The following is a 42,133-nucleotide window of genomic DNA, read 5'->3' on the forward strand; positions in this document are numbered from 1 at the left end:
AGGCTGCGCTGGCGGATTGGATGTGGGGTCGCCAGTCAGTGGATGTGCTGGCCGCAACTCCGATTCGGGCCGCCGTCGACGACTGGCTCGGCGTCCTCAAACCGCTGACACCGCGGATGTACTCGATTTCGTCGGCATGTGTCGACAACCCCGGCGAGGTGCACGTGACGGTAGGCGCGGTGCGCTATGAGTGCCGGGGCGTGCCGCGCGGCGGCGTGTGCTCCACATATCTGGCGGACCGAAGCGACGATGCCGAGATCGGCATATTCGTACAGCCCGCCAACCATTTCCGGCCGCCGGCGGACCCCGACGCCCCGATGATCATGATCGGGCCGGGCACCGGCGTCGCACCGTTCCGCGGCTTCCTGCAGCAGCGCCGCGCGCTCGGGCATCGCGGCCGGAACTGGTTGTTCTTCGGCGAACGCAATGCCGCCACCGATTTCTACTATCGCGATGAGCTCAGGGACATGCACGCCAGCGGTTTTCTCACCGAACTCGATCTGGCTTTCTCCCGCGATCAGCCCGAGAAGGTCTACGTACAAGACTTGCTCCGCGCTCGCGGCGCCGAAGTGTGGGAGTGGTTGCAGGACGGCGCACACCTCTACGTGTGTGGCGATGCCAGCCAGATGGCCAAGGAGGTCGACCGCGCGATCTGCGATATCGCCGCGCGACATGGGTTGCTCGCACGAGACGCCGCGAAAGCCCATGTGCGGGCGCTGTCATCCGCCGGTCGCTACCAGCGCGACGTGTACTGAGTGCCTGGGGGTCAGAACACGGTCTGGGCGCAGGTGGACGGCGTGGTCAGGTTCACTCCGGCGTAGACCACCTGCACGTGAGTGCAGACGATCACGTTGGCGTCGGTCTTGGGGCGCCCGGTGGAGTATTCCAGGACGTCGATGCTGCCGTTGGTCTGGTATTTCTCCGGCGGGCCCTCGCCGTAGTACATCGACTGGATCACCGCGCCGGTGCCGTCCTTGAACACCTTGGTGCCCGGGCCGCCACGGTCTTTGAACCAGCCCTCACCGCCGTCGGTGTGTACATCCAGATAGGCGGTGCGCTTCGACGAGCGGATCTCGGTGCTCTGGCGGGCCCACAGATCCGGCGGGAACCCGGTCATGCCCTCGGGCGTCTGCAGCTGCACCCCGACGGTGAACCGGCACAGCGGGGGAGCGCTGCAGTCGACCCAGCTGTGAGTCTGCAGTTGATCGGCGTCATTGACCGGGAACAACGTGGTCTTGGTGTCACTGGCCGCCGACGCAGTCGCGGCCGGGATCAGCGCCGCCAGCAACGTCAACGCGGCCGGGATCATCAGCAACCGCTTCATGTCGCACCAACCTAGACCGGACATCACTCGTCGTAGGTCACTTCCACCGAATCGGTCTCCGGGTGGGCTTGGCAGGCCAGGATCAGCCCTTCGGCGAGGTCCTGGGGTTCCAGTACGTCGTTGATCTCCATGGTGACCTTGCCCTTTTTGAGCTCGCAGGCGCAGGCCCCGCAGTGACCCTCCCGGCAGGAGAATGGGGCATCGAGTCCCTTGTCGAGCAGCAGGTCGAGCAGCTTGACGTGCCGCGGCCATTCCAGCTCGTGCTTCTCGCCGTCCAGCTCGACGACGACGCTGGCCGGCGCGGCAGCCTGCTCGCCTTCCGGGGCGTCGGCGATCTTGACCGCGGCGAAGGGGTCGCTGTCCAGCGACTTGAACACCTCGAGGTGGACCTGCTCGGCCGGCACCTTGCAGGCATCCAGGGCTTCGCGGGCGGCCTGCATGAACGGGCCGGGGCCGCAGATGAAGACCTGGCGGTCGGTGTAGGGGGCGGCCAGCTGCGCCAACGCGGCGCGGCTCGGCAGGCCCTGGACCGACTCCAGCCAGTGCACGACAGTCAGCCGGTCGGGGTACTTGTCGACCAGCTCGCGCAGTGCGGCGCCGAAGATCACCGAACGCTCATCGCGGTTGGCGTAGACCAGGACCACCTTGCCGCTGCCCTGTGACAGCGCCGACTTGCAGATCGCCATCATCGGGGTGATCCCGCTGCCGGCGGCCAGCAGCAGAAAGTCGCTGTCCAGGGATTTCGGCACGAAGGTGCCCGACGGTGCCAGCACGTGGATGCGCATGCCGGCGTGCGCGTTGTCGCACAGCCAGTTCGACGCGTAGCCGTCGGCGGTCCGCTTGACGGTGACCGCCAGCGAGTCATCGGTGAACGGCGAACTGCACAGCGAGTAGCAGCGGGCCACCGAGCCGGTCTGGTCGCTGGGGATCCGCAGCGTCAGGAACTGGCCCGGCGAGTACTTCAACCGCTGCTCGGGGATCTCCGGGTCGTCCGGCCCGTCGGGCACGCCGAACACCAGCGAGCGTGCGTCGTCGGTCTCGGTGACGACTTCGGTGATCTGCAGTTCCAGGACGTGAGCACCGAGTGGTTCGTCCGGAATGGTCTCCGTCACGGGCCGCCCTTCATCTTCGGTCATAACTAGAACAGGTTACAGAAAAGTGGTCCGGTATTGCTACCAGCTGCAGGAACACCCGCTCGACACAAATCGGAACGTGTTCTAATCTCACTCTAGGCTGGTTGGAAAACGGGCCGGAAGAACCTGTTCACTTCTGGGAGGCAATCTAGTGACGTCCATTCAACAGCGTGACGCGCAGTCGGTGTTGGCCGCCATCGACGACCTTCTGCCGCAGTTGCGTGAGCGTGCCCAGGAGACCGAAGACCTACGCAAGCTGCCCGACGCCAACGTCGCGGCGCTCGAGGACGTCGGTTTCTTCCGGCTGCTGCAGCCCGAGCAGTGGGGCGGCCTGCAGTGCGACCCGACCCTCTTCTACGAGGCGGTGCGCCGGCTGGCCAGTGCGTGCGGCTCCACCGGCTGGGTCGCCGGAATCATCGGCGTGCACAACTGGCACCTGGCGCTGTTCGACCAGCAGGCCCAGGAAGACGTCTGGGGTGAGGACACAAACGTCCGGATCTCCTCGTCCTACGCCCCGATGGGCGCCGGGGTCGTCACCGAGACCGCCGACGGCTACATCGTCAACGGTTCGTGGAACTGGTCGTCGGGCTGCGACCATGCCACCTGGGCGTTCCTGGGCGGTCCGGTGATCAAGGACGGCAAGCCGGTCGACTTCGGCAGCTTCCTGATCCCGATCTCCGACTACCGCATCGACGACGTCTGGCACGTGGTGGGCCTGCGCGGCACCGGCAGCAACACCGTCGTGGTCAAGGACGCCTTCGTGCCGCGGCACCGTTTCTTGTCCTACCGGGCGATGAACGACGGCACCGCCGGCGGCTACCAGACCAACACCGCGCCGGTCTACAAGATGCCGTGGGGGACCATTCACCCGACCACCATCTCGACGCCGATCATGGGCATGGCCTACGGCGCCTACGAGGCGCACGTCGAGCACCAGGGCAAGCGGGTGCGCGCGGCGTTCGCCGGTGAGAAGGCCAAGGACGACCCGTTCGCCAAGGTCCGGATCGCCGAGGCCGCCAGTGACATCGACGCCGGCTGGCGTCAGCTGATCGGCAACGTCGGCGACGAGTACGCGCTGCTGGCCGCCGGTCAGGAGATCCCGTTCGAGCTGCGGGCCCGGGCGCGACGTGACCAGGTCCGGGCCACCGGCCGGGCCATCGCCTCCATCGACCGGCTCTTCGAGGCGGCCGGTGCCACCGCGCTGTCCAACGACGCACCGGTGCAGCGGTTCTGGCGCGACGCGCATGCAGGTCGGGTGCACGCCGCCAACGACCCGGAGCGCGCGTACATGATCTTCGGCAACCACGAGTTCGGGTTGCCGCCCGGCGACACCATGGTCTGATCGAACTGGACCTGGCTGGGACATAGACGAGCTTGCTGGAGGTATCACCGATGACTATCCGTTCGCTGGGCTACCTGCGAATCCAGGCCACCGACATGGCGGCCTGGCGGGACTTCGGCCTGAAAGTCCTCGGCATGGTCGAGGGATCCGGTGCCACCGAGGGTGCGCTGTACCTGCGGATGGACGAGTTCCCCGCCCGGCTGGTGGTCGTGCCCGGGGACTCCGACCGGTTGCTGGTATCCGGTTGGGAATGCGCCAACGCCGCAGGGCTGCAGGAGATTCGGCAGCGCCTGGACGCCGAGGGCACGCCCTACAAGGAAGCCACTTCCGCTGAGTTGGCCGAGCGCAGCGTCCAGGAGATGATCGCGTTCGACGACCCGTCGGGCAATAACCTGGAGGTCTTCCACGGGGTGGCGCTGCAGCACCGCCGCGTGGTCAGCCCCTACGGCCACCGGTTCGTCACCGAGGAGCAGGGCCTGGGCCACGTGGTGCTGTCGACCAAGGACGACGCCGAGGCGCTGCACTTCTACCGCGATGTGCTCGGCTTCCGGCTGCGGGACTCGATGCGGCTGCCGCCGCAGATGGTCGGCCGCCCCGCTGACGGCGACCCGGCCTGGCTGCGATTCTTCGGCTGCAACCCGCGCCACCACAGCCTGGCCTTCCTGCCCATGCCGACTCCGACCGGAATCGTGCACCTGATGGTCGAAGTGGAGAGCGCCGACGATGTCGGGCTCGCACTGGACCGCGCCTACCGTCGCAAGGTGCCGATGGCCGCCACCCTGGGACGGCACGTCAACGACAAGATGCTGTCGTTCTATATGAAGGCGCCCAGCGGTTTTCAGATCGAGTTCGGCTGCGAGGGCCTGGAGGTCGACGACGACGACTGGGTGGCCCGGGAGAGCACCGCGGTCAGCCTGTGGGGACACGACTTCACTGTGGGTATGCAGTAGCAGTGACTGACGACCTCGCGATCGACCCGCGTGCGTTCCGCAACGTACTCGGCCAGTTCTGCACCGGCATCACGATCATCACCACCGTGGATGGCGACGCGCCGGTCGGCTTCGCCTGCCAGTCGTTCGCCGCGCTGTCGCTGGACCCGCCGCTGGTGCTGTTCTGCCCCACCAAGCAGTCGCGGTCCTGGCAGGCCATCGAATCCAGCGGAAAGTTCTGCGTCAACATTCTGGCCGAGGAGCAGAAGGACGTCTGCGCCCGCTTCGGCTCCCGTGAACCGGACAAGTTCGCCGGCGTGGACTGGAAGCCGTCCCCACTGGGGTCGCCGATCCTGGGCGGATCGCTGGCCCACATCGACTGCACGGTGGCCTCAGTGCACGACGGCGGCGACCACTTCGTGGTGTTCGGCGCGGTGCAGTCGCTGTCAGATGTCCCGGAGGTGAAGCCGCGGCCGCTGCTGTTCTATCGCGGCGACTACACCGGCATCGAGCCGGACAAGACCACTCCGGCGCACTGGCGCGACGACCTGGAGGCGTTCCTCACCGCCACCACCGACGACACCTGGCTGTAATTTCCGTCCTCGAGTGTGAATCCCGCGACGCCGACGCGGCGTGTCGCGCCCTGAGATTCGCCCGCGCGGGGCGGGCCGTTGCCTACCATGCACCGGGTGAAGCGACTTGGCTGGTCGGCGGTGGCGACTCTCGCCTATGCCGCGGTGATGTTGGTGCTGGAGCGCGGGATGCGAAAGACGGGCGGCCCCGGCATCATCGGCTTTGAGCTGGCCGGCAATGCCGAACGAGTCCAGGAGATCTTGGCCGTCTGGGGAGACGAGGGCGGTCGGTGGGCGCGCTGGTCTCTGTGGCTCGACTTCGGTTACATGCTGACCTACGGAACCTTGGGGCTGTTGCTCATCGAGCGTGCCCGAAGTCGCCACGGGCATCCGATCATGTTGCGGCTGTTGCCGATCGGTGCGGTGGCCGGCGACGCGATCGAGGGCGTGGCGCTGCTCAAGGTGCTCGACGGCGCCGACATCGACGTGAACGCCCGGCGTGCGCGTGGCGCGGCGCTTGCCAAGTTCGCCCTGTTAGCGGTGGGGCTGGTCTACACCGTCATCGGGGGAGTTCGCCGGCGGTCATAAGCCGTGCCAGCATCGCTGATGTTCGGCGTGGGTGCGTAGATACGCCCCGGGTGAGTACATCTCGTCGTAGAAATCGGTGTCCAGATGCTGGGCCTGCAGATACATCAGCACATGCACCGTCGGGACGGTGCCCGGCAGTTTCCCGAACGTGTCGTAGATGTAGGACGCCTCGCAGGTGACCAGTTCGGCGATGCGGTCCGGTGCCAGTGCCGATCCGCGCACGGCCCGGCTGTCTGACCACGGACCCGGGGTGTCGGGGTGCGACGGACCGCCGGGCCCGAATTTGCGGGCCACCAGCTTTTGCACACCCTGCGCGACCGAGGCGACATGCGGCGGGCTCAGCGTCTCGAAGTGACCGGGTAACCCGGTGACATTCGGGAACGGCCAGCGCGGATCGGTGTCGGCGACAAAACCCAGTCCGGGGGCACGCGGGTCACCGGAGCCGCCCAGCACCGACAACCGGTCCAGACCGTCGAAGATCCAGCCGCCCAAGCCCATTGCCTGCAAGCCCAGCGCTCCGTTATGGGCCGCGATGGACAACTCCGCACTGGCCTCGGTCAGGGTGTACTGCTCCACGAACGACAGCGGTATCGGGTCGTCGGCATGCGCCAAACCGGAAAACGACTGTATGCCGGGTATTTCGCGACCATGGACGTCGTCGCGGATCGGATAGCCGTTGGCCGCGAAGAACCACAGGTTCTCCAGCAGATGTTCGGCCAGGTCAGCCACATTGAAGGCCAACAGACTGCCCGGGTGGTTGCCGATCCAGGTGTTGTGGCCCTCCATGTAGGGCTCTTCACGGGGTAGTTCCAGCCGGGACTCCGAAATCCGGACATAGGAATCGGCGGTATGGCCGATCCACTCTTCGATGCTGTCGAACTCGCGTGGTTCTTGATCGCGGGTGGGCAGCAGATAGCAGCCGGTGTCGTCGGTGAAGAACAGCTGGCTGGTGTGAAAGCCGGCCGCCGACGGCAGGGCGCGCCCGGTGGCGCTGCCGGGATAGTTCGGCAGCGCCGGGGCGTACCCGGGATGGTGCGCGATCCCGTCATGCCAGCCGGTGGTGCCGGCCATCAGCGACAACAGCAGGGCTCGCTCGACCTCGGACAGCGGCTGCACCGGACGGCGGCTGGTGTAGGCCAGCGCACCGGCTGGAATGGCGCCGCCCACGGGGAACCGTCGCGACCGGCGTCCGGTGATGGCGGCGAACAGCCCGAAACCGGCCGCCTGCGCCAGCGCGGCCCGTTCCTGTTCAGTGATCGCCAGGGCCATTGCCCAGGCCTACTTGCTGACGGTCTCCAGCAGCATGGCCAGCTGGGTCGGCGAGACCGCGATCCCGCACTGGTTCTTCAGGTCGGTGAGCGGCTGGGCGATGCCCTGCAGGGTCGACAGCTGGTCGAGGTGGCCGATGAAGTAGCCCTGAACCGAGGACTTGGCCTGGTCCGCGGGCATGGTGGCCGCGTTGGTCAGCACGTCATTGGCCTCCGGGTGGTCGTGGAGGAACACACCCGCCTGGCCCAGCACGCCGCTGGCGGTACTGGACAGCCCGGCCGCGGTGCAGGAGGCGGGCGCGGCGTCGGCGGCGGGCGTGCTGGTGGTCAGTGCCGATGCGGCCACCGCACCGAGGATGCCGGCGGCTGCGGCGCCGAGCGCCAGGCCAGAAGTCGTGGAGATGCGCATAGCAGTGGTCCCTTCGATCAGGTATTTCCAGCTTGGAAGGTAAACCTACCGGAGCGGCAGCCACCCGCGGAGTCGGCGCAGGGCTTCGTCGATGTCGGCGGTCGGGCCGGCGAACGACAGCCGGACGAAGGTGTTGCCGCGTTCGGTGTCGAAGTCGACGCCCGGCGTCAGCGCGAGACCGGTGTCGGCCAGCAGGCGCGCGCAGAACGCCAGTGAGTCGTCGGTGTGCTCTGCGAGGTCCGCATAGACGTAGAACGCGCCGTCGGTGGGGGCCAACCGGTCGATGCCCATGCTCCGCAGTCCGCCGAGCAGCAGTTCCCGGTTGGCGGCGTAGTGCCGCAGGTGGCCGTTGGATTCTGCGATCGCCTCCGGCGTGAACGCCGCGACCGCCGCGTACTGGGCCAGCACCGGCGGGCAGATGGTGAAGTTGCCGGTCAGGCAGTCCACCGCACGGCGCAGTGCCGGCGGCACCAGCAGCCAGCCCAGCCGCCAGCCGGTCATCGCAAAGTACTTCGAGAAGCTGTTGGCCACCACCGCGTTCCGCGAAGTCTCCCAAGCACAGCTGGTCTGCGGTGCACCCTGGTAGACCAGGCCGTGGTAGACCTCGTCGCTGATCAGTCGCACACCGGCGGTGTCGCACCAGGCGGCGATCGCGGCCAGCTCCGCCGGTTCCAGCACAGTCCCGGTCGGGTTGGCGGGGCTGGCCACGATGACCCCTGCCAACGGTCCGGGAATCTCGGCGAGCATGGCGGCGGTGGGCTGGAAGCGGGTCTCGGGCCCGCACGGGATCTCGACCACCTCACAGCCCAGCGCGGTCAGGATGTTGCGATAGCAGGGATAGCCCGGGCTGGCGATCGCCACCCGATCGCCGGCGTCGAAACAGGCCAGAAATGCGAGCAGGAAGCCCCCGGACGAACCCGTGGTCACGACCACGTCGTCGGGGTCGACGCTCAGCCCGTAGCGGTCGGCATACGAGCCGGCGATGGCCGAGCGCAGCTCCGGGATGCCCAGTGCGACGGTGTAGCCCAGCGCATTGGCGTTCAGCGCCGCGGCGGCGGCGGCGCGCACCGGTTCGGGGGCGCCCACACTGGGCTGGCCGGCCGACAGATTCACCAGATCGCCATGGGTGCGTTGGCGTTCGGCCGCGGCCAGCCACACGTCCATCACATGGAACGGCGGAATGCCCGCGCGCAGCGCAACCCGGTCGGTCATGAGTCATCCTCCGTCATGATGCGGTGCAGGAAGCGGGTGGCGTCGGGCATAGCGGCGAGCACCGTGCCGGAATGGTCCTGGTCGGGGTAGATGTGCAGCTCGACATTCTGGCCGTTGTCGATCAGCTGCTGATACAGCGTTTGACTGGACCGGGGTGGCACGTCGGTGTCGAGCAGGCCGTGCCCCAACAAGATCGGCCGATCGTATCCGCCGGTGGGGGTGCCCATGAAGCCGTCGAGCGCCGCGCCGATCCCGTCCAGCGACGCCACCGGCGCGCTGAACAGCTCATCGATCCGGGTTCCGGCCGCCTGTCGGTCCAGGTCGGTCTTGCAGACGGTTTCGGCCCGATCTGCCAGCTCGCGCCCGCGAGGAGTCAGCACACTGTCGATGGGAATCTCGGGAAGCGCTTCGCGCAGCGCGGCCACGATGTATGAGGCGTAACTGATCGCGGCGGGAGGCACCGACTGCGGCGGCAGATCGGGTCCGGCCTCCATGACCAGCCGTTCGATGTTGGCCGGTGTGCCGGTGGCCACCACGCCTCGATAGTCCAGGCCGCTGCCGGCGGTGAGGCGGGTGGCCCACCACGCGCTGTTGATCGCCGCGCCGCCGCCCTGGGACTGACCCACGATCGCCCACTTGGGCGACAGCGGCAGGTCCATCTGGTGCACGGCTCGCACGGAGTCGATCACCGAGTGCGCTTCGGCGGCGCTGTTGAGATAGCTCATCAGCCCTGGCGTGCCGAGCCCGGCGTAATCGGTGCCGACCACCAGGTAGCCCTCGTCGAGCCAGTGCGACAGGTATTCGTTGTCGCGGGCGCTACGTGGCCGCGCCGACGGCGTGCAGTCGTCGCCGAGCCCGACGGTGCCGTGCGCCCATGCGATTAGCGGCCATCCGCCCGCCGGGGGCGCCCCGTGCGGAACGAAGACCGCCGCCGTGCTCACTGCGGGCCGGTCGTGTTGATCTGTCGTGGCGTACAGGATCCGGAATGCCTTGGCGGCGCCGGTCACCGACAGGGCCGGGTCCAGTGGCACCGTGGTGATCAGACCCCCTTCGGGGGGAATGGGGCCGGCATAGCTGCGCGCGTCAAGGCCCGACCACTGCGGCGCCGGCTCAGCGGCCGCGGGTGCGGCCAACACCAGGGCGGCCAGTCCGGCGGCCAACAGCGCATTGCGGCGCGGCGACCTCACTTGTTCAATCCGAGAAAGGTGAACGCCTCGGCCGCTTCGAAACTCGCCGATGTCTCGCCGGCGAAGACATTGCTGTCGTCGGAGCCGAGGGCGAGCTTGCGTACTGGGGCGCCTTCGTCGAAGTCCAGTTTGTTCAGGTCCACCCAGAACACGTTGGGGGTCAGCGCTGATTCGAAGCAATACAGCTTGCGGGTGTGGTGTGCGACGGTGCGCCACCGGGTGGAGGAGATGTTGGGCTCGTTCGGCGTGGAGATGCCGAACGGCACCGAAACATTGCGCACAACACTGAGTACCGACGCGAGCGCGATCTTGAGGTCCTCGGATTTCGGTATCGCGTTGACGTAGAACGAAGCCCGCGCGAAGCGATCCGCGGCCCGGTTGGTGCCCGGCAACATGACCGTGCCGCCCAGCTGCTCCCAGTAGGAGTTCACCGCAAGTTGTTGTTCGAAGATCGGCGAGTTCGTCATCACCTGATACTGGCGCCCGTGGTGGATGACCTGCTTGCCGTCAACGTATTCCACGATCGCACTGTCGCCTGTCGCGTCGGACAGGGACAGGTGCAGCGTGGCCAGGCGGTCCTCACCGGGCACGCCGTCGGTCACCACCTGGAACGCTTCGGCCTTCAGCGCGGCGACGGCTTCGGCCACGGTGGCGAAGTTGTCCAGGACATACTGGGCCCAGATGGAGATGCACAACCCGGGGCGGCTGCCGTCGTATTGCGGGTACACCGATTCGGCCAGCCAGAGCAGGTTCGCCGACAGACCGGCTTCGTTCAGTCCGTCGGTGGTGCAGATGTTGTAGCCGGTAGCCACCACGCTGCCGTACTTTGCGGTCCATTCGATGGAATTGGCCCCGGCCCGGCCGTCGCGCTTCACACCACGCGGCATCGACCACAGATCGGTCGCCAAATCCAGCTTCCAGTCCATCGATCGACCGGTGATGATGTTGCCGTTCGGGCCGAGGTAAACCAGGCGAGTACACATGCCGCTACCGTACGGGCCTTCAGACCACCTCGGCCTGCAACCGGCGAAGATGGTGTGCCGGCTGGCCAAAGAGTTGCGAACTTCCGTGTGCGCGTTTGAAGTACAGCTGGATGTCGCTTTCCCAGGTGATTGCGATACCGCCGTGCAGCTGCACCGCTTCGCCGGCCACCTTGGTGAATGCCTCGCTGGCGACCACCCGTGCCAGCGCCGCAGAGGTCGCCGACGGCTCGGCGATCGCGTCGTCGACAACGGCGCGCGCGGCCGACACGGCCACGTACAGGTCGGCCATCCGGTGTTTGAGCGCCTGGAAACTGCCGATCGGCCGGCCGAACTGTACCCGGCTCTTGGTGTACTCCACGGTCAGGTCCAGGCAGCGAGCCGCCGCGCCGATCTGCTCGGCCGCCAGCAGGATCGCCGCATAGTCCGCGATGCCGGGGTCCTCCCCGATCGGCGCGGTGGCGGTGGGGACGATGCGGCCAAGACGCCGAGTGGGGTCCATGGTGGCAACCGGCTCGGTGCTGAATTCCGTCCAGCGGGTGAGCTGGCTGCCGTCGGTGCCGACAACGACGTCGGCGATATCACCGTTGGCGGCGTAGCCGTCGCCGAAGACGACCGCTCCGATCGCGCCGCCTGCTGCCAACTGTTCCAACGCCTCGGCGTCGGGCTCGGGCGAGGCCAGCAGCGCCAGCTCGGCCAAGATGGTGCCCAGCAGCGGGGTGGGCACGAGTGCCTTGCCCAGCTCCTCGAGAACCACTGCGGCGTCGCCCAGTTCGCCCCCGGCACCGCCGAGCTCCTCGGGCACCACCAGGGCAGCGGCGCCGACCTGCTCGCACAACAGTTGCCACAGGGTCTGGTCGTAGCCGCGGTCGGATTCCATCGCCACCCGTACTGCTTCTCCGGTGGCGTGCTTGTCGACCAATGCGGCCACGGTCTGGCGCAGCAGGTCGCGTTCGTCGTTACGGGTCACTTAGATCGCCTCCAACACTCGCCGACGGTGGGCGGTCGGGTCACCCCACGCGGGACGCAGCGCCTGCACCCGCAGCAACCACAGTGACAGGTCGCACTCGCTGGTGAAGCCGATCGCGCCGTGGGTCTGCAGCGCCGAATGCGCAGCCAGCAGGGCGGCGTCGGACGCGGCCACCTTCGCGGCGCTGACGTCGCGGGCGGTGTCGGGGGAGTCCTGCGACACCGAGATCGCCGCCCCGTACACCAACGGGCGGGCCAGCTCGAGCGCGATGTGCACGTCGGCCAGCTTGTGCTTGATGGCCTGGTAGCCGCCGATCACCCGCCCGAACTGGGTGCGCTGTTTGGCGTAGTCGACGGCGATGTTCAGCATCGCCTGCCCGGCCCCGACCAGCTGCGCGGCAGTGGCCAGGGCGCCCATCTCGTAGGCGCGGGCGGTGTCGGTGTTCCAGGAGTCGCCGGTCGCGTTCACGTCGAACACGCCGCGGCTGGAGTCCACCGAGGCGTGACGGGTGCCGACCTGTGCGATCGATGCTGTCCCGTTCTGGGCCAGCAGGACCAGATCGGCGCGGTCGGCGTCGACTGCGCGTGGGGTGTGCGGCGGCAGTGCCACGGTGGCGATCAGCTCCCCGGCAGCCAGTCCGGCCAGCTGCGCACCGGCATCGGGTGAACCGGCCAGCAGGATCGGCCCGACCGCAATGGATTCCACCACCGGTCCGGGGACGCACCAGCGGCCCAGCGCCTCGATGGCCAGCACCGTATCGACGGGGTCGGCGCCGATACCGTCGAACTCTTCGGGCACCGCCAGCGCGGTCACGCCGAGCTCGGTCAGTTGGTTCCACACCCGACGGCCGGGCTCGGCCTCACCTTGCGACCAGGCCCGCACCGCACCGGGCACGTCGGCGGCGCCCAGCGCGGCGTCGATGCTGGCCGCGAAGTCGCGCTGATCTTGGTCTAGATCGAATTTCATTTCTTCTCCCGGGGCAGGCCCAGCAGCCGCTCGGCGATGATGTTGCGCTGAATCTCGTTGGTGCCGGCGTAGATCGGTCCGCCGAGCGAGAACAGGTAACCGTGGGTCCAGGCGTCGGCGAGTTCGCCGTCGGCGCCCCGGATGTCCAGGCCGGTCTGGTGCAGGGCAACGTCGAGGTCGGACCAGAACACCTTGGTCACCGAGGACTCCGCGCCCAGCTCACCGCCGGCGGCCAGCCGGGTGACGGTGCCGAACGTCTGTAACCGGTAGGCCTGCGCCTTGATCCAGGCGTCGGCGACGCGGTCGGTGAACACCGGATCGCTGCCGTGCTGGCGCCACATGGCCGCCAACCTCTCGGCGCCCACCACGAACCGGGCCGGGCTGCGCAGGCTCATGCCGCGCTCGTTGCTCGACGTGCTCATCGCGGCCCGCCAGCCTTCGTTCGGCACACCGATGACGTCGTTGTCCGGCACGAAGACGTCGTCGAGAAAGATCTCGCCGAAGCCGGTCTCGCCGCCGAGCTGTTCGATGGCACGAACGGTGATCCCGTCGGCCTTCAGGTCGAACATGAAGTAGGTCAGGCCGTGGTGGCGCTGGGCCTCCGGGTCGGAGCGGAACAGTCCGAAGCCGCGCTCGCCGAACGGGGCCCGCGAGCTCCAGATCTTCTGCCCGTTGAGCTTCCAGCCGCCGTCGACCTTGGTCGCCGTCGAGCGCAACGACGCCAGGTCACTGCCGGACTCCGGCTCCGACCATGCCTGCGCCCAGATCTCTTCGCCGGAGGCCATCTTCGGGAGGACGCGGTCCAGCTGTTCTTGCGTGCCGTGCGCGAACAGCGTCGGCGCCAGCATCGAGGTGCCGTTGGCGCTGGCGCGGCCGGGCGCACCGGCGCGGAAGTACTCCTCTTCGTACACCACCCACTGCAGCATGGTGGCGTCGCGCCCGCCGTACTTCTTCGGCCAGGCGATCACCGACAGGCCGGCGTCGAAAAGCACCTTGTCCCAGCGACGGTGCTGCTCGAAACCCTCGGCGGTGTCGTAGGACAGGCGCGGGAACTTGTCGGTGTTCGCGGCCAGGAAGTCGCGGACCTCGGCGCGGAAGGCCTCGGTCTCGTCATCGAAATTCAGGTCCATCAGGCCCACTCTCTCAATTCATGCTTGACCACCTTGCCGCCGGGATTGCGCGGTAGGGAGTCGGTGAAGGTCACCGATCGCGGTGCCTTGAAATTCGCCAAATGCTCGCGGGCATAAGCGATCACCGCTGCCTCGTCGAGCGTTGATCCGGGCCGGCGCACGACGAAGGCGCGGCCCACTTCGCCCATCCGCTCATCGGGAACACCGATCACCGCCACGTCGGCCACGCCGTCGAGGCGGGCCAGGGCCTGCTCGATCTCGGCCGGATAGACGTTGAAGCCGCCGCAGATGTACATGTCCTTGAGCCGGTCGGTGATCCGCAGGTTCCCGGCGGCGTCCACGGTTCCGATGTCGCCGGTGTGCAGCCAGCCCTCCGCGTCGATCGCTGCGGCGGTGGCCTCCGGGTCATCGAGGTAGCCGAGCATGATGTTGGCGCTGCGCAGGAGCACCTCGCCGGAATCCGAATCTCCGCCAGTGCTTTCCAGTCGCAGCTCGAAATCGCCGATCGGACGCCCGCACGTGGTGGCGACGGTGACGGCGTCGTCATCGGCGCGGCACATGGTGCCGAACCCGCCGGACTCGGTCAGTCCGTAAGCGGTCAGCACGATGTCGATGTCCAGTTCGGTCTGCATCCGTTCGATCAGCACCACCGGGACGGTGGCGGCGCCGGTGACCGCGAACCGCAGCGAGCTCAGGTCGTGTTGGTCACGCTCGGGGTGATCCAGCAGGGTCTGGTAGATGGTGGGCGGCCCGGGCAGCACGGTGATCCGGTGGGATTCGATGGCTCGCAGCGCGCCTGCCGGGTCGAAGGTGAGCTGCGGGATCAGGGTGGCCCCGGTCTGCAGGCAGGCCAGGATGCCGGCCTTGTAGCCGAAGTTGTGAAAGAACGGATTGATGCACAGGTAGCGGTCCTGCGCGGTCATCTGACCGCACTCCGCCCAGGCCGCCGGGCCGGCCAGCGACTGCCGGTGCGCGCAGAGCACGCCCTTGCTGCGGCCGGTGGTCCCGGAGGTGAACAGGATGTCGGACAGATCATCGGGGCCAACGGCGGCGGCGCGCGCATCGACCTCGGCGGCCGGCACCGCGGCGCCGGCGGCGATGAACTCGTCCCAGGTTCCGTCCGTGGCCTCTATCGGCACCCGGACGACATGCTGCAGGTCGGGCAGCTGGTCGCGGTCCAGTTCGGTGAGCCGGTCGGTCTTGAGGAATCGGCCCATGCCCACCAGCACCTTGGCCTTGCTGCGGGCCAGGATGTCGGTGGCCTCCGCGGCGGTGTAGCGCGTGTTCAGCGGCACCAGCACACCGCCGGCGTAGTGGGTTCCCAGGCAGGTGATCACCCAGTGCCAGGTGTTCGGCGACCACAGCGCAACCCGGTCGCCGGGCTGCACGCCGAGGGCGATCAGAGCCGCGGCGGCTCGCCGCACCTCCTCGCGCAGGGTGGCGTAGGTGAAGCACTTGTCCTCGGTGACCAGCGCGTCATGGTCGGGCAGCGTATGCGCGATGTGGTCCAGGGCCGCAGGTGTGGTCTGCGGTTGGCTACTCATAGGCGCTGCTCCTCCCCGTCGCTGAACTCTGCATCGCCGTCAGCGCGGGCTCCCTGGGCTCGACGGCTCGTAGCCGAGCAAGTGCTTGGTAGGTTAGCCTACAAGGGTGCAAGCAGTCGAGGAGTTCCGGGCTGAGGTCCGTGCATGGCTGGCCGACAACCTGGTCGGGGAGTTCGCCGAGCTCAAGGGCCTCGGCGGCCCCGGGCGCGAACATGAGGCGTTCGAGGAGCGGATGGCGTGGAACCGCCATCTGGCCGACGCCGGACTGACCTGCCTGGGCTGGCCGACCGAACACGGCGGGCGCGGCCTGTCGGTGGCTCACCGGGTGGCGTTCTACGAGGAGTACGCCCGCGCTGACGCGCCCGACAAGGTCAACCACCTGGGCGAAGAGCTGCTGGGGCCCACCCTGATCGCCTTCGGCACACCCGAGCAGCAGCAGCGCTTCCTGCCCGGAATCCGCAACGTCACCGAGCTGTGGTGCCAGGGCTACTCCGAGCCGGGAGCCGGCAGCGACCTGGCCAACGTGGCCACCACCGCGGTACTGGACGGCGACGCGTGGGTCATCAACGGCCAAAAGGTCTGGACGTCACTGGCGCACCTGTCGCAGTGGTGCTTCGTGGTGGCCCGCACCGAGAAGGGCTCCAAGCGGCACAACGGACTGTCCTACCTGCTGGTGCCGCTGGACCAGCCCGGCGTCGAGATCCGGCCGATCGTGCAGCTGACCGGCACCTCGGAGTTCAACGAGGTGTTCTTCGACGACGCGCGCACCGACGCCGATCTGGTGGTCGGGGAGCCCGGCGACGGCTGGAAGGTCGCGATGGGCACGCTCACCTTTGAGCGTGGCGTGTCGACACTGGGGCAGCAGATCCGTTACGCCCGGGAACTGTCCGCGCTCGCCGAACTCGCACAGCGCAACGGTGCCGCCGAAGACCCGCTGATCCGCGAGCGGTTGACCCGGTCCTGGGTCGGCCTGCGGTCGATGCGGTCCTACGCGATGGCCACCATGGACGTGGAGCAGCCGGGCCAAGACAACGTCTCGAAGTTGTTGTGGGCCAACTGGCACCGCGATCTCGGCGAGCTCGCCATGGATGTGATCGGTCGCGACTCGATGGTGCTGCGCGACGGCGAGTTCGACGAATGGCAGCGGCTCTACCTGTTCACCCGCAGCGACACCATCTACGGCGGTTCGAACGAGATTCAGCGCAACATCATCGCCGAGCGGGTTCTCGGCCTACCCCGAGAGGCAAAGGGATGAGCTCGATTTCGGATCTGTCCAAGGCGCCGGAAGAGATCGCCGGACACGGCCTGTTGGCGGGCAAGACGGTGCTGGTGACCGCGGCCGCCGGCACCGGGATCGGTTCCACCACCGCGCGACGAGCACTGCTCGAAGGCGCTGACGTGGTGGTCTCCGACTACCACGAGCGCCGGCTCGGCGAGACCCGCGACGAACTGGCCGGCCTCGGGCTGGGCCGGGTGGAGGCGGTGGTCTGTGACGTCACGTCCACCGCTGCGGTGGACGCGCTGTTCGACGAGGCCGTGGCGAAGATGGGCCGACTCGACGTGCTGGTCAACAATGCCGGACTCGGCGGGCAGACCCCGGTGATCGACATGACCGACGACGAGTGGGACCGCGTGCTCAACGTGACACTCACCTCGGTGATGCGAGCGACCCGGGCGGCGCTGCGCTACTTCCGCGGCGTCGAGCACGGCGGGGTGATCGTCAACAATGCCAGCGTGTTGGGTTGGCGCGCACAGCATTCGCAGTCGCACTACGCCGCGGCTAAGGCCGGCGTGATGGCGCTGACCCGGTGCAGCGCGATCGAGGCCGTCGAATACGGGGTCCGGATCAACGCCGTCTCGCCGTCCATCGCGCGGCACAAGTTCCTGGAGAAGACCAGCTCGGCGGAGTTGCTGGACCGCCTCGCCGACGGCGAGGCCTTCGGCCGGGCCGCTGAGCCGTGGGAGATCGCCACCACCATCGCGTTCCTGGCCAGTGACTATTCCAGTTACCTGACCGGCGAGATCATCTCGGTTTCCAGCCAGCGCGCCTGATGCCATGACGCGCCGTGACGAACTCCTGAACCTGGCGGCGGCGATGATCGCCGAGCGTGGCCTGCGTGCCACGACCGTGCGCGACATCGCCGACGCCGCCGGGATCTTGTCCGGCAGTCTGTATCACCACTTCTCCTCCAAGGAGGAGATGGTCGACGAGGTGCTGCGCGACTTTCTGGACTGGCTGTTCGATCGTTATCAGCAGATCGTCGATCACGAAACCGATCCGCTGGAGCGCCTCAAGGGACTGTTCCTGGCCTCGTTCGACGCGATCGAGCATCGGCACGCCCAAGTCGTCATCTACCAGGACGAGGCCAAGCGGCTGTCGGCTCACGAGCGGTTCTCCTACGTCGACGAACGCAACCGGCAGCAACGCAAGATGTGGCTTGACGTGCTGGCGCAGGGCATCGAAGCGGGATGTTTCCGGCCCGACCTCGACGTTGACCTGGTGTACCGCTTCATCCGCGACACCACTTGGGTATCGGTGCGCTGGTACCAACCGGGTGGTCCTTTAACGGCCGAACAAGTCGGCAGGCAATACCTCGCCATCGTGCTGGGTGGAATCACCAAAGAAGGAAGTTGATATGTCACAAGTCGCGCACGTTTCCCAGGCGTATGTCATCGACGCCGTTCGCACCGCCGTCGGCAAGCGCAACGGCTCGCTGGCCGGCATTCACCCGATCGACTTGGGCGCGTTGGCTTTCAGTGGTCTGCTGGACCGTGTCGGCGTCGACCCGGCCGCCGTCGACGATGTGGTCGTCGGCTGCGTGGACGCCGTCGGCGGCCAGGCCGGCAACATCGGCAGGCTCGCGTGGCTGGCGGCCGGCTTCCCCGAAGCGGTACCCGGGGTGACCGTCGACCGGCAGTGCGGTTCGTCCCAGCAGGCCATCTCCTTCGGCGCGCAGGCGATCATGTCGCGCACCGCGGACCTGATCGTGGCCGGCGGCGTGCAGAACATGAGCTGGATCCCGATCTCGTCGGCAATGGTCGTCGGCGAGCAATTCGGCTTCACCTCCCCGACCAACGAGTCGAAGAAGTGGCTGGAGCGCTACGGGGACGAAGAGGTCTCGCAGTTCCGCGGTGCGGAGATGATCGCCGAGCGCTGGGACATCTCCCGCGAGGACATGGAGCGCTTCGCGCTGCAGAGCCACCAGCGGGCATTCACCGCGATCGCCGAGGGCCGGTTCGACAACGAGATCATCCCGGTCGAGGTGGACGGCCGCTCGTTCCACATCGACGAGTGCCCGCGCGAGTCCACGCTGGAGAAGATGGCGGGTCTCAAGACGTTGGTCGAGGGCGGCCGGCTGACCGCCGCGCTCTCCAGCCAGATCTGCGACGGGTCGGCTGCGGTGCTGCTCGCCTCAGAGCAGGCGGTCAAGGACCACAACCTGAACCCCCGCGCCCGTATCCACCACATCAGCGCCCGTGGTGACGACCCGGTGATCATGCTGACCGGCCCGATTCCGGCGACGCGCTACGCGCTGGAAAAGACCGGCCTGAGCATCGACGACATCGACGTCGTTGAGATCAACGAGGCGTTTGCGCCGGTGGTGCAGGCCTGGATGAAGGAGTTCCCGATCGACCCGGCCAAGGTCAACCCCAACGGCGGGGCGATCGCGCTGGGTCACCCGCTGGGGGCGACCGGGGCCAAATTGTTCACCACAATGCTCAACGAACTGGAGCGCACCGGCGGCCGGTACGGTTTGCAGACGATGTGCGAAGGCGGGGGCACCGCTAACGTCACGATCATCGAGCGTCTGGGCGGCTAAAATCTTCAATTATGGAAACACCGCCTCCGACGGCACCAGGAGGACGCCGGATTCGCGGGCTCGACGCTGATCAGCGCCGAGCCCAGCGCCGTGAGCAACTTTTGACCGCAGCATTCGAATTGTTTGCCCGAGACGGTTACGCCAACACCTCGATCGAGCAGATCTGCCAAACGGCCTACGTCGGCAACAAGGCGTTCTACGAACTGTTCGACAGCAAGGAAGACTGTTACCTGGCGCTGATGAACGAGATCGGCGAGCGCATCGAGGCAAAAGTCGAGGAGGAGTTGCTTCACGGCGCCCCCGACGACATTGAAGAGACCGAAGAGGCGACGGTGCGTCGCGTGCTGACGGTGTTCGCCCATGAGCTGGTCGTCGATCCTCGGGTGGCTGTCGTCGCGTTCCGGGAAAGCACCGGAATCTCGCCACGGGTCGAGGCGCAACGGCGGGCCAACCGTCGGTGGGCCGCGAACTTCATCGAGTCGTTCTGGCGCAGCAAGGCCCAGGACGGTGAGGCCCCCGACTATCGGGCGATGGCGGTGGCCACCGTCGGGGGTCTTTTCGAGATCATCGCCGATTTTCTGCACCAGACCGACCCGCCGCGATCGATCGACGATCTCACACGTGACCTCACCACGTTCCTGATCACCGTCAGCAACGGGATCCATCTGCCGGCCCAGGCCAGCTGAAGTCACGCGGTCGCCGATTCACCCCGTCAGACCGGCGATGATGTCGTCGACCGTTCGCCCTGCCAGCGCATCCAGATCGGGGCGGGGCGCGCCGCGCAGCGGCCCGCGCAGGGCCAGCTCGGCGAATCCGTGCACGGCCGACCAGCACGGCCACTCCGCTCCGGCACGCCGGTTCGCGTGCAGCACACCGGCATCGGCCATCGCATCGAGTGCGTCGACCAGCGCGCGAAAAGGTGGCGGGGCTCCGTCGTCGACTGACGTGAGCCCTGATCCGAAGAAGGCCACGGTGAACCACCCGGGCTCGTCCAGCGCGAAACCGATGTAGCCCAGTCCGACCGCACGGAGCTGATCGCGCGCCCGGTTCGCTGCGGTGCCGCGCCGGGTCACCGGTACCAACATGCGAGCGGCCATCCGCTCGCCGATGGCGATTGCGACGGCCTTCAACAGTGCCTCGCGGTCGGCGAAGTGGCGGTAGGCGGCGTTCGGGGAGACCCCGACGCGCCGGGTCGCCTCCCGGACCGTGAGAGCCTCTGGACCGCCGAGCCGGGTCAGCTGTAGACCGGCGTCTATCAGGGCCGCGCCCAGGTCGCCATGGTGATAGCCGGTCTTTGTCGCAGTCACCTCTTGACAGCCCCCTCGGGAAAAAGTGTACGGTGTGAACATAGTCAATGTGGACGTTGTACACATAGCAATGGGAGTTCTCGTGATGGCAGGTGTCGGGGTGCCGCCGGTGGTGGACCATCAGACGTGGCAGCGCGAACTGGATGCCTTGTGTGTCCGCGAGAAAGCGGCGACCCGGGAGCTGGACGCGATCGCCGCGCAGCGCCGCCGTCTGCCGATGGTCGCCATGGACGACTACGTGCTCGAGGGCGAACGCGGGCCCGCCTGCCTGGCCGAGGTGTTCGAAGGCAACAGTCAGCTGATCGTCTATCACCACATGTGGTCCCCGGGCCAGCAGTGGCAGTGCGCGGGATGTACCGGTTTCGTCTCGCAGTTCACCCGCCTCGAATTTCTGGCCGCCTACGATGCGCGGTTCGTGATTGTCACGCAGGGGCCCATCGACGAGGCGATCGCCTACAAGCGGCGCGTCGGCAATCAGATGGCCTGGTACAGCACCGCCAACAGTTCGTTCGGGGCTGACGTCGGGGCACCGCCGGGTGGGCAGTTCGCGGTGAATGTGTTTCTGCGGCAAGGTAATGCGGTATATCGCACCTGGCATACCAACCGGCGCGGAACCGAACAGCTCGGCCACGTGTTCTCGTTGCTCGATGTGCTGCCCTACGGGCGCCAGGAAGAGTGGCAGGACTCACCCGACGGCTGGCCGCAGAGCCCCACCTACAGCCGCTGGGCCAGCTCGCCGGAACTCGCGCAGCTCTATGGCGCCAGTTCGTAGTGTTCCGAACCGAGAAGGAGCAAGATGAGTACCGCCAAGGTCGGCTTGAAGTCGATCAACCTCGTTTGTGTGCCCACCGTCGACCAGGACAAGGCCATCGCGTTCTACGAGTCGTTGGGCTTCGAGAAACGCACCGACATCCACATGGGCGACGGCTACCGGTGGGTCGAGGTCTACCCGCCGCAGGGTCTGGCGGGCATTGCGCTGGCGCCGCCGTCGCCGGAGAGCGGTCCGGTTGAGCCGGCCGTCACCGGCATCACGCTGACCACCGACGACATCGACGCCACGCTGGCCGCGATGCGGGAACTCGGAGTCGATGTCGACGCAGAGATCATGCGTCAGGGAGACCCCGTTCCGCCGCTGTTCTGGTTCCGCGACCCGACCGGCCACACCCTGATGGTGGCCGAGGTCTAACCACCGCGCCGAGCGCCAATCTCACGGCGCAGCACCAGCGTGTCGCGTCGTAAGATTGGCGCTCGGCGGGCTTGTGGATGGGTGTCGGCGCGGATCGGCACCAGCGGGCAGGCTTTCAGGCTGTGGACGAATTGGCCTGGCCATTCCTGGGGCAGGAGGCGCTGGTTGCCAAGGCCATCCCCGAGCGGGCGATGCGGGCACTTTACCAACCGGTCTACCCCGGGGTTTACGCGCCGTGGGGTATTGAGCTGACCGCCCGGCAGCGGGCTGAGGCGGCGTGGCTGTGGTCACGCCGCCGCGGCGTGGTCGCGGGTGCCTCGGCTGCGGCGCTGCTGGGCGCGAAGTGGGTGAGTGGCGCGCTGGACGCCGAGCTGGTGTACGGCAGCCGTCAGCCACCGCCGAGGCTCGTCGTGCACCGTGACACCCTGAAGCCCGGCGAGGTGACGACCGTCGACGGGATTGCGGTCACTGTCCCGGCACGCACCGCTTTCGACATCGGGCGGCGAACCCGGTCGCGGCTGGTCAGCCTGCAGCGACTCGACTCGTTGGCGAACGCGACCGGCGTCGGGATCGCCGATGTCGAGGCCGTCATCGCTGCCCATCCCGGGGCACGAGATCTGACCCGGCTGCGGGGTGTGCTGCCACTGGTCGACGGTGGTGCGGAATCTCCGCAGGAGTCCGGGACTCGCCTAGCCTTGATCGACGCCGGGTTGCCACGCCCGGAGACCCAGATCGTGGTGCGCGACGAGTACGGCGGATTCGTGGCGCGGCTGGACATGGGATACCCGCAGTTCAAGGTCGGTATCGAATATGACGGCCAACAGCACTGGACGGACCCCAGGCAGCGACAGCGCGATATCGACCGGCAGGTAGCGCTCGCCGACCAAGGCTGGGTGATCAGCCGGGTCAGCGCGGCGCTGCTGCGTTACCGTCGCGGGACGTTGATTGCCCGGGTGAAGGAGGCGATGTATTCCGCCGGATGGCCCGGCCAGGTCGCGGGTGCCAATCTGGCGACGCCGCCACGGCATGTCGCGTCGTGAGATTGGCGCTCGCGATCAGGCGATGAAGGAGTTGGCCGCCCGCAGCTGCTCGACCGCCTCGTCGACGATCGAGGTGATCAGCTCCGCGCAGGACGGCAGGCTGTCCAGGATGCCCGCCACCTGACCCGAGGCCAGCACACCGGCTTCGGTGTTGCCTTCCACGAGCCCGGCTTTGAGCAGCATCGGAGTGTTGGCGGCCATCAGCACCTGCGACCAGGTGAGCTCCTTGCCATGCCGCATGGCCAGTCCGTCGCGCACCATGGTCGGCCAGCTCATCTGCGACATCTTCTTGAACTTCGCCGCGTTGCGGATAGCGGCGCTGAAACCGCGTGCCCGCGAACCGCTTTCGAGCTTCTCCACCAGTTCGGTGCGCAGCACCCGGTGTGGCATACCGTCGACCCTGGTGGAGACCACGGTGCCGCTCAGGTCAGCGGCCAAGTAGCGCTGCTTGACCGCGTCCGGAACAGTGGAGTCGCTGGTCAGCAGGAATCGGGTGCCCATCGCGACACCGGTCGCACCATAGGACAGCGCGGCGGCCAGGCCGCGGCCGTCGAAGAACCCGCCGGCGGCGATCACCTGAACCCCGGTACCGGCGACGGCGTCAAGCACCGAAGGCAGCAGCAGCGTGGTGGCGACCGGACCGGTGTGCCCGCCGCCCTCGCCGCCCTGCACGATCACCGCGTCGGCGCCCCAGGACGCCACCTTCTTGGCGTGCTTGGCCGCACCGACCGACGGGATCACCACCGAGCCCGCCTCTTTGAGCTTGGCGATCAGCTCGGCTTTGGGGGCCAGCGCGAACGACGCCACCTTGACGCCCTCGCGGATCATCAGATCCACCCGGTCACCGGCGTCGGATGCGTCGGCGCGGATGTTGACGCCGAACGGCTTGTCGGTGGCCGACTTCACCTTGGAGATCGCGGCGGCCAACTCGTCGATCGTCATGGTCGCCGAGGCCAGGATGCCCAGGCCGCCGGCGTTGGCGGTGGCCGAGACCAGTCGGGCGCCGGCCACCCAGCCCATGCCGGTCTGCACCACCGGGTGTTCGATGCCGACCAGTTCGGTCAGCGGGGTCTTCAACCGGCTCATGCCCGCACTTCTTTGTCTCGCAACGACTTCGGGTCGATGACCTCGCGGATCAACTGAAGCTCCTCGACCTCGGGCAACCGAGTCGTCGCCGCGTCGGCCAGGCCGTGCACCTCGAACGAGGTGTTCTCGGCGACCTCGTCGGCGGTGACGCCGGGGTGCAGCGAGACCGCGCGCATCTGGTGGTCGGGGCCATTGAAGTCGAACACCCCGAGGTTGGTCACCACGCCGCCCAGGTTGAAGAAGCGGAACGCCGGGTTCGACGGGTCCACCTTGTCGTAGCCGATGCCGGAGACGATGTCGACGGCCTGGCAGAACACCCGCGACGAGTGCGCGCCCACCCAGTAGCTGGTGGTGTGGTTGATGGTGTTGCCCGGCGCCCCGCGCACCCCGAACATCTGCCGGGTGGGCTGCTGCAGCGGGCCGAACGCCGACAGGTTCTGGTTGCCGTAGCGGTCGATCTGGTTGGCACCCATGATCACGTGGCGCCGGCCCCAGGACAAGGTTTCGAAGACCCGGTTGAACGGCATCCAGCCTTCCAGCGGTCCGACCTTGCCGATCGCCGGGGTGTCGGCCAGAATGCGGGCCTCCCCGTCGGTGAGCACCAGGTCGGGGGAGAAGGTGAGGCGGGCCAGCCGGGCGCCGACCGAGGGCACGGTAGCCATCGGGCTTGCCATAATCTCGCCGGCGTCGCGGAACAGCTCGGCGCAGGCGACGGCGCAGATCTCGGCGCGAGTGGGTGAGTCGGTCATGCTTGTGCCTCCGCTCCGAATGCCTTAACCGCCGCCTGGTAGTCGTCTTCACTACCGGACAGGTAGGTGGCCTTGAATTCCGCCCAGGTCTCGTCGGACTTGGCGGCTTCGGCGTAGTGCCGCTGGAACTTCTCGTCGCGGCCGTAATCGGCTGCCCCGATGGTGAAGTGGGCGCCACCCGGGGCCTCCACCACCTTGTCCACCATCATCCGGTTGATCACCTGGGTCTGCGGCGAGGTGCTGGCGATCAGCTCTTCGGTGGGCACGATCTTCTCCACCGACAGGAAACGGCGCTGCGCCGACATCAGGAACAGGTCGTCGAAGTACGGATCGATGCCGGTGTAGGCGGCGTTGCCGCGGGCGTCGCCGAGGTTCAGGTGCACGAACGCGGCGTCCAGGTTCAGGGCCGGCATCGCGACCAGGGTCTCGTGGGCGCCGTCCGTCGGGTACGGCGAGGTGACGGTCTTGAGCTCGCCCTCCCAGAAGTCGATCACCGAGCTGCCCAGCCCGGCGCGGATCGGCAGGAACGGCAGCCGCTGGGCGGCGGCCTGCAGTCCGCAGCGCAGCATGCCCTCGTCCATCTCGCGGGCCTCGATGGCCCCGGTGGTGCGGGCCTTGGAGAACCACGGGTCGTAGAACGGCGGCGAGTCCAGGGAGACGAACCCGTAGTAGGCCCGGCGCACTTTGCCCGCCGAACACAGCAGACCCAGGTCCGGTCCGCCGTAGGTCACTACGGTGAGGTCCTTGACGTCGGTGCGCAGGATGGCGCGCACGAACGCCATCGGCTTACGCCGCGAGCCCCAGCCGCCGATACCGACGGTCATGCCGTCGCGCAGCTCGGAGACGGCGTCGTCGAGAGTGGTGATCTTCGAAGCCATTACTTCTTGCCCTTCTCGGTACCGGCGAACTCGTCGCGGTGTTCGTCGGCGACACCGGAGAGGTTGAGCTCAAAGGTGAAGCCCTGCTCCATGCGGTAGCTGGAGTTGACCTTCTGCACGTCGATGAGGTTCAGCGCTTCCTTGGCCGCCCGGATCACCCGAGTGTCCTTGGCGGCGATATCGCGGGCCACCCGCAGCGCGGCCTCGTCGAGCTCGTCGCGCGGCACCACCTCGTGCACCGATCCGTACTGGTGCAGGGTGGCGGCGTTGACGGTGGCCGCGGTGTAGAACAACCGGCGCATCATGTGCTGCGGCACCAGCCGGGACAGGTGGGTGGCCGCACCGAGGGCGCCGCGCTCCACCTCGGGCAGACCGAACTTGGCGTCGTCAGAGGCCACGATCACGTCGGCGTTGCCGACCAGGCCGATCCCGCCGCCCACGCAGAAGCCGTTGACCGCGGCGACCACCGGCACCGCGCACTCATAGACGGCCTTGAATGCCGCGAAGCAACCACGGTTGGCGTCGATCAGGGCGGTGAAGCCCTCGGTGTTCTGCATTTCCTTGATGTCCACCCCGGCGTTGAATCCGCGGCCCTCCGCGCGAAGGATCACCACGTGGGTGGACATGTCCTTGCCGGCGGCCGTGATGACCTCGCCGAGCTCGAACCAGGCCCGCGACGGCAGCGCGTTGACCGGTGGGTAGTCGACGGTGACCGCGACGATCCCCGGTTCGACGGTTGTGGATGTGATCGGCATGGGCGGACTTCCCTGTCGTATTGGGGCCTTGGAGTACCTAAGCTACCTAAGCAAGCACTTGCTTGGTACGCTAGCACAGTGGGTGATGCGATCAACCTCGGATTGACCGGCAAGGTGGTCCTGGTGACCGGCGGGGTGCGCGGCGTCGGCGCGGGCATCAGTGCCGTCTTCGCCGATCAGGGTGCGACGGTGGTGACTTGCGCCCGGCGTCCGGTGGAGGGCCTGCCGTATGAATTCCATTCCTGCGACGTTCGCGACGACGACGCGGTCAAGGGCCTGATCGAAGCGATCGTGGCCGCTCACGGCCGGATCGACATCGTGGTCAACAATGCCGGCGGGTCTCCGTTCGCGCTGGCCGCCGATGCGTCAGCCAACTTCAGTCGCAAGATCATCGAGTTGAACCTGATCAGCGCCCTGCTCGTGTCCACGCACGCCAACGCCGTCATGCAGACCCAGGACGGCGGGGGCTCGATCGTCAACATCACCAGTGTCAGCGGCTGCCGGCCGTCACCGGGAACCGCGGCCTACGGCGCGGCCAAGGCCGGGGTGGACAGCCTGACCACCTCGTTGGCCGTCGAGTGGGCGCCGAAGGTGCGGATCAACTCGATCGTGGTCGGCATGGTCGAGACCGAGCAGTCCGAGCTGTTCTACGGCGACGCCGAATCGGTGGCCGCCGTCGGCGCCACCGTGCCGTTGGGCCGGCTGGCCAAGCCATCCGAAATCGGTTGGACAGCCGCATTTTTGAGTTCCGATCTGGCGTCCTATGTCACTGGTGCCAGCCTGACCGTGCACGGTGGCGGAGAGAACCCCGCCTACCTCGACGCATCTAGCGCCAATAAATAGGTCGACCCCGAAAAAGGAGACAGCACTGATGGGACTTCTCGACGGCCGCGTGGTCATCGTCACCGGAGCGGGCGGCGGAATCGGGCGGGCGCACGCGCTGGCCTTTGCCGCCGAGGGCGCCCGGGTCGTGGTCAACGACATCGGTGTCGGGCTGGACGGCTCGCCGGCCGGCGGCGGCAGTGCTGCCCAGAGCGTGGTCGACGAGATCGTCGCAGCCGGCGGCGAAGCCGTGGCCAACGGCTCGAACGTCGCCGACTGGGGCCAGGCCGAGGCTCTGATCAAGCAGGCAGTCGACACCTACGGCACGCTCGACGTGCTGGTGAACAACGCCGGCATCGTCCGCGACCGGATGTTCGCCAACGCCACCGAAGAGGAATTCGACGCCGTCACCGCGGTGCACCTCAAGGGTCACTTCGCCACCATGAAGCACGCTGCCGCGTATTGGCGGGCCAAGTCCAAGGCCGGCGAGACTGTCGACGCCCGGATCATCAACACCAGCTCCGGCGCCGGCCTGCAGGGCAGCGTCGGTCAGGCCACCTACAGCGCGTCCAAGGCAGGCATCGCCGCGCTGACCCTGGTAGCCGCCGCTGAGATGGGCCGCTACGGAGTCACCGCCAACGCCATCGCGCCGTCGGCCCGTACCCGCATGACCGAGACCGTCTTCGCCGACATGATGGCCACCCAGGACGCGGCGTTCGACACCATGGCCCCGGAGAATGTCAGCCCGCTGGTGGTCTGGCTGGGCAGCGTCGAGTCGCGCGACGTGACCGGCAAGGTCTTCGAGGTCGAAGGTGGCAAGATCCGCGTCGCCGAGGGCTGGGCGCACGGGCCGCAGGTCGACAAGGGCGCCAAATGGGATCCCGCCGAGCTGGGGCCGGTCGTCACCGACCTGCTGGCCAAGGCGCGGACACCCGTGCCGGTTTACGGGGCTTAGACCGCAACGGATGAAAGTCCCGATGCGCGGACCAGCAGTGTTATACGCGAGCGTCAATATTGTGATACTTACTTAGCCGGACAAGTACGCGTTGCGGCCCTCCCCTCATCGGACAGCGACGTAATCTTTCACCTGCTCTTAGGTGATGCGCTCATGTCCATGTCCAGCTGCTGGAGGTCTCGTGTCGGTGCTCGAGGTGGACGACCACCCACCCACGGCAGTCCGACGACAGCGGCATCCGCACCCCGGTGAGGGCGTACCGAGCTTCTCGTGGCCCACCTTCGTGCTCGGGGTGGTCGGCATCACCGTATTCGTATTGGTAGCCATCGGCGCCGCCCGCGGATCGCTTTCGGCTTGGGTCGTCATACCGCTGAGCACCTTGGTCACCTACGTGCTGTTCTCGGTGGCGCACGAAGCCCTGCACCGCTCGTTCTGCTCGGTGCGCTGGGTGAACGCGGTGGTCGGCCGGGTGGCTTGGCTGTTGGTGGTGCTGCCGTTCTCGTTGCCGGCGTTCGGCTATGTCCACGGTGAGCACCACCGTCACACCAATGATCCCGAGCGCGATCCCGATATGTTCGCCACCCATGCGCCCACCTGGCAGCTGCCGTTCCGCTGGGCGCTGATGGACCTGTTCAATGCGACCTGGTACGTCCGCAAGCTGTGGCCGCGGGTCCGCCATTCGTGGCGGCGTCCGATTGCCGAGCTCGCCGAAACGTCGGTGCTGTTCTCGTTGACCATCGCCATGACCGTCGCGGCGATCCTCACCGACCACTTCTGGCTGCTTGCCGAGGTCGTGTTGATCCCGCAGCGCCTCGGTCTTTTCATCATCGGATGGGCCTTCGACTGGTTGCCGCACCACGGGATCGACATCACGCAGCGTGAGGATCGTTATCGCGCCAGTCGTCTTCGGGTCGGGATGGAATGGCTGCTCGCGCCGTTGATGCTGTCTCAGAATTACCACCTGATCCACCATCTCCATCCCTGGCTGCCGTTCTACCGCTACCTGCCGGCGTGGCGACGCAACGAGGACCTCTACCTGGAGCACCACGCTGCCGTCACCACCGTGTTCGGCCGGGAACTCAACGCCGAGGAACACCGGCATTTCAAGCGCTGGGCGCAGGTCGAGCTCGAGTCCCGCATCGCCTGACGCCGGCACGGCTACGCCGCTGTCAGGTGTTTAGCGCCGCTTCGTGAGCGAGTTGCAAGCGGGACGAGATATCGAGCTTGGTGTAGATCCGGTTCAGGTGCGAGTGCACCGTACGGGGCGAGACGCTCAGTTCTGCGGCGATCTCCTTGTCACGAAGGCCGGCACTGATGAGCCGGACAATATTGCGCTCGGCCGGCGTCAGCGAACCCCAACCGCTGGACGGGCGTTTGGAGGCGCTTCTGCCCTTTGCGTCGCCACGGCATGCGTAAGCGATGGCATCAGCCGTCGACAGTGCATTACCCTGATCCCAACAACGCTCAAAATCGTTCTGCGGCATGGCCTCTCGTAGCGAGTTGACGGTGGCCTGATAGCCGGCGTCGTAGACCTTGGTGCGGACCGCGCCGGTGCGCTCACGGATGCCCGCAGCTGAGCCGATCAGCCGTGCTGCATCGTGGAGTCGGCCTGCGGCCGTGGCCACCGCGGCCAGCAGTTCGATCAGGTCGGGGGTGCCCAGGAGCGCCTCAGTGTCCGCCGCGATGGCCAGCGCGTCCCTCGCGTCTCGTTCGGCCTGCTCGAACTCGCCCTCGGCCATGGCCACCTGGCCACGTATCTCCAGCAGCAATATCCGGTGGATCCCCGAGCCCACCGACAGCGCCTCGTCAGCCCAACGACGCGCGGCGGCCAGGTCACCGGATGCCAGCGCCGCGCGAGCGAGCGGATTGCCGTTGATTGCCAATAGTTGGGGCAGCGCACATGCTTCGCAAGCCGCGTCAGCTGCGCTGACAGCCCCGGGTACGTCGCCGGCGGCCAACAGGGTGTCTGTCACCGCGCCGAACCCGAACGCGCGGTGGAAGTCGATGAGCTCGGCGGCGGCCTCGACGCATGCATCGGCCGCCGCACGCGCCCGCCGGGTATCACCTTGGCACGCAAGGGCTTCAGCTAGAAGCGTCAGGCTCTGGGCGCCGAACAGTGGGTCGTGTGCCGCCTCGGCCTCCGTCGCCACCTGCCGGGCCTGCTCGATTGCCATCGTGAGCTCCGCGCGGTGCAGGTGGGCCAGTCCTAGGCAAAGGCGGCACAGTCGCGCCACCGACCAGTCACCGACCGCGTCACCGAGTGCTGCGCCGTTCTCCGCGGCACGCCGCATCGTATCGAGGTCGCCGGCCACGAACGCCGAATACGCCTGCACGCCGTAGATCTGGCTCAACCGCCAGTCGTCGTTCATGTCAGGAGACAGCGCAATGGCCTGCTCGAAGTAAGGCAGGGCGAGTTCGGGGCTGTAGCTACAGGTGAAGCCGCAGGCGGCCAGCGCCCAGGCGAGCAGTCCCGGCTCGTCGAGATCCCGGGCGATGGAGACCGCTTCCTCTGCTTGCTGAGCCTGCCCGTAGTTTCCGATCAATGCGTCGAAGATCGCTTTGTCGGCGAGTGTCCGGGCACGCGCGCCAGGCGACATGGTGGCCCCGACGGCGAGCATCGCGTTGAACCATGCCAGGCCTTCCAAGGTCCGACTATGGATCCACAGCGGGAGCAGCGATGACGCGAGGCGCGCGGCAAGCTCCAGGTCGCCGTGGTCGCGGCTCCAGGTGAAGGCGGCCCGGATGTTGTCGATCTCGAGTTCCGCCTGAGCGATGTGCCAGCCATATCCGGCGGTCACCTCGGAGCCGAACAGGGTGGTGTAGTGATCACGGTGGCGCGCCCGGATAGCTTCGGATTCTCCGGCCTTCTCGAGCTTCTCCAGGGCGTACTGCTGCACGGTCTGCAACATCCGGAAGCGCGTCGAATCGCCGGTACTGTCAGCTATCACCAGCGATTTGTCGACCAGCTGGGTGAGTTTGTCGATGATCAGCCCGCGCGGCAGGTCCGTGCCGCCGGCGACGGCGTGGGCGGCGTCGAGGTCGAAACCGCCCCTAAATGGCGCCAAACGGCGAAACACAACGCGCTCGGGCTCGCTCAACAAGTCGTGCGACCAGTCCTCTGAAGCTCGCAGGGTCTGCTGGCGCGGAACCACCGTGCGCGCACCACCGGTCAACAGATGGAAGCGCTCGTCGAGCCCGTCGGCGATCTCGGCCAGTGACAACGCCCGAACCCGTGTTGCGGCGAGCTCGATGGCCAACGGAACCCCGTCCAGGCGACGACAGATTTCGGTCACCAAAGCGGTGTCGCCATCGGTGCCGGTGAAACTCGGCCGGACCAGCCGAGCGCGCTGCCGGAACAACTCGACAGCCTCGTCGACGAGCGAGAGCGACGGGGTTTTCCAGGTCACTTCGCCGGCCACCCCGATGGGTGCGCGACTCGTCGCCACGATGGTCAGCTCTGTGCCGGCGGCCAACAGCGTGGCGGTCAGTTGCGCGCAGGCGGCCAGCAGATGCTCACAATTGTCGAGCACCAACAGCAATTGCCGGTCTGCGAGGTAGCGCACCAAGGTGTCGACCGGCGAGTGGTCCGGTCGATCAGGCAGGCCCAACCTGTGGGTCACGCGTTCCGGCAGCAGCTCCGGATCGGTGATCGGCGCCAGATCCACGCACCATGCCCCATCGCGGAACCGGTCGACAAACTCCTCGGCCAGTTGCAGCGCGAGCCGTGTCTTGCCGACTCCGCCGGAGCCGGTCAGCGTCACAAGACGGTTGCTATCAACCAGCCTACGAAGCTCGAGCATCTCCGCATCGCGTCCGACGAAACTCGTCAGCGGCGTCGGAAAGTAGTTCTCGTGTAACGCACTTCCGGTGCGAAGCGGCGGAAACTCGGTAGCAAGCCCGCGGTGGCAGAGCTGGGCTACTCGCTCCGGATACGGAATGCCACGCAGTCGAAACACGCCCAGGTCGATTAGCCAAGCCTCTGGCGGGAGTCGATCAGCCAGAAACGGCTGGGCCGTCTCCGACAACAACGTCTGACCGCTATGGGCCAGATCGCACAGGCGTGCGGCACGATTCACCAGCGACTGCGGGTGTGCACTGGGCTCGGCCACCGAGACCTGGGTGGCGTGCAACGCGATCCGCGGACGGATCGGTGCCGAGGGGGCGTGCTGCAAGGCTATGGCACACGCCGCCGCATCAGTGGCGTCGGCGAACCCGACGGCGAACTTGTCGTTGTGGTCCCGTTCCAGCAGGCGTTCACCACGGTGGGCGGCAACGATGTCGGAGAGCGTGGCTTCGAGCCAGGAGAGACCGGTGGTCAACGACTCCGTGGGGGGTTGCCATTGAGGTCGGGCGTCTCCGGGGCTGACCACGAGGACCGTTCGCGGGGGGGAAGGCGGCGAAAGTGCCGCGCTCGCGTTCGTCATCATCTACCGTCTCTCAGAGGCAAGGATGCTCGCGCAAGCTAGCAAGCCCTCCATTCCCCCCGGATGGATCAGCAGTGCATCCGTGCAGTTGTGCAGTCGTAAGGCTTGCTTCCGGTCAGCTAGGTATTTTTACCGCCAAGTCTCGGGCCACGATACCAGCGCGATTTCAGCATTTTTGCCGATGCTCTCCGGTGGCGCCGTGCCGCACAGTAAGGGTGGCAGAGCTGCGCTTTCCCAGTCCGCCGCCTCGCGGCGGGCCTATTCCGCCCATCTTCACTTGATCGCGATCTGCTGATCTCGGGCAGCGGCAGCACGGACGCCCAGGGTGCGCTCAGCGCGAGCCCGGGGACCGTCGTCAGGGCCCGAATTCGGCGCCTTGTTTCTGCCGAATTTGGCGTGTCAGCAAACTGCAATTGAATATTTGATCCGTTTCCTGCGTGGCCTTCTGGGTGACACAGGAAACGCGTGTGCGTGCTGCTGAATTCTGTGAAGTAAATCTCAATTTCTTGCCAATGGTTCATCATTTTCTACTGTGATCAACGTCACATGAAATCGATCCGCAGCGCCATCTGGCGCTTCTGCCAGGCATTTCTTGCCCTTGCCCTGCGTCACAAAGCCTATCCAGGTGTGGTTTCGGACACGTAAACGTCGCCTGAGTTGGCGATAAGTGAACAGAAGGCCATAATTTGAACCTGCGTGAATGCTTAGCGGAAATTATGAGAGGGTCGTCATGAGCCGTCGGATGTCTAGCAAATTTGTTCGTTCGTCCGATCGGGGCGTAGCGGGTCGGCGTGTGGTGGGTGCGTCGAGTGCTGTGGCGGCGTTTTTGGCGTTTGGGGTGGGGTCGGCGCCGGTGGCGTCGGCTGATGGTTTTGATTTGTTGGATCCGGTGTTTTGGTCGGAGTTGTCGGATCCGGGTTCGGCGTTGTGGGCGGGGTGGGGTGAGCCGGGTGCGGCTGACGGTGGCTTCATCATCGATGCGTTTGAGCAGTTCGATCTGGCGGTGGCGTCGTTCTATCACGAGAACTTGTATCTGCCGCTGTATGACCTGACGCAGGATTTTATTGCTGGTAACCAGCAGTTTTTGGACTTGATCAACCAGCCGTTTGTGGACTTGTTCGGTCGGGAGTTGATCGGTAACGGTGTTGATGGCTTCACCGGGGCTAATGACACGATCTTCGGTTCCACCGGGTGGTTCGGCAACCTTGGTGATGGCGGGTTCTTGTTCGGTGATGGTGGTGTCGGTGCTGCGGGGGTGGCCGGGATTGCTGGTGGTGTCGGTGGTGTGGGTGGCGCTGCGGGGATGTTCGGTAACGGCGGCACCGGTGGGGTCGGTGTTGAGGGCGGCGATGGTGGCGCCGGTGGTGTGGGTGGTTGGTTGTTCGGTGATGGTGGCGCTGGTGGTGCGGGTGGGGCTTCGATTGATGCGCTGGTAGCCGGTGGCAATGGTGGTGCCGGTGGCGATGTCGTCAGCTTGTTCGGCTTTGGTGGCGCTGGTGGCGCTGGTGGCGCTGGTGCGGTCGGCGCCGCGGGCACTGCGGGTATCGATGGTGTTTTGGGGGCCCTGAACGGCACCGCTGGTGGGGATGCTCTGGCCGGTGGCCTGGGTGGCAATGGTGGTGCCGGTGGCGCGGCTGGGTTTGTGCTGGGTATTGGTGGCCTGGGTGGTGCTGGTGGTGTCGGTGGCACCGGTGGTGTTGGTGGTGCCGGTGGTGTTGGGGCGGCCAGCCTCGATGATGTCGGCGGCAATGGTGGTGTGGGTGGGGTTGGTGGCGATGGTGGCGCCGGTGGCCGTGGTGGTGTTGGTGGTGTGGGTGGGCACTTCGGTGCTGCCGGTGATGGTGGTGTGGGCGGTAATGCGGGCTTGGCTGGCGATGGTGGCGCCGGCGGTCTCGGTGGTGATGGTGTTCTCGGTGGCGGCAATGGTGGCGATGGTGGCGCGGGCGGCCAGATCGGTACGGTGGCCGGTCTTGGTGGTGCTGCGGGTGAGAAGTTCATGGCCTGGTTGTGGGGTAACGCGGGCCGGCCGGGTGCGGATGGGCTGGTGCCGACGGGGATCAGTGGCAATGGTGGTGTCGGTGGTGCCGGCGGTCACGGCACCGGCGTCTTGGCTAATGGTGATGGCGCCTCCGGTGGCAATGGTGGTGTCGGTGGTGATGGCGGTGCGCACGGCAACGGCGCTACCGGTGGCCTCGGTGGTGACGGTTTCGCCGGTCTGACTGGTGCCGATGCCAGCCTCGCGGGTGGCTCCGGAGTTTCGGGTGGCAACGGTGGTGCCGGTGGTGCCGGCGGTGCCGGCGGCTCGGGTGGTTCGGTGGTCGGCAACGCCGGCTCCGGTGGCGGCGGGGGTAAGGGCGCCGCCGGTGGCGGCGGTGGTGCTGGTGCTGATGGAGCCGTCGGGTCGTTCGCTGAGGGCGGCGATGGCATCGGTGGTGCTGGTGGCGATGCCGGCAATGGTGGTGCTGGTGGTCATGGTGGTGCTGGGGGTGCGGCCGGTAGTGCCAGCAACGGTGCTGCCGGTGGTGCCGGTGTCGGTGGTGGTGCTGGCGATGGTGGCAATGCCGGGACGGCCGGTGCTGGTGGGCAGGGCGCGGCGGGTACCGCTGAGCATCCTGATGGCGCCGCTGGTGGTGTCGGTGGCAAGGGTGGGGACTTCGGTGCCGGCGGTACCGGCGGCACCAATGGTGATGGCATCGGCCAGGCCGCTGATGGGCTCGATGGGTCGGGCAGCGTCGGCGGCAATGGTGGGGCCGGTGGGGATGGCTTCTTGGGCACCAATGGTGTCGCCGACAGCATTAATGGCACCGGTGGTGGCGCTGGTGGTGATGGTGGTGATGGTGGCGTTGGTGGCCTGCAGGCTGATGGTTCCAACGCCGCTCAGGGTGTTGGTGGCGCCGGTGGTGACGGTGGCGCCGGCGGGAACGGTTTCAACGGGTTCAATGGGTTGGCCCCGGGTGGTGATGGCACCAATGCCGGTGATGGTGGCGCCGGCGGTCACGGTGGCCAGGGCGGGCACGGAAGCATCGACGGTACGCACGGTATCGGTGGCCTCGGCGGCAACGGTGGTAACGGTGGTAACGGTGCCGATGGTGGTGATGGTGCCGGTGGTGACGGGGAGCACGCGGGCGGGTATGCCGGCCAAGATGGTGGCAATGGTGGTAACGCCGGTAAGGGGGGTGCCGGCGGTGACAGTGGTGGCGGTACCGCTTCGGCCAGCGGCAGCGATGGTGTTGCTGGGATCGGCGGCAATGGTGGTGTCGGGGGCGCCGGCCTCGATGGGGTCAATGGCACCCTCGACAATCCTGATGGCACCGCTGGTGCTGCTGGTGGGGCCGGCGGTAATGGTGGCCAGGGTGGTCTCGAAGCCGACGGTGTGACCCAGGCTGTCACTGGCAATGGTGGTGCCGGCGGCCTCGGCGGTCGCGGCGGCAACGGTTTTAACGGTGCCAACGGTGACGCTCCGGGTGCTGAGGGCATTCGTGGTGGCAACGGTGGTGCTGGTGGTGCCGGCGGTGTCGGCGGTACCGGCACCGTTGAGGGTGCTCACGGTGCCGGTGGTGTCGGGGGTAACGCCGGCAATGGTGGTAACGGTGCGGCTGGCGCTAACGGCGCTAACGGCAATGCTGAGCACACCGCCGGCTACGCCGGTGGTGATGGCGGCGCCGGTGGTAATGCCGGTGTTGGGGGTGCTGGTGGCGACAGTGGTAACGGCACCACTGCCGCTGATGGCAGTGACGGTGCGGCCGGTAAGGGCGGTGCCGGTGGTCTTGGTGGTACCGGTCTTGATGGTGTCAACGGCACGGCGGCCAACCCCGACGGCACTGCTGGTGCTGCTGGTGGCGCCGGCGGTAATGGTGGCCAGGGTGGTCTAGAGGCGGACGGCATCACCCAGGCCGCCGATGGTGCTGGTGGTGCCGGTGGTGGCGGTGGCCGCGGTGGTAGTGGCTTCAACGGTGCCAATGGGGATGCCCCCGGTGCTGATGGCACCCGCGGTGGCAATGGTGGTGCCGGTGGTGCTGGTGGTGGCGGGGGTAGTGGCAGTACGACCGGTGCTCACGGTGCTGGCGGGGTCGGGGGTAACGCCGGCAATGGTGGTGCCGGCGCCGATGGCGCCGACGGCGCCAACGGTGACGCCCAGCACGCTGCCGGCTATGCCGGTCAAGACGGCGGCAAGGGCGGTAACGCCGGTATCGCCGGCGCCGGTGGGGACAACGGCAACGGCACCACCGCCGCAGCGGGCAGTGACGGCACCGCCGGCAAGGGCGGCAACGGCGGCACCGGCGGCACCGGACTCGACGGCACCAACGGCACCGCGCAGAATCCCGACGGAACGGCGGGTGCTGCCGGCGGCGCCGGGGGTAACGGCGGCCAAGGCGGCCTAGAAGCTGACGGCACCACCCAGGCTGTCACCGGTAATGGTGGTGCCGGTGGCTTGGGCGGCCGCGGCGGCAACGGCATCAACGGCACCAATGGCAACGAGCCGGGTGCTGACGGCACCCGCGGCGGCAATGGTGGCGCTGGTGGTGCCGGCGGCGTCGGCGGCACCGGCACCCAGGCCGGTGCCCATGGTGTCGGTGGCGTCGGCGGCAACGCCGGCAACGGCGGCGCAGGCGCAGACGGCGCCAACGGTGCCGACGGCGACGCGACCCACCAGGCGGGTTACGCCGGTCAAGACGGTGGTGCTGGTGGCAACGCCGGCAAGGGCGGCGCTGGTGGCGACAGTGGCGGCGGCAACCAGGCTGCCGGCGGTAATTCCGGTATTGCCGGTCAGGGCGGTAATGGCGGTGTCGGTGGCACCGGCCTGGACGGCGTGAACGGCACCGCAGACAACATCAACGGCACTGCGGGCGCGGCCGGCGGTTCCGGTGGCAAGGGCGGCCAGGGCGGTCTGCAAGCTGACGGCACCACACAGGCGACCGACGGCAACGGCGGCGCCGGTGGTGCCGGTGGCCGTGGTGGTAGCGGCTTCAACGGTGCCAACGGCACCAACCCGGGCGGTGACGGTACGTCCGGCGGTACCGGTGGCGATGGTGGCGCCGGTGGTGTGGGTGGCACCGGTGCAGCCACCGGTGATCACGGTGTCGGCGGTGCTGGCGGCAATGGTGGTAACGGCGGTAATGGTGCCGACGGATCCAACGGTGCCAACGGGGACGCCGAGCACGTGGGCGGCTACGACGGTGGCGCCGGTGGTAACGGCGGCAACGCCGGGGCCGGCGGCAAGGGCGGTGATTCCGGCGGCGGTCAGCAGGGCGTCAACGGCGGCAATGGTGCTGCTGGCACCGGCGGTAACGGCGGCGCGGGTGGCGCCGGCATGGACGGCGCCAACGGCGACCGGGACAACGTGGACGGCACCACCGGCGGCAACGGCGGTAACGGTGGCGCGGGTGGTGCCGGTGGCCAAGAAGTCGGCGGCGGCCACGCGACCGACGGCAACGGTGGCGTCGGTGGTCAGGGTGGTCAGGGCGGTGCCGGCTTCGACGGCAACAACGGCAATGACGAGCACGCTGACGGATTCGCGGGCGGTAACGGCGGTGGCGGCGGTACCGGTGGTAACGGCGGTGCCGGTGGTGGCACCACCGGAGCCGGCGGCAATGCCGGTAACGGCGGTAACGGCGGTGCTCCCGGTGACGGTGGCGACGGTATTGACGGCACGGCAGCTCACCCCGACGGCGGCGCGGGCGGCCACGGTGGCAATGTCGGTGTCGGCGGCGGCGGCGGAACCGGTGGGTCCGGTGCGACCACAGGCAACAACGGATCGGCAGGTAACACCCCGGGCAGCGGTGGCAACGGTGGTAACGGTGGGGCCGGCTACGACGCCGCGTCCGATCCGACCGCCGCGCCGGGAACGTCCGGCGGCAACGGCGGTGCCGGTGGTGCGGCTGGTGACCACGGCAATGGTGGTAACGGCGGCGACGCCGGCAATGGCGCAGCCGGTGGTGTCGGTGGCAACGGCGAAAACCCGGGCGACGCCGGTCAGACCGGCGGATCGGGCGGTAAGGGCGGCGCCGGAGGCGCCGGTGGTGCCGGCGGATCGATTGCCGGCGATGGTGGTAACGGTGGGGCCGGTGGTGTCGGCGCTGACGGTGGTGTCGGTGGCAATGGGGCCACCGGTGCGGACGGCACGTTCGACAACGGCGGTGACGGTAACGGCGGAACGGGCGGCAGCGCCGGCACAGGTGGTGGCGGCGGCGACGGCGGCGCGGGCGGCGCAGCCGGTAGTTCTGCACACGGTAAGGCGGGCAGCGAAGGCGCTGGCGGCAACGCGGGCAATGGCGCAGATTCCGGCAAGGCCGGAGACGGCGGCGCGGGTGCGCACGGCACCGCGGAGAACCCCGACGGTGGCAATGGTGGCCAGGGCGGAAACGCCGCCGCTGGCGGTGCCGGTGGCACTGGCGGTAGCGGCCTGACCGACGGTACCGACGGCCAGGACGGGGGCATCCCGTCGGGTACCCAGGGCAACGGCGGCACCGGTGGTGACGGCTATGACGCCTCCACCGACCCGAATGCTGCGCCGGGGACCTCTGGTGGCAACGGTGGTGCTGGTGGTAACGCCGGTGACCACGGCAACGGTGGCCTGGGCGGCAACGGCGGTAGCGGCACCGACGGCAGCACCGGCGCGAACGGCAGCGGCACCGACGGCGACGGCAACGGCAACGCCGGTGACTCCGGTACTGCCGGTGGCTCCGGCGGTAACGGTGGCTCCGGTGGTAAGGGCGGATCCGTCATCGGTGACGGCGGCGCTGGTGGTGTGGCCGGCAACGGCGGTAACGGTGGCTCCGGTGGAACGGGTGCCAACGGTTCAGACGCCACTGACCCCGGCCAGGACGGTGGCAACGGCGGTGTCGGCGGCGACGCCGGAGCCGGTGGCAAGGCCGGTACGGGCGGTAGCGGCGGCTCGGCGACCAACGGTTCGGCGGGCGCCAACGGCGACGGCGGTAACGGCGGTAATGGCGGCAACGCCGGTGTCGGCGGTAACGGCGGTAAGGGCGCGGACGGCGACGCCACCAACCCCGATGGCGGCAAGGGCGGTGACGGCGGTAACGACGGCGCCATCGGCCAGGGTGCAACCGGTGGTTCGGCGGGCAGCGGCGGTGCCGGCGGCACCGGCACGGCCGGCAACGACGGCACTGATGGCACGGCGGGCGCCGGTGGTGACGGTGGCGCCGGTGGTGACGGCTATGACGCCTCCACCGACCCGAATGCTGCGCCGGGGACCTCTGGTGGCAACGGTGGTGCTGGTGGTAACGCCGGTGACCACGGCAACGGTGGACAGGGCGGCAACGGCGGTTCGGGCTCCAACGGCACCGACGGCAGCAACAGCACCGACCCGTCGCAAGCTGGTGGCGACGGCACCAACGGTGGCGCCGGCGGCAACGGTGGCGCTGGTGGCGCAGGCGGTTCGGTCGTGGGCAACGGTGGTGGCGGTGGCAACGCCGGCAGTGGTGGCGAGGCCGGCAACGGTGGTTCCGGAGCAGACGGCGACGACGCCACCACTCCCGGCGCCGACGGTGGCGCCGGCAGCAACGGTGGCTCGGGTGGTACCGGTGGCGCCGGTGGTTCCGGCGGCAACGGCGGCGGTGCCAGCAACGGCAACGCCGGAAACAACGGCAATGGCGGCGACGGTGGTGCCGGGGGCAACGCTGGCTCGGCTGGCAGCGGCGGCAAGGGTGCCGACGGCGACGCCACCAACCCCGACGGTGGCAGCGGCGGTAAGGGTGGCGACACCGGCAACGCCGGGTCCGGTGGTTCCGGCGGTGGCGCCGGTACCGGTGGCGCTGGAGGCACCGGTAGCGACGGTGGCGACGGTGGCGACGGTGCCGAAGGAACGCCGTCGGGCGATGGCGGCGATGGCGGTAACGGCTACACGAACCCCGATGGCGATGGCGGCAACGGCGGTAACGGTGGCGACGCCGGCAGCCACGGCAATGGCGGCAATGCCGGTAACGGTGGCGATGGCCACGGTGACAACTCCAATGGCGGCTCCGGTGGAACCGGTGGTGCCGGTGGCACCGACACCGGCAACGGCGGCAACGGCGGCAACGGCGGCAACGGCGACCACGACGGCGGTTCCGGCGGTGGTGGCGGCGACGCCGGCGCCAACGGCAATGGTGGCAATGCCGGTAACGGTGGCACTGGCCAGACCGGCAACGGTGGCAACGGTGGCGACGGTGGCGACGGTGGCACCGAGACCGGTAACGGTGGCAACGCCGGTGACGGCGGTGACGGCGGGCAGCACGGCGGCGACGGTGGTACCGGCGGCAGTGCCACGGGTGAGGGCAATGGTGGCAACGGTGGTTACGGCGGCGATGGCCTGCCCGGCCCGAACGGCCCCAACGGTGCCAACGGTGGCAGCGGAACTCAGCCGGGTGAGGCCGGCGGCGACGGTGAGGCCGGCGGCGCAGGCGGTAAGGGCGGTGACGGCGGTGCCGGCAGCGGTGTCGGCTACCACGCTGGTAGCGGCGGCCTGGGCGGTAACGGCGGTAACGGCGGTAACGGCGGCGACGGAGCCAAGGGCGCTACCGGAACCTTCGCCGGTGGTGACAACGGTGACGGTGGCCAAGGCGGTGACGCCGGTAATGGCGGCGCGGGTGGCGCAGGTGCGGCCGGTGGTAACGCCGGTATCGGCCTGAACGGTGCCACTGACGGCGTCCACGGCGCCGGCGGTACCGGCGGCAACGGCGGTAGCGCCGGTAACGCCGGTAACGGCGGCAAGGGCGCCAACGGCACCGCGAGCCACCTCGATGGTGGTAACGGTGGAGCCGGTGGTGCTGGCGGCAGCGCAGGCGCGGCGGGTGCCGGCGGCGACAACGGTGACGGCACGACCGGCGCCAACGGGCAGGCCGGTAACGGCAGCATCGGTGGAGACGGCGCCGACGGTGGCCGCGGCTACATCGGTACCAACGGCACGGCCGGAAGCATCGACGGCACGGCCGGCGGTGCCGGCGGTGCCGGCGGTAACGGCGGCGCCGGTGGCTTCGCCGGCGACGGTACGCAGCTCAACCAGGGCGACGGCGGTACCGGAGGCGACGGCGGCGCCGGCGGCAACGGCTTCAATGGCCTCAACGGCCAGACCCCGGGCGCTGACGGCGGCAATGGCGGAAACGGCGGTGCCGGCGGTAGCGGCGGTGCCGCAGGTACCGGCCACATCGACGGCGACCACGGGGTCGGCGGGCTCGGCGGCAACGGCGGCAACGGCGGCAACGGGGCCAACGGCTCCAACGGTTCCACAGGCGGCGGCGACGGCCAGGACGGCGGCGCCGGTGGCAACGCCGGTGCCGGCGGAGCCGGCGGTGACAGCGGCGGTGGCAACCATGCCGCCAACGGCACCGACGGTGCGGCCGGTGTCGGCGGCAACGGTGGCGACGGCGCCAGGGGCACCGACGGTGCCAACGGCACGGTCGCTGACGTCAATGGTGTCGCCGGTGGTGACGGTGGCAAGGGCGGCAATGGCGGCCTGGGCGGCTTGGAGGTCAACGGTGTTGACCGGGCTGGTACCGGCTCCGGTGGCAACGGTGGCGCCGGCGGTAAGGGCGGCAACGGTGTTGATGGTGCGGCC

At 68.0% G+C, this 42,133-nt stretch carries 34 protein-coding genes (1 of these 34 running past the window's edge); 17 read left to right on the plus strand and 17 right to left on the minus strand.

Annotation, left to right across the window (positions count from 1 at the left end; genetic code table 11):
- Positions 1 to 755 carry the end of a bifunctional nitrate reductase/sulfite reductase flavoprotein subunit alpha gene (locus tag N416_RS24360; protein WP_024442395.1) on the plus strand. Its footprint begins 3,388 nt before the window's first position, so only the last 755 of its 4,143 coding nucleotides appear in the window; its start codon lies off the left edge, out of view; its stop codon occupies positions 753 to 755.
- 11 nt (positions 756 to 766) lie between these two features.
- On the opposite strand, the gene N416_RS0112240 is transcribed toward N416_RS24360, so the two are convergent.
- Entirely contained in the window at positions 767 to 1,324 is a 558-nt protein-coding gene (locus N416_RS0112240; protein ID WP_024442396.1) for a hypothetical protein, read from the minus strand.
- Between the two features lie 23 nt (positions 1,325 to 1,347).
- Entirely contained in the window at positions 1,348 to 2,436 is a 1,089-nt protein-coding gene (locus tag N416_RS0112245) for a ferredoxin--NADP reductase (RefSeq protein ID WP_024442397.1), read from the minus strand.
- Positions 2,437 to 2,608: 172 nt separating this feature from the next.
- On the opposite strand from N416_RS0112245, the gene hsaA reads away from it, so the two are divergent.
- The 4 genes from hsaA to N416_RS22140 all read left to right on the plus strand — a co-directional run bounded on the left by hsaA (position 2,609) and on the right by N416_RS22140 (position 5,888).
- Positions 2,609 to 3,799, plus strand: coding sequence for a 3-hydroxy-9,10-secoandrosta-1,3,5(10)-triene-9,17-dione monooxygenase oxygenase subunit (gene hsaA, locus N416_RS0112250; RefSeq protein WP_024442398.1), 1,191 nt, complete (start codon positions 2,609 to 2,611; stop codon positions 3,797 to 3,799).
- A 50-nt stretch (positions 3,800 to 3,849) separates the two neighbouring features.
- Positions 3,850 to 4,749, plus strand: coding sequence for an iron-dependent extradiol dioxygenase HsaC (gene hsaC / locus N416_RS0112255; protein WP_024442399.1), 900 nt, complete (start codon positions 3,850 to 3,852; stop codon positions 4,747 to 4,749).
- Positions 4,750 to 4,769: 20 nt separating this feature from the next.
- Complete coding sequence (hsaB, locus tag N416_RS0112260; protein WP_192830920.1) at positions 4,770 to 5,321, plus strand: 3-hydroxy-9,10-secoandrosta-1,3,5(10)-triene-9,17-dione monooxygenase reductase subunit; 552 nt, start codon at positions 4,770 to 4,772, stop codon at positions 5,319 to 5,321.
- Positions 5,322 to 5,417: 96 nt separating this feature from the next.
- Entirely contained in the window at positions 5,418 to 5,888 is a 471-nt protein-coding gene (locus N416_RS22140; protein WP_155943358.1) for a hypothetical protein, read from the plus strand.
- Here N416_RS22140 and N416_RS0112270 read toward each other — a convergent pair.
- From N416_RS0112270 to fadD3, 9 genes are read right to left on the minus strand one after another with little or no spacing between them, the layout of a single operon-like run.
- The gene (locus N416_RS0112270; RefSeq protein WP_024442402.1) at positions 5,883 to 7,157 is read right to left on the minus strand and encodes a hypothetical protein; all 1,275 of its coding nucleotides are present in this window, start codon (positions 7,155 to 7,157) and stop codon (positions 5,883 to 5,885) included. The genes N416_RS22140 and N416_RS0112270 overlap by 6 nt on opposite strands.
- Before the next feature lie 9 nt (positions 7,158 to 7,166).
- A complete protein-coding gene (locus N416_RS0112275) occupies positions 7,167 to 7,565 on the minus strand; it encodes a heme-binding protein (RefSeq protein WP_024442403.1) in 399 nt (132 codons plus the stop codon).
- A gap of 45 nt (positions 7,566 to 7,610) precedes the next feature.
- On the minus strand, positions 7,611 to 8,777 hold the full coding sequence (locus N416_RS0112280; protein WP_024442404.1) for a pyridoxal phosphate-dependent aminotransferase: 1,167 nt from the start codon (positions 8,775 to 8,777) through the stop codon (positions 7,611 to 7,613).
- Complete coding sequence (locus N416_RS0112285; RefSeq protein ID WP_024442405.1) at positions 8,774 to 9,964, minus strand: S9 family peptidase; 1,191 nt, start codon at positions 9,962 to 9,964, stop codon at positions 8,774 to 8,776. Before N416_RS0112285 ends, N416_RS0112280 begins: the two co-directional genes overlap by 4 nt.
- Positions 9,961 to 10,947, minus strand: coding sequence for a linear amide C-N hydrolase (locus N416_RS0112290; RefSeq protein WP_024442406.1), 987 nt, complete (start codon positions 10,945 to 10,947; stop codon positions 9,961 to 9,963). The genes N416_RS0112285 and N416_RS0112290 overlap by 4 nt, the downstream gene beginning before the upstream one ends.
- A 19-nt stretch (positions 10,948 to 10,966) precedes the next feature.
- Entirely contained in the window at positions 10,967 to 11,914 is a 948-nt protein-coding gene (locus N416_RS0112295) for an acyl-CoA dehydrogenase family protein (protein WP_024442407.1), read from the minus strand.
- Positions 11,915 to 12,880 carry an acyl-CoA dehydrogenase gene (locus tag N416_RS0112300; protein ID WP_024442408.1) on the minus strand — a complete coding sequence of 322 codons (966 nt, stop codon included), beginning with the start codon at positions 12,878 to 12,880 and terminating at the stop codon, positions 11,915 to 11,917.
- A complete protein-coding gene (locus N416_RS0112305; RefSeq protein WP_024442409.1) occupies positions 12,877 to 14,010 on the minus strand; it encodes an acyl-CoA dehydrogenase family protein in 1,134 nt (377 codons plus the stop codon). The genes N416_RS0112300 and N416_RS0112305 overlap by 4 nt, the downstream gene beginning before the upstream one ends.
- Positions 14,010 to 15,554 (minus strand): 3-((3aS,4S,7aS)-7a-methyl-1,5-dioxo-octahydro-1H-inden-4-yl)propanoate--CoA ligase FadD3, encoded by a 1,545-nt coding sequence (gene fadD3 / locus N416_RS0112310; protein WP_024442410.1) that lies wholly within the window; start codon positions 15,552 to 15,554, stop codon positions 14,010 to 14,012. The genes N416_RS0112305 and fadD3 overlap by 1 nt, the downstream gene beginning before the upstream one ends.
- A gap of 106 nt (positions 15,555 to 15,660) precedes the next feature.
- Between fadD3 and ipdE1 the strand changes: the two genes are divergently transcribed.
- Genes ipdE1 through N416_RS0112335 form a run of 5 tightly spaced genes read left to right on the plus strand, consistent with a single transcriptional unit; the run spans position 15,661 to position 20,061 of the window.
- Entirely contained in the window at positions 15,661 to 16,809 is a 1,149-nt protein-coding gene (ipdE1, locus tag N416_RS0112315) for an acyl-CoA dehydrogenase IpdE1 (RefSeq protein WP_024442411.1), read from the plus strand.
- Positions 16,806 to 17,606, plus strand: a complete 801-nt coding sequence (ipdF, locus tag N416_RS0112320) for a (5R,7aS)-5-hydroxy-7a-methyl-1-oxo-2,3,5,6,7,7a-hexahydro-1H-indene-carboxyl-CoA reductase (RefSeq protein WP_125078389.1) — start codon at positions 16,806 to 16,808, stop codon at positions 17,604 to 17,606. Before ipdE1 ends, ipdF begins: the two co-directional genes overlap by 4 nt.
- Positions 17,607 to 17,610: 4 nt before the next feature.
- Positions 17,611 to 18,189, plus strand: coding sequence for a TetR family transcriptional regulator KstR2 (gene kstR2 / locus N416_RS0112325; protein ID WP_024442413.1), 579 nt, complete (start codon positions 17,611 to 17,613; stop codon positions 18,187 to 18,189).
- A 1-nt stretch (position 18,190) separates the two neighbouring features.
- Positions 18,191 to 19,375: a steroid 3-ketoacyl-CoA thiolase FadA6 gene (gene fadA6, locus N416_RS0112330; protein WP_024442414.1), complete on the plus strand. Its 1,185-nt coding sequence runs from the start codon at positions 18,191 to 18,193 to the stop codon at positions 19,373 to 19,375.
- A gap of 11 nt (positions 19,376 to 19,386) precedes the next feature.
- Positions 19,387 to 20,061 carry a TetR/AcrR family transcriptional regulator gene (locus tag N416_RS0112335; protein ID WP_024442415.1) on the plus strand — a complete coding sequence of 225 codons (675 nt, stop codon included), beginning with the start codon at positions 19,387 to 19,389 and terminating at the stop codon, positions 20,059 to 20,061.
- An 18-nt stretch (positions 20,062 to 20,079) separates the two neighbouring features.
- On the opposite strand, the gene N416_RS0112340 is transcribed toward N416_RS0112335, so the two are convergent.
- On the minus strand, positions 20,080 to 20,682 hold the full coding sequence (locus N416_RS0112340) for a TetR/AcrR family transcriptional regulator (protein WP_024442416.1): 603 nt from the start codon (positions 20,680 to 20,682) through the stop codon (positions 20,080 to 20,082).
- A gap of 85 nt (positions 20,683 to 20,767) precedes the next feature.
- Between N416_RS0112340 and N416_RS0112345 the strand changes: the two genes are divergently transcribed.
- The 3 genes from N416_RS0112345 to N416_RS0112355 all read left to right on the plus strand — a co-directional run bounded on the left by N416_RS0112345 (position 20,768) and on the right by N416_RS0112355 (position 22,908).
- Positions 20,768 to 21,454 carry a DUF899 family protein gene (locus tag N416_RS0112345; protein WP_024442417.1) on the plus strand — a complete coding sequence of 229 codons (687 nt, stop codon included), beginning with the start codon at positions 20,768 to 20,770 and terminating at the stop codon, positions 21,452 to 21,454.
- 24 nt (positions 21,455 to 21,478) lie between these two features.
- Entirely contained in the window at positions 21,479 to 21,868 is a 390-nt protein-coding gene (locus tag N416_RS0112350) for a VOC family protein (RefSeq protein ID WP_024442418.1), read from the plus strand.
- Between the two features lie 122 nt (positions 21,869 to 21,990).
- A complete protein-coding gene (locus N416_RS0112355; protein ID WP_024442419.1) occupies positions 21,991 to 22,908 on the plus strand; it encodes an endonuclease domain-containing protein in 918 nt (305 codons plus the stop codon).
- 15 nt (positions 22,909 to 22,923) lie between these two features.
- On the opposite strand, the gene ipdC is transcribed toward N416_RS0112355, so the two are convergent.
- From ipdC to echA20, 4 genes are read right to left on the minus strand one after another with little or no spacing between them, the layout of a single operon-like run.
- On the minus strand, positions 22,924 to 23,994 hold the full coding sequence (gene ipdC / locus N416_RS0112360) for a (3aS,4S,5R,7aS)-5-hydroxy-7a-methyl-1-oxo-octahydro-1H-indene-4-carboxyl-CoA dehydrogenase (protein WP_024442420.1): 1,071 nt from the start codon (positions 23,992 to 23,994) through the stop codon (positions 22,924 to 22,926).
- Positions 23,991 to 24,743, minus strand: coding sequence for a cholesterol ring-cleaving hydrolase subunit IpdB (gene ipdB, locus N416_RS0112365; protein WP_024442421.1), 753 nt, complete (start codon positions 24,741 to 24,743; stop codon positions 23,991 to 23,993). Before ipdB ends, ipdC begins: the two co-directional genes overlap by 4 nt.
- On the minus strand, positions 24,740 to 25,621 hold the full coding sequence (gene ipdA, locus N416_RS0112370; RefSeq protein ID WP_024442422.1) for a cholesterol ring-cleaving hydrolase subunit IpdA: 882 nt from the start codon (positions 25,619 to 25,621) through the stop codon (positions 24,740 to 24,742). Before ipdA ends, ipdB begins: the two co-directional genes overlap by 4 nt.
- Positions 25,621 to 26,376, minus strand: a complete 756-nt coding sequence (gene echA20 / locus N416_RS0112375) for a (7aS)-7a-methyl-1,5-dioxo-2,3,5,6,7,7a-hexahydro-1H-indene-carboxyl-CoA hydrolase (protein WP_024442423.1) — start codon at positions 26,374 to 26,376, stop codon at positions 25,621 to 25,623. The genes ipdA and echA20 overlap by 1 nt, the downstream gene beginning before the upstream one ends.
- A gap of 78 nt (positions 26,377 to 26,454) precedes the next feature.
- Here echA20 and N416_RS0112380 point away from each other — a divergent pair, with 78 nt between their 5' ends.
- From N416_RS0112380 to N416_RS21590, 3 genes are all read left to right on the plus strand, one after another.
- Positions 26,455 to 27,219, plus strand: a complete 765-nt coding sequence (locus N416_RS0112380; protein ID WP_024442424.1) for an SDR family oxidoreductase — start codon at positions 26,455 to 26,457, stop codon at positions 27,217 to 27,219.
- 28 nt (positions 27,220 to 27,247) lie between these two features.
- Positions 27,248 to 28,153, plus strand: a complete 906-nt coding sequence (locus tag N416_RS0112385; RefSeq protein ID WP_024442425.1) for an SDR family oxidoreductase — start codon at positions 27,248 to 27,250, stop codon at positions 28,151 to 28,153.
- Positions 28,154 to 28,334: 181 nt separating this feature from the next.
- On the plus strand, positions 28,335 to 29,300 hold the full coding sequence (locus tag N416_RS21590) for a fatty acid desaturase (RefSeq protein WP_036457835.1): 966 nt from the start codon (positions 28,335 to 28,337) through the stop codon (positions 29,298 to 29,300).
- Between the two features lie 22 nt (positions 29,301 to 29,322).
- Here N416_RS21590 and N416_RS0112395 read toward each other — a convergent pair whose 3' ends face one another.
- Positions 29,323 to 32,472: a LuxR C-terminal-related transcriptional regulator gene (locus N416_RS0112395; RefSeq protein ID WP_051190250.1), complete on the minus strand. Its 3,150-nt coding sequence runs from the start codon at positions 32,470 to 32,472 to the stop codon at positions 29,323 to 29,325.
- 847 nt (positions 32,473 to 33,319) lie between these two features.
- Between N416_RS0112395 and N416_RS23245 the strand changes: the two genes are divergently transcribed.
- Positions 33,320 to 42,133 (plus strand): hypothetical protein (locus N416_RS23245; protein WP_369797601.1); only part of this gene is annotated, 8,814 nt, incomplete at its 3' end.

Source organism: Mycobacterium sp. UM_WGJ (assembly GCF_000455125.1).
Classification (GTDB): Bacteria; Actinomycetota; Actinomycetes; order Mycobacteriales; family Mycobacteriaceae; genus Mycobacterium.

Coding starts and splice junctions, on each gene's coding strand:
- fadA6 (WP_024442414.1), top strand. CDS start 18,191: ATGTCACAAGTCGCGCACGTTTCCCAGGCGTATGTCATCGACGCCGTT.
- N416_RS0112345 (WP_024442417.1), top strand. CDS start 20,768: ATGGCAGGTGTCGGGGTGCCGCCGGTGGTGGACCATCAGACGTGGCAG.
- N416_RS0112385 (WP_024442425.1), top strand. CDS start 27,248: ATGGGACTTCTCGACGGCCGCGTGGTCATCGTCACCGGAGCGGGCGGC.
- N416_RS0112280 (WP_024442404.1), bottom strand. CDS start 8,777: ATGACCGACCGGGTTGCGCTGCGCGCGGGCATTCCGCCGTTCCATGTG.
- N416_RS0112275 (WP_024442403.1), bottom strand. CDS start 7,565: ATGCGCATCTCCACGACTTCTGGCCTGGCGCTCGGCGCCGCAGCCGCC.
- fadD3 (WP_024442410.1), bottom strand. CDS start 15,554: ATGAGTAGCCAACCGCAGACCACACCTGCGGCCCTGGACCACATCGCG.
- N416_RS0112335 (WP_024442415.1), top strand. CDS start 19,387: ATGGAAACACCGCCTCCGACGGCACCAGGAGGACGCCGGATTCGCGGG.
- ipdA (WP_024442422.1), bottom strand. CDS start 25,621: ATGGCTTCGAAGATCACCACTCTCGACGACGCCGTCTCCGAGCTGCGC.
- ipdC (WP_024442420.1), bottom strand. CDS start 23,994: ATGAGCCGGTTGAAGACCCCGCTGACCGAACTGGTCGGCATCGAACAC.
- N416_RS0112270 (WP_024442402.1), bottom strand. CDS start 7,157: ATGGCCCTGGCGATCACTGAACAGGAACGGGCCGCGCTGGCGCAGGCG.
- hsaC (WP_024442399.1), top strand. CDS start 3,850: ATGACTATCCGTTCGCTGGGCTACCTGCGAATCCAGGCCACCGACATG.
- N416_RS0112290 (WP_024442406.1), bottom strand. CDS start 10,947: ATGTGTACTCGCCTGGTTTACCTCGGCCCGAACGGCAACATCATCACC.
- N416_RS0112305 (WP_024442409.1), bottom strand. CDS start 14,010: ATGGACCTGAATTTCGATGACGAGACCGAGGCCTTCCGCGCCGAGGTC.
- N416_RS0112240 (WP_024442396.1), bottom strand. CDS start 1,324: ATGAAGCGGTTGCTGATGATCCCGGCCGCGTTGACGTTGCTGGCGGCG.
- N416_RS0112350 (WP_024442418.1), top strand. CDS start 21,479: ATGAGTACCGCCAAGGTCGGCTTGAAGTCGATCAACCTCGTTTGTGTG.
- N416_RS0112300 (WP_024442408.1), bottom strand. CDS start 12,880: ATGAAATTCGATCTAGACCAAGATCAGCGCGACTTCGCGGCCAGCATC.
- ipdB (WP_024442421.1), bottom strand. CDS start 24,743: ATGACCGACTCACCCACTCGCGCCGAGATCTGCGCCGTCGCCTGCGCC.
- echA20 (WP_024442423.1), bottom strand. CDS start 26,376: ATGCCGATCACATCCACAACCGTCGAACCGGGGATCGTCGCGGTCACC.
- ipdF (WP_125078389.1), top strand. CDS start 16,806: ATGAGCTCGATTTCGGATCTGTCCAAGGCGCCGGAAGAGATCGCCGGA.
- kstR2 (WP_024442413.1), top strand. CDS start 17,611: ATGACGCGCCGTGACGAACTCCTGAACCTGGCGGCGGCGATGATCGCC.